The following is a 55429-nucleotide window of genomic DNA, read 5'->3' on the forward strand; positions in this document are numbered from 1 at the left end:
CTGGTTCCCCAGCTCGAAGCTGTGCTCGACGTGCGGGGCGCTCGCCGCGTCCCTGCCGCTGGACGTCCGGTCGTGGACCTGCCCGTGCGGCGCGGTCCATGACCGGGACGTCAATGCCGCGAAGAACATCCTCGCCGCCGGACGGGCGGAGAGGTTAAACGCCTGCGGAGGGACCGTAAGACCCGCCGTCTAGCGGAGGGCGGGACCCGGTGAAGCAGGAAGCCACAGAGGTGCCGCACCACGCGGCACGGGCTGAATCCCCGGCCTTCAGACCGGGGAGCGCGTCAATCGCAGGCGTCGGCGAGCCGGTCGAGGACGCGGAGCGGGTCGGGCAGCGGTCCGCCGTCCGGGGCGCGCAGCCAGGAGGCGCAGCCGCCGGAGGGCAGGGCGGAGGGCGGGGCGACGACGTAGCTGTCACGGCAGTGCCAGCGCAGGCCGGGCATCTCCTCGATGGTCGAGGGCCCGTAGTCGAGGGGGCAGGACCACCACTCGTCCTCGTCCTCGGAGAGGTTGCGGGTGGCCACATAGAACAGCACCCGGTCGCCGTTCTCGGCGACCGGGCCCGGTACGGATCCTGCGGCGTCCATGGCGGCGAGGGTCGTCAAGCCCGCCTCACGCGGTACGTCGAAGACGTCGAAGACGCGTCCCGTGGGCAGGATGATGTTGGCCTCGGGGTCGGCGCTCCACCAGTGGGACAGCAGCGCGGGGTCGGTGGTGGCCTGCATCTGCCAGGCGCGCGAGAGCGGGTGGCTACCGGGGTCGGGACAGCCGATGCGGTCGCAGGAACAGGCGCGTGACCCGCCCTGGAGCGGGCGGGCGCCCGTACAGCTCGCCCAGCCCAGCGCGGCGTACTCCAGCGCGGATTTGACCATCTGCTGCTTCGGATGGCTCCGCCGCTTACCGCGCCGCGCCAGTGATACCCCCACCATGGTGTCCTCCGTTGTCCGCGAGCCCCGCGCCATACCCGGATGCGACGACATATCCACATTCTGGTTTACAAGAAAGGCATTCAGCAGGGTCTACGCCACCTGGGACACATCCGCACCGGTTCTCGAACTCTAACGCACGGTTCTCACCGCTCAGCGGCAAACCCCCAGTTCTGGGCATGTGCGAAGCATCTCAACACGACGCGCAGCGTCGCCGTCAGCCCCCGAGCCGCGACGCGCAGCGTCGCAATCAGCACAGCCATCAACGCAGCCGGCGAGCCGCCTCGGTGGCCCAGTAGGTGAGGATCATGTCGGCCCCGGCCCGGCGGATCGCGACCAGCGACTCCATGATCGCCCGTTCCCGGTCGATCCAGCCGTTCGCCGCCGCGGCCTCGATCATGGCGTACTCACCGCTGATCTGGTAGGCCGCCACCGGGACGTCCACCTCGTCGCGCACCTGGCGCAGGATGTCGAGGTAGAGCAGGGCGGGCTTGACCATCACCGCGTCGGCGCCCTCGGCCAGGTCCAGCCGGACCTCCCGCAGCGCCTCGCCGACCGGGCCCGCGGGGTCCTGCTGGTAGGCGTTGCGGTCGCCGAACTGCGGCGCGCACTCGGCGGCCTCCCGGAACGGGCCGTAGAACGCCGAGGCGTACTTCGCGGAGTAGGCCAGGATCGGGACCTGGTCGAAGCCGTCGGCGTCCAGCGCGGCGCGGATGGCGGCGACCTGGCCGTCCATCATCCCGCTCGGCGCGATGACCTGCGAGCCGGCCCGCGCCTGGGCCACCGCGACGGCCGCGTAGCGCTCCAGGGTGGCGTCGTTGTCGACCTCGCCGCCGGCCGTCAGCACGCCGCAGTGCCCGTGGTCGGTGAACTCGTCCAGGCAGGTGTCCGTCATCACGACCATCGCGTCGCCGACCTCGGCGACCAGGTCGGCGACCCCCTGCTGGACGATCCCGTCCGGGTCGTCGCCCGCCGAGCCGCGGGCGTCCTTCACCGCGGGGATCCCGAACAGGATCAGCCCGCCGACCCCGGCCTCGGCCGCCTCGTGGGCGGCCTTGCGCAGCGAGTCGCGGGTGTGCTGGAACACCCCGGGCATCGAGCCGATCGGGTTCGGCTCGTCGATGCCCTCCTTCAGGAACATCGGCAGGACCAGTTCGGCCGGGTGCAGCCTGGTGCCGGCCACCATCCGGCGCATCGGCGACGTACGGCGGAGCCTGCGCGGACGCGCGGCGGGGAACTGGGCGGTCATGGTCTCTCCCTCCCCCGGCCACGGGGTGTCATCGGCCGGAGGCCCGTTTCGGGTCTGCTCACTGTTCGGTTGTCCCACCAGGGCGGCGGCCGCACCGCGGACGCCGCACCTCCGGCACCCACGGCGTTCTCTTCAGGCTACGCCGCCCGTCCGGGGCTCACCCGGGACTCACTTGGGACGCCGCCGGGCTCCCCGCCGGGTCTGGGAGGGCCTGCGCGGGACCTCCCCGGCCGCGAGAGCGGCCTGACGGAGCTTCGCACCATACTCCGCCAGCCCCGACGCCAGGGCCGAGGCCGACGCCGTGTCGGCCATGACGTCGACCCGGAGGCCGAACTCCTCCGCCGTCTTGGCGGTCTGCGGACCGATCGCGGCGATGACCGTGACGTTGTGCGGCTTGCCGGCGATGCCCACCAGGTTGCGCACCGTGCTGGAGGAGGTGAACAGCACCGCGTCGAACCCGCCGCCCTTGATGGCCTCCCGGATCGGGGCGGGCGGCGGCGCCGCCCGCACGGTCCGGTAGGCGGTGACGTCGTCGCACTCCCAGCCCAGTTCGGTCAGGCCCGCGACCAGCGTCTCGGTGGCGATGTCGGCCCGCGGCAGCAGGACCCGGTTGATCGGGTCGAGCATCGAGTCGTACGGCGGCCACTCGTCCACCAGGCCCTCCGAGGACTGCTCGCCGGTCGGCGTCAGGTCGGGCTTCACCCCGAACTCCACCAGGGCCCGCGCGGTGGCCTCGCCCACCGCGGCGACCTTCAGCCCGGCGAAGGCGCGGGCGTCCAGGCCGTACTCCTCGAACTTCTCGCGCACCGCCTTGACCGCGTTCGCGCTGGTGAACGCCACCCACTCGTAGCGTCCGGTGACCAGGCCCTTGATCGCCCGGTCCATCTGCTGCGGGGTGCGGGGCGGCTCGACGGAGATCGTCGGCACCTCCTCGGGCACCGCGCCGTAGGAGCGCAGCTGCTCGACCAGGCCGGCGGACTGCTCCTTGGTCCGGGGGACGAGCACCCGCCAGCCGAACAGCGGCTTGGTCTCGAACCACGAGAGCCGGTCGCGCATGCCGACCGCCTCGCCGACCACGATCAGCGCGGGCTCGGTCATCCCGGCGTGCTTGAGGTCCGGCCCGATCCGCCCGAGGCTGGTCACCACGGTGTACTGCTCGGTGGTGGTGCCCGCGCTGCTGATCGCGACCGGCGTCGAGTCCGGGCGGCCCGCGGCGATCAGCGCCTTGCCGATCGCGACGGCCTCGGAGATCCCGTTGTAGATCACCAGCGTGCCGGCGCTCGCCGCGTGCGCGGCCCAGTCGCCGACCATGGTCGCGTCCACGACGCGGAACTCGGGCACCGACACCGCGGCAGGGATGCCCGCGTAGGTCAGCACCGCCGTCGCCGGGGGGACGCCCGGCACGATCTCGAAGTCCACCTCCGCCGCCGCGCAGGCCGCGACCTCGTCGGTGATCGAGGAGAAGAACATCGGGTCGCCCGCGCAGAGCCGGACGACGCCCCGCCCGGCCTTGGCCGCGGCGACGGCCTTGGCGGGCGCGCCCTCCTCGTCGGCGTCGACGACCTCGACGCCCTCCCGGCAGTGGCGCAGGAGCGGGCCATACGCCTCCTGGTCGAGCACGACGGCGTCGGCCCGGGAGAGCAGGTCCGCCCCGCGCAACGTGAGCAGGCCCTCGTCGCCGGGCCCGGCGCCCACGAAGGCGACGAAACCGGCCGGGTGCTCGAAGGTGGTGCTTCCGGAGCTCACTGCTGCTGCTCCCCCATCAACGTGCCGGCCCCTTCGGCGATCATCTCGGTCGCGAGGGCGCGACCGAGATCCATGGCCGTCGAAGGGGAACCGGCGGTGGACTTGCGGACCGCGCGGCCGCCATCGATGGCGATGACGGCCGCGGTCAGGTTCAGATCCTGCCCGGTGACGACCGAATGCGCACCCACCGGAGCGGCGCATCCGGCCTCCAGGGCGTTCAGCACGGCCCGTTCGGCGGTCACGGCGGCGCGCGTGGCGGCGTCGTCGAGCACGCCCAGCAGCTCGACCAGGTCGGTCCGGTCGGCCCGGACCTCCACGGCCAGCGCGCCCTGCCCGGGGGCGGGGAGCATCTCGTCTACCTCGAAGATCTGCGCGATCTCGGCCTCCCGGCCCAGCCTCCGGAGTCCCGCCGCGGCCAGCACGACGCCCTGCAGTTCACCGGAGGCGACCTTGCCGATCCGGGTGTCGGCGTTGCCGCGGATCGAGACGTACTCCAGGTCGGGGCGGAGCGCCCGGAGCTGGGCGATCCGGCGCGGCGAGCCGGTCCCGACCTTCGAGCCCGGCGGCAGGTCCGCCAGCTTCGCCCCGGCGACCAGCGCGTCCCGGTGGTCGTCGCGCGGCGGGATCGCGGCCAGGGCGATGCGCGGGTCGGGGGTCGTGGGCAGGTCCTTCAGCGAGTGCACCGCGAAGTCGACCTCGCCCTCGATCAGTTTGTCGCGCAGCGCGCTGACGAAGACGCCGGTCCCGCCCATCTGGGCCAGGTCGCCCTTGGTCACGTCGCCGTAGGTGGTCACGCCGACGAGTTCCACGGCGCGGCCGGTCAACTCGGTCAGCCGTGCGGCCACCAGTCCGGACTGCGTCGTCGCCATGAGGCTCCGACGCGTCCCCAGTCTCAGGGGCCCCGTCATCGGTCCACCTCCATGTCGATCGTCTCGACGCGTCTCACCGCGTCGGGCACCTTCGGGTCCAGGTTGAACAGCTCTCGCAACGCTTCCGCATAATGATCGCCCGCCGACGACGCCGCGAGCTGTTTGACACGCACGGTGGGCTCGTGGAGCAGCTTGTCGACCACGCGCCTGACCGTCTGCGCTACCTCGTCGCGGACCCGGCCCTCGATCTCCGGGACCCGGGAGGCGAGCCGCCCGAGCTCCGCCTCGACCACGTCGGCCGCCTTGCTCCGCAACGCGACCACGGTCGGGGTCACGCGCGCGGCCCGCTCGGCGCTCAGGTAGGCCGCGACCTCCTCGGCGACGATCGCGCGCACCGCGGCGACCGCCTCGGCCCGGCCGTCGTCGTCGACACCGGCGATCTCGCCGTTCTGCATGGACTCCAGGTCGACGAGCGTGACACCGGGCAGCCGCCGCACGGCGGGGTCCACGTCGTGCGGGAGCGCGAGGTCCAGCAGGAACATCCGCCGGGGGGTCACCATGTCCGCGGTGACGACCACGTCGGTGGCCCCGGTGCAGGAGACGACCAGGTCGGCTCCGGCGAGTTCGGCCGCCAGGCCGCCGAACTCCGCGGCCCGGCCGCCGACCGTCTGCGCCAGCCGTACGGCGCGCTCGTGGGTCCGGTTGACCACCACGATGTCGGTGACGCCCGCCCGCTGGAGGGTCGCGGCGGACAGGGCGCTCATCGAGCCGGCGCCGACCACCAGGGCGCGCAGTCCCTGGATCGGGCCGAGCGCGCGCTCGGCGAGGCGCAGCCCCACGCCGACGAGGGACGCGCCCGCGCGGTCGATGCCCGTCTCCGCGTGCGAGCGCTTGCCCACCCGCAGCGCCTGCTGGACGAGCTCGTTGAGCGTCGGGCCGAGCGTCCCCTCGTCCTGGGCGAGCCTGAGCGCCTGGCGGACCTGGCCGAGGATCTGCCCCTCGCCGACCACCATCGAGTCCAGGCCCGCGGCGACCGAGAACAGGTGCTCGACGGCCCGGTCCTCGTAGTGCACGTACAGATGGGAGACGAGCTGCTCCACGGGCACGCCGGAGTGCACCGCCAGCAGCGCGGTGACCTCGCTCACCACCGCGTGGAACCGGTCCACGACGGCGTAGACCTCGACCCGGTTGCAGGTCGAGACGATCATGACCTCCGCGACGCAGTCGCTCCGCTGGACGTCGTGGAGCAGCTTGGCCAGCGCGTCCCCGGAGACGGAGACCCGCTCCAGGAGCGCCACGGGCGCCGTCCGGTGGCTCAGGCCGACGACGAGGAGGCTCATGCGCGCCTCCCCCGCGGCGACGGGCGGTCCGCTGTCGCGGGCAGGCCGTACCGGCCGGTCAGGTCCCGCCCGCGGCGGCACTCTCTCGTCCTCTGTGAAATCACAGGTCCACCGCCTCGGGCCATTCGTCGGCCATCGCGGGCCCCCCAGTCATCCGATCCATCTTGCGCTGCTCGTGGAACGCGAGGATCTGCAGTTCGATCGACAGGTCGACCTTACGGATATCGACCCCTTCAGGCACGGAAAGCACGACGGGGGCGAAGTTCAAGATGCTGGTGACCCCTGCGGCGACGACCCTGTCGGCCACCTGCTGGGCCGCCGCGGCAGGCGTCGCGAGCACCACGATCGACACTCCCCGCAGCCTTATCACGGCTTCCAGCTCGTCGATGTGCTCCACATTCAACCCCGCGATGTGGTCGCCCACCACTTCGGGGTCGGCGTCCAGGAGCGCGGCGACCCGGAATCCGCGGGAGACGAAACCCCCGTAGTTGGCGAGCGCCCGGCCGAGGTTACCGACCCCGACGATGGCGACGGCCCAGTCCTGGGTCAGGCCCAGCTCGCGGGAGATCTGGTAGATGAGGTATTCGACGTCGTAGCCGACCCCGCGCGTGCCGTAGGAGCCCAGGTGCGACAGGTCCTTGCGGAGCTTCGCCGAGTTCACCCCGGCGGCGGCGGCCAGGTCCTCCGAGCTCACGGTCGCCAGCCCCCGCTCGGCCATGCCGTTGAGCGCCCGCAGGTAGAGCGGCAGACGGGCGACGGTCGCCTCGGGTATGCCACGCTCACGAGGTTGGGACGGACGGCGGATCACGTGCCGGAGCTCCAGGGGACAGGCGGCCGGCGCGGCCCGGACGCGACGGATGACGAGGTGAGGCCACTGTCATCCAGGTTAGTCCCTTTGTGAACCGATGCACAAAGTGAGAGCGTCCGGTGTGGCCAAGCCGACAGTGTTGAACTGCGACGCTGCGCGTCGCGGCTCGGGGGCCGGTAACCGCCGTCTGTCACATGGCGACGCTGCGCGTCGCGGCTCGGGGGCCGGTAACCGCCGTCTTCCCTCGTCGCGTGCTCGCTTCGCTGCGCGCGCTCCTCAGTCCAGACGCCGGAGCCCCCTCGCGGGGTGTCCCTCCGGGAGGTAGGAGCGGCGGGTCCCTCCCGGAGGGAGGGTGGGCGGGTCCGCGGCGGGATCGGTTAGCGTGATCGCATGGCACCGCAGGACCACCGCATCACGCTGCTCGGCAAGCCCGGATGTCACCTGTGCGACGACGCGCGGGCCGTCATCGAGCGGGTCGCCGCGGAGCTGGGCGTTCCCTGGGAGGAGCGCGACATCACGGCCTCCGCGGAAGATCACGCGAAATACTGGGAGATGATCCCGGTCACCCTGGTCGACGGCGTCCAGCACGATTTCTGGCGCGTCGACGAGGACCGCCTGCGCGCCGCGCTCAGATCCTGAAGGCGGTCGGGAGCGGGATCACCTTCGCGGCGTTCACGTTGAGCTCGATGACGTTGGTGGCGAGCACCATGCCCTGCCGCTCGGTGACGAACCTCTCCACGTGGGGCTGGCTCTGGTGCTCCCGGTAGGCGACCTCGTCGCGGTAGAGCTCGTAGACGATGCGCTGGAGCGGGGCGGACTTCACCGAGTGGCAGGCGTAGATCAGGGTGTCGGGCTCGCTCCCGCGCACGATCTCCACGGTCTCCTCGGCCAGCCGGTCGAACGCCTCGCCGGTGCCGTCGATCAGCGTGAACACGGTGAGCAGGCCGAAGATGCTCGGTGAGATGCGGACGCGGTCGTCCGGGAGCGGGGGCGTCCCCGGAGCCGCGCCCGAGCGGGCCGGGGCGGCCGGGACGCCGAACGCCTCCTCCGCGGGCATCGGGCTGCGGGCGCCGAACGCCTCCTCCGCGGGCATCGGGCGCGAGGCCCTGTCCTGCACCCCGCGGGAGGACGCGTGCCCGCCGAACTCGTTGAGGGGGATGCTGTACTCGCCCGTCGCCGGACCGGCGGCCGGCGGCACGCCGAATTCGCCCGTCGTCGGACCGGCGGCCGGCGGCACGCCGAACTGACCGGTCCTGGGGGGCGGCTGGGTGTAGTCGTGGTCGCCCGGCGGCCGGCCCGTGAGCGGCATGCCGTACTCACCGGCCATGAAGGTGCCGGTGGCGGGGCCGCCGAACGGATCGTCGTGGGCTTGACCGGCCTGGTCGGGCTGGCCGGGCTGACGCATCCGGGCCGCGTAGTCCACCTCCTGCTCGCCCGCGCGGTACTCCGCCACGAGGTCGCCGAGACCCGACCGGCGCGAGGGCTGACCGGGCGCGACGCCGGGGGCGGCGTCGGACGCGACGCCGGGCGCGGCCCCGGGCGGCTGGACCGGCATCGCGCCGGTCGGCTGCCCGGGGACCGTACGGCGGCCCGCGACCTGGACGTCCCGGGGAGGAGCGAGCTTCGGGCGCCGGTCCTCCCAGTCGTCCTCCTCGAAGTCGTCGTCGTCCTCGTCGTCGTACGGCGCGAGCGGGCGGAGCACGGCGTACCAGACGGCCGCGGCGGCCAGCAGGTGCAGCAGCACGATGAGCGTTCCCGGGGCCCCGAAGGCGCATGCCCCGACGAGGGCCAGCCCGGTGGGGGCGAGGACGCCGAGTGCGTGCATGTTGTCGGTGTCGTAGTCGTCGCCGTTGCGCCAGCGCAGGACCGCGACCACCAGCCCGGCCAGCAGGACCACCGCCACGAAGGCCTGGACGGCCATGAGCAGGTAGGAGGGCGGGGGGTTCCAGTGGGCGGCCGTGACCGGGAGGGTCTTGGCGAAGTCCTTCTCGTGCCGGACCGGGTCCACCAGCAGGATCACCAGCCCGACGGCGGTGAGCCCGGCTCCCGGCAGCCAGGAGCCGAACCTGGCGGCGGGCTTGCGGGCCAGGAGCTGGATGACGCCGACGGCCAGCCACAGCGGCGCCAGCAGCGACCCCGTCAGCTGGTAGACGCGGAACGTGAGCGTTCCGAACCCCAGGAGGTGACCGGCGGCCATCACTCCCAGTGACACGCACAGCGCCGCCGTGGCGACGCTCCAGGCGATCAGCCATCCGGCGGGCTCGGCGCGGAGCCGGTTGACGAGGGCGCCCGTGGCGATGGCGGCGAGCAGGGCTCCGGCGAGCGCGATGACAGCGACGAGGACTTCCATGGTGTCTCCAATGCTGCCGGACATTACCCTTCGACCGGTAGCCGGGCCCGTGCCCGGCCACCTGGATCGGTCCTGCGAGGAAGACCGGCCCCACACCGTATACGGCGACTACCGCCAGTCACGACGGTACAAAGTGGATTGTGGAATTTCCTGATGATTCCTAGAGTGGGCGGGCACGCCGCACCCTTCCTCCCCAGGGATACCGGATGCCAGACACGTGGCCATTAGCCGGGCCCCTCCCGACCGTCACCGGGGTGGCCCAGCCTGTCCGCAACAACGATCCCGCCGTACGCGAGGACGCCTCCGAGGAGCTGAGAAGACTCGTCCTGCGCGCCAAGACAGGAGACACGGAGGCGTTCGGCACGCTCTACGACCGCTATCTTGACCTGGTCTACCGCTATATCTATCTCCGGGTCGGATCCCACCCGCTCGCCGAGGATCTCACGAGCGAGACCTTCCTCCGCGCGCTTCGCCGAATCGCCGACTTCACTTGGCAAGGACGTGACTTCGGGGCCTGGCTCGTGACCATCGCCAGAAACCTCGTCACCGATCATTTCAAGTCGGGCCGCTACCGGCTCGAGGTCACCACGGCCGACGTGTTCGAGACCCCGCTCGACGGCCCGCACATCCCGGAGAACGCCGTCGTCACCGCGATGGTCAACGACCGGGTGCTCCGCGCCGTCCGCGCGCTCCGGCCCGAGCAGCAGGAATGCGTGGTCCTGCGGTTCCTGCACGGCATGTCCCTGGCCGAGACCGCCCTGATCATGGGCAAGAAGAGCGGCGCCATCAAGGCCCTGCAGTTCCGTGCGATCCGGGCGCTCGCCCGGGCGCTCCCCGCGGACCTCGGCTGAGGACGCCCGTGACGGCGGACCCGGCGACGCCCGGCCCGGGACGCCGCGTAACCCGCCCCGCCGGGCCGTCGTTAGGCAGATGAGCGATGGATCATCTTCCGGGGGCGGCAGGGAGCGTTCATGGGTAAGTGGCTGCCCGGGATCTCACGCCGATCCCGGGCGCGCGCCCGGCACCGCGTGTCGGGGCTCGGCGCCCGGATGGAAGGCGCCTCCCCGCGGCCGGAGTTCAGGGCCGAGCTCCGCGACCGGCTCGTGCACGCCTCCCCCGGCCGGGATCCCCTCCCCGAGCCGGTCCCGGTACAGCGCACCCGGCGGGCGCCGCGCGTCCGGCTGCTCCCGCAGCTGCTGAGCGCCGCGCTGGCGGTGGGCATGGTGACCACCGGCCTGACCACCTACGGGTCGGTGCCCGGCGACACGCTCTACCCGCTCAAGCGCGCCGCCGAGAACACCCTCCTCCGGCTCAGCAGCGACGACGCCGAACGGGCCGACCGCGGCCTGCAGTCCGCCTCGACCCGCGCCGACGAGGTCGAGGCGCTGCTCGGCTCCACCGCCCGGGGAGAGGGGAACCTGGTCGGGCAGACCCTCCAGGCGATGGAGGACACCACCCGCTCCGCGGTCACCTCCCTGACCCGGGTACGGCGCCGCGACGCGGAGGACGCCGAGGAGGCCACGGGCGACCTCGAACGCTTCGTCCGCAAGCAGCGCGACCAGATCGAGGGGATGCTCCCCAAGATGGACGAGGAGGACCAGCGCAGGGCCAACGGCTACCTGAACTACATCGAAGGCCTGGCGCCGCCCGGGTGACCGGCCGGTGAAACGCCGCCGTCCGGCCCGGCGTAGCCGGGCCGCACCGGTGTGCTGCGGTTAAGCTGAGTTGCTATGAAGCGGCTGATACGACGGCGGAGCGCGGCGGAGACGGCCGGAGAGGTGGCGGCCGCGGCGGCCGTCGCCCTGCCGATGGCCGAGCCGGATCCGACCGCCGCCGCCTTCTTCGACGTCGACAACACCATGATGCGCGGCGCCTCGATCTACCACTTCGCCCGGGGCCTGGCCTCGCGCGGGCTGTTCACGACCAAGGACCTGGTGAGGTTCGCGCTCGGGCAGGCGGTGTTCCGCGTCCGCGGTGACGAGAACCCCGAGCACATCGCCGAGGCCAGGGAGACCGCGCTGGCGTTCGTGGCGGGCAGCAAGGTGGAGGACATCGTCCGCCTCGGCGAGGAGATCTACGACGAGGCGATGGCCGACCGCATCTGGCCCGGCACCCGCGCCCTCGCGCAGAGCCACCTCGACGCCGGCCAGCGCGTCTGGCTGGTGACCGCCACCCCGATCGAGCTCGCCCGGGTGATCGCCCAGCGCCTCGGCCTCACCGGCGCCCTCGGCACCGTCTCCGAGACCGTGGACGGCGTCTACACCGGCCGGCTGGTCGGCGACCTGCTGCACGGTCCCGCCAAGGCGGAGGCCGTGCGGGCCCTGGCCCGCAGGGAGGGCCTCGATCTGAACCGCTGTTTCGCCTACAGCGACTCGGCCAACGACCTGCCGCTGCTCTCCCTGGTCGGTCACGCCGTCGCGATCAACCCCGACGGGGAGCTCCGTGACCACGCGCGGGAGAACGAATGGGACATCAAGGACTTCCGTACCGGGCGTAGGGCCACGATGATCGGCCTGCCCATCGCCGCCGGCGCCGGTGCCGTGGCGGGCGGCGTGGCCGCCGCCATCGCCCTGCGCCGTCACTACCGCTCGTCCTGACGCCCTCCCGCGCGGCGCAGGGCCCGGTCGAACAGGCCCGACAGGGCCGCGTTCACGACCTCGGGGCGCTCCAGCCCGATCATGTGGCCGGCGGCGGGGACGATCTGGAGCCGGGCGCCGGGCACGGCCTCGGCGATGCGGTGGCTGTGGACCTTCGGCGTCAGGCGGTCGCGCGCGCCGACCATGACGAGGGTCTCCAGCGAGCCGAGCGCGGCCAGCGCCCCGCTCTTGTCGTGGACGAGGAAGTCGTTGAAGAAGCCGACCATGACCTCGGTCGGCGTGGTGGCGACCATCTCGGTGACGAACCGTACGTGGTCGCGGCGCGCACCGGGGCCGAACGCGACGTAGCGGGTCACCGGCAGGTTGGTGCGCGTCCTGAGGGCGACACTGCGGTCGATGAGCTCCGCGCGGGCGCGCAGGCGGTCGAACACGATCGGGGTGACGACGGGGGCGAGCCGGCCGACCGGGCCGGGCAGCCCGAACGTGCTCTCCCGCAGCCGCCCCGACGAGGTGCTGAGCAGCGCCACCCCCGCCACCCGCGAGGCGAGCAGCCCGGGGTGCCGCTCCGCGAAAGCCATGATCGTCATGCCGCCCATGGAGTGCCCGACCAGCACCACCGGCAGCCCCTCGGGGACGGCCCGCTCGATCACCGCGGCCAGGTCGTCGCCGAGCCGGTCGATCGTGCAGGCGTCGGGCGCCCCGGCCGCGGAGCCGCCGTGGCCCCGCTGGTCGTAGAAGACCAGGGTGCCTCGGCCCTTGAAGGCCTCCCGCTGGAAGTGCCAGCAGTGCCGGTTCATGGTCCAGCCGTGGGCGAACACCACGGCGAACTCCGGGGACCCGGCCTCCTCGATGTCGACCGCGAGCTGGACGCCGTCGTCGACGGTGACGGTGACCGGCCGTCCGCAGTGCCCGCCGAGCGCCGCCTCGGACCGTTCCCGGCCCCGGCGCCGCCCGGCCGCGCCCAGCGCCACCCCCACGGCCAGCCCGGCGAGCGCGGCCCTCGTCGCGGTACGGCGTGCGGCCATGGCCCCTCCCAACGTCCAGGGTTCTCTGCTGAGCACACCATATCGGTCGAAAGCACCCGTTGTTAGACGCGATGCCTAATAAAAATCACCGCCGCCCCGCCCGCGGAGGCGCAGGCGGGCACCGGACGGCCTCCCCGCGGGAGCGCGGCGGCGGGACCGGTCAGAGGAAGGGGGGGAAGGCGTGGCCCCGCCGGAGGCGGAGCTCGTTCAGCTGCTGCTGGACGACCTCGCGCACCTGGTCGGTGAGGTTGAAGACCAGCATCGGGTCGTCGGCGTCGCCGGGGGCGTACTCGTCGGTCCGGATGGGCTCGCCGAAACCGATCAGCCACTTGGACGGGAGCGGGACCAGACCCAGCGGCCCGAACCAGGGGAACAGCGGGGTGATCGGCAGGTAGGGCAGGCCGAGCGCCCTGGCCAGGAAGCGCAGGTCGCCGATCTTCGGATAGATCTCCTCGGCCCCCACGATCGCGCAGGGCACGATCGGGACCCCGGCCCGGATCGCCGAGGCGACGAACCCGCCCCGGCCGAAGCGCTGGAGCCGGTAGCGCTCGGAGAACGGCTTGCCGACGCCCTTGAAGCCCTCCGGGAAGACCCCCACGAGCTCGCCCTTGCGCAGCAGCCGGTCGGCGTCCTCGCGGCAGGCCAGCGTGTGACCGGTCTTGCGGGACAGGTGGCCGAGCACCGGGAGCCGGTAGACCAGGTCCGCGCCGAGCAGGCGGATCGCCCGCCGGTCGGGGTGGTCGTCGTGCAGGGCCACCTGGAGCATGAGCGCGTCGACCGGGATCGTGCCCGAGTGGTTGGCGACCACGAGCGCGCCCGAGTCGCCTGGAACGTTCTCGGCGCCGACCGTCTCGACGCGGAACCAGTGGCGGTAGAGCGGGCGGATCAGCTCCAGCAGCACCTTGTCGGTCAGCTCGGCGTCGAAGCCGAACTCGTCGACCTCGTACTGCCCGGTGAGGCGGCGCCGCAGGAACGCCAGCAGCTCGGCCAGGCGCCGGTCCCCGTCGTCCCCGCCGTCACCCCAGAGGTCGTGGTCGTCGCCGGGGGCGTACGGCCCGCCGCCGGGGTCCTGCCGCGGCTCGTGATCGGAGCGGTCCCGAGGCGGCTCGTGATCGGAGCGGTCCCGAGGCGGCTCGTGATCGGAGCGGTCCCGAGGCGGCTCGTGATCGGAGCGGTCCCGAGGCGGCTCGTGATCGGAGCGGTCCCGAGGCGGCTCGTGGGCGGAGCGGGAGCGGCCCCGGGAGATGGGGATGACCCGCGCCTCGTGCGGCTCGCCGTGCGGTCCGCCGGTCCTGCCCGCCGTCTCGCTCATCTCGTCACCATACGGGAGAGCGCGTCCAGCGCGGCGGCGGGGAGCCCGCCACCCGGGCGCCGGGTGCGCAGGAAGTCCTCGAAAGCGGCGCCCGTGGAGAACTTGGGCCGCCATCCGAGCGTCGCGGCCAGCCGCGCGCCGTCCACCGCGCGGCCGTGGCACATGAGCCGGAGCTGTTCGGGGGAGAAGTTCACCAGCCCCGCGCTCCTGGCGAGGTCGCCGAGCAGGCCGAAGGCCTGGGACGGGACCGGCACCGAGAGCAGCCCGGCCCGCCGCAGGCACTGCGACAGGAGCAGCACGCCGTCCCCTGTGGCGTTGAACGTGCCGGGGTGGTCCTCCGTCGCCGTCCGGCGCAGCACCTCGACCGCGTCGTCCTCGTGGACGAACTGCAGCCGCGGGTCGAAGCCCAGCACGGTCGGCAGCACCGGCTGGGAGAAGTAGCGGGTCAGCGGCGAGTCGACGCCCGGACCCATGAAGTTGGCGAACCTGAGCATCGACACGGTCACGTCCCGGCGCCGCCTGGCGAAGCCGCGGACGTATCCCTCGACCTCGGCGGCGTCCTTGGCGTAGCCGTGGACGGGCGGCTCGGCCGGCTCGGCGTCCTCGGTGAAGACGGCCGGGTCGCGGGGCGACGAGCCGTACACGGCCGTGGTCGAGCGCACGACGACGCGGCGGACCGTCGCGGACCGCTGACAGGCACCGAGCAGTTGCATGGTGCCGATGACGTTGTGCTCCTTCATGAGCGCACGGCCGCCACTCCTCGGGGGAGAGCTCACCAGGCCCACGTGGACGACGGTGTCGATGTCGGCGGCCGCGATCACCTGGGCGATGTCGGGACTGCGCAGATCGACGCGGACGAACTCCGTCCGGCCGAGAGGTACGCCGCCATCACGTGAGAGCGAGGGCGGCGGCACCGTGTCTACTCCGATGACCCGGTCGATGCCCGGGTCAGCCGCGAGAACGCTCGCCACTCGGGCGCCGATGTGGCGCGAGACCCCGGTGACAAGCACGGTGTGGGTCATCGACGCCTCGCAGGTCCGCGTTGCTACTTCTTGTTACGCCGCTGGATACGGGTCTTCTTGAGAAGCTTGCGGTGCTTCTTCTTCGCCATGCGCTTACGACGCTTCTTGATGACAGAGCCCACGGGACCCCCAGGTAGCTGGTAGCCGAATTGCAAACCGGCGTGCGGGCGCACACCGGGTCAACAGACTACCGGCGATCGGCGGTGGATCGCCCGCAGGCCCGGGGTCCCGGGCGCCGGAACCCGCGGCGCGGCCCTCGCGCCGCCACGTCACCGCCGTCACCCCGGGCCGGGGGACCGGAGATCCCGGGGCGACGGCCGGTCTTCCGGACCGCGCCCGGGACATCCGGGGAGGCGCGGGCCCGCCCCTCCACCGGGCTCACCCGGGGGGCACGGACCCGCGGTCGCTTCAACCCGCCTCGATGTACGCGTCCCGGAGATAGTCGTGCACCGCCTGCTCCGGCACTCTGAAGGACCGGCCGACCCGGATGGCCGGCAGCTCACCCGAGTGCACGAGCCGGTACACCGTCATCTTGGACACCCTCATGACCGTGGCCACCTCGGCCACCGTCAGGAACTTCACCTCGCTGAGAGGTCTTTCGCCTGCACCCATCGGACGCCTCTTCCGCACGTGTTTCCGGGTTATCCCCACTGGTGCCATCGCTCACGCACGTCTACTGCCGTCAGCGTAAGTCGGGACTCCGAACACGCAAACCCCCTATTTTCCCAACGTTCGCAGTCCCACGTCAGCGGAATGGAGAAACTCGCTGGCCAGCAGCCGGACCCTACCCTCAAATCCGATCTTGGAACGGGCCAGCCGTCTCTCATAAGAGTCGCCCACCATCACCGAAAAGTTGGCAAAGGATCGGCGAGCCCCGTGGAATGCAGGCGCGAAAAGACGGTATAAGGACGGCCGGATCCGGTGTCACGCCCGTCTCAGAGGGCGCTCGCGACCCTCGCGACCAGATGCGCGGTCAGCGGAGCGTAGTGCCTCGGCAGCACGTTGTCATCGAGCGGCACGGTGACCGCGATCTTGCCTTCCGCCTCGCCGACGAAGAGCGCCGGGTCGTTGCTGTCGGCGAACCCCACCGTCGGGATCCCCGCCTCCCCTGCGGCACCGGCCCACCCGTGGTCGGCGATCACCAGGTCGGGGCGCTCCTCCCCCATCTCCGCGATCATCGCCTCCATCGGCGCCGGGTCGTGGGTGTGCACGAAGGCCCCCCTGTCGTCCAGCATGGCGACGTCGTCGAGATAACGGATCTTGCGCCTGCGCCCGAAGCGGGGGCCGGTGTAGGACCAGTCCTCGGCGGGGGTCAGCAGTGTCGCCCCGCGCTCGCGCGCCAGCCGGGCCAGCGCCAGGTGGACGGTGAGCAGGCCGGTGGGGTGGCCGGTGGCCACCAGGATCCGGGCCCCGGCGCTCCGGAGCACCCCGGCGATCACGTCGCCCATCGCCTCGACGGCGTCGATCGTGCGATCCGGGTCGATGGTGTCCCGGCCCTCCCGGTGGGCCGGATCGGCCACGACCCCGGCGGACTTGGCCATCAGGTCCAGGACGTCCCGGTACGACCAGCCCTCGCCCAGGGTGAGCCCGAACATGTGGTGCGGGTCCCGGTTGGCCAGCGACCGGTAGTGGTCGAGGTTGTTCTCCCGGCTGGTCGCCACGTCGCCGGCGATCCGGGTGCGGACGAGGTGCTCGCGGAGGTCGTCCCGCGAGCCGGGGTCCGGGGTCGGTTCGGGGTGCAGGGTCACGGGATCGGGTCCAGTCCGTGGAAGGGGAACACGGCGTTCCTGGTCGCCAGGATCGCCCGGTCGACCGGGTCTGCCGGGTCATAACCGGCGGACAGGTCCTGGAATTCCGGCTTCCTGCCGTCGGTCATGGACAGCGGCGGCGTCTCGCCGGTCCGCTCCCGCACCAGCCGCCGCCACTCCTGGGGGGTGGCGGTGGCCGGGTCGAGCGGGTGCCCGGAGACCTCGGCCAGCAGGTGGGTCCACGCCCGGGGCACCACCTGGACCAGTTCGTACCCGCCGCCGCCGGTCACGATCCACCGGCCGCCCGCGGTCTCGTGGGCCAGCTCGTGCAACGCCGCGTAGGCGGTCCGCTGGCCGTCCAGGCTGAGCATCAGGTGGGCCAGCGGGTCCAGCGCGTGGCTGTCGCAGCCGTGCTGGGTGACCAGGACCTCCGGGGCGAACTCCCGCAGCAGCGGCGGGACCACCGCGTGGAAGGCGCGCAGCCAGCCGGCGTCGCCGCAGCCGGCCGGCAGCGCCACGTTGACCGCGGTGCCCTCCGCCCCGGTCTCGTGCGGGAAGCCCGTGCCCGGGAAGAGGGTCCGGGGGCTCTCGTGCAGGCTGACGGTGAGCACCCTGGGGTCGTCGTGGAACATCGCCTGGACGCCGTCCCCGTGGTGCACGTCCACGTCCACGTAGGCGACCCTGGAGGCGCCCTGGGACAGCAGCCAGCCGATGGCCACCGCCGGGTCGTTGTAGACGCAGAAGCCGCTCGCCGTACCCGGCATAGCGTGGTGCAGCCCGCCGGCGACGTTCGCCGCGTGCTCGGCCTCCCCCGTCCACACCGCGCGCGCCGCGGCCAGCGTGGCCCCGGCGATGAGCGCGGAGGCCTCGTGCACCCCGGCGAAGGCGGGGTTGTCCTCGGTGCCCAGCCCGGCGGCGCGGTCGGGCCTCCCGGTCGCCGAGACCCGCCGGACCGCCTCGATGTAGTCGCGCCGGTGGACCAGGGCCAGCTCGTCGTCGGTGGCGGGCGCGCAGCCGGCCAGCTCGACCGCGTCGAGCACGCCGAGCTCCCGGGCCAGCGCCATGGTCAGCTCGACCCGGACGGGCGCGAGCGGGTGCCCGGGACCGAAGTCGTAGGCGGTGAGCGCGTCCTCCCAGACGACCCGCACGGACCGGCTCATCCGCATCCTCCTCGGCTCGCTCCCCGGGCGACATCGGCGCCGCCGACGGCATCGGCGCCGACGACGATGTGGGCGACGTTACCGCACGGCCGCCGCCCCACCGCCCTCGCGGGGCGGGGCGGGCCGGCCCCCGATGCGCTCCCGGCCGCCCTCGGCCCGCTCAGCCTCCCCTGCCGCCCTCTCAGCCCTCTCAGCCCTCCCAACTGCCCGGCGCCCCGGCCGTCCGGACAGGATCATTCGCCCGTACCTTGACATGCCGTACTGTCGTGCCATGCGTTTGCGGGGTGTGCGCGAGGTCTGGCGGGCCCTGGGGCGTTCCCGGGTGTTCGACGGCCTGCTGGCGGCCGGAGTGTGCGCGGCCGACGTCACCGCGGCCCTGGTCCTCTTCCCCGCAGGCGACCCCGGCCGGATCCCCGCCCTCGCCATCTCCGCCGCCGGCGCCGCCGCCCTCCTGGTACGGCGCGGCCGTCCGATCACGGTCGCCCTCGTCACCTTGGCCCTCGACCTGCTCTACGTCCTGCTCGGCCTGGGCGATCCCGCCACCCCGCCCAGCACGATCGGCCTCTACGGTCTGGGCCGCTACGCGGCCGGCAGAGCTGCCTGGAGCGTCTCCGCGGCCACCGTGGTCATGTACGCGCTGCTGTCTCTGAAGACGATGCCGGGACCGCTCTACTACTCCTCCGTCCCGGTGCTCCTGCCCCTGCTGTTCACCGGCACGGGCGCGTTCTTCCGGCTCCGGAGCGAGCTGCGCGAGCGCAGGCAGCAGCAGGTGGCCGAGGCCGCGGTGCGCGCCGAGCGCCGCCGTATCGCCCGGGAGCTGCACGACGTCGTCGCCCACCACATCACCACGATCAACGTGCTGGTCGGCGCCGGCCGCACCACCATGGCCTCCGACCCCGAACGCGCCCAGGAGGTGCTGGTCACGGCCGAGCGCACGGCCCGCGAGGCGATGACGGAGATGCGGCAGCTCCTGCACGTGCTCCGGGTCGAGGACGACGGCGAGCCGGAGGACCACTCGGGGACCGGCGTCGCCGCGCTGCCCGCCCTGGTCGAGCAGGTACGCGGTGCAGGGCTGCCGGTCGGCATGGAGGTGACGGGGGAGGCCGTCCCGCTGCCCGCGGCGGTGGACCACGCCGTCTACCGGATCGTGCAGGAGGCCCTCACCAACACGCGCAAGCACGCGCCCGGCGCCCGTGCCACCGTCCGGCTCGCCCACCTGCCCGGCGCCGTCGAGGTCGAGGTCCTCGACGACGGCCTCGGCCGGCGCTCCGGCGGGCAGCAGGGCGGCGGCTTCGGACTGGGCGGCATGGCCGAGCGGGTGGCGCTGTGCGGGGGGCGGTTGCAGACCGGTCCCCGTCCCTCGGGAGGCTTCCAGGTCCACGCCCGCATCCCGGTCCCGGAGCCCCGGGAGCCGGCGGTCCGGGTCTCCGCACTCTGGAGCCGGGAACCGAAGGAGAACCCGTGATCACGATCCTGGTGGCCGACGACCACGCCGTGGTGCGCACCGGCTTCCGCATGATCCTCGGTTTCCAGCCCGACATGTCCGTCGTCGGGGAGGCCGCCGACGGGGCGCAGGCCGTACGGCTCAGCCGCGAGCTGCGGCCCGAGGTGGTGCTGATGGACGTGCACATGCCCGGGACCGACGGCGTCGCGGCCACCAGGGAGATCACGGAGGCCCTCCCCGGGACGCGCGTGCTGGGCCTGAGCACGTTCGACCTGGACGAGTACGTGGTGGCGATGTTGCGCGCCGGGGCGGCGGGGTTCCTGCCCAAGGACGTCTCGCCCGAGGAACTGGTCGAGGGCGTGCGGACCGTGCACCGGGGGGAGGCCGCGGTGGCGCCCCGGCTGCTCACCCGCCTGATCGGCACGTTCGTGCGCGCCCCCCGTCCCCGTCCGGCGCCCGCGACCGGCGCGCTCGCCTCGCTCACCGACCGCGAGCGGGAGGTGCTCGTGCTCATCGCCGGCGGGTACGCCAACGGCGAGATCGCCGAGCGGCTGGCCGTCTCGCCGTCCACGGTGAAGAACCACGTCACGAGCCTCTTCGCCAAGATCGGTGCGCGGGACCGTGCCCAGGCGGTGATCGCCGCCTACGAGGCGGGCCTGGTCGCCCCCGGGCGGTAGGAGCAGGGTCCTACCTGCGGGGGCCGGTCGTACCGCGCTCCCAGTCCGCGGACCGTCCTCCGGCACGATGATCCGGGGCCGGACGCGCGGGAGGCTGAAGGCATGATCAACGTCAGATCGCTCACCAAGCGGTACGGCTCGACCGTCGCCGTGGACGGGCTCTCGTTCGAGGTACGCCGCGGCCGGGTGACCGGCTTCCTCGGTCCCAACGGCGCCGGCAAGTCGACCACCATGCGCATGGTCCTCGGTCTGGACCGGCCGAGCGAGGGCACCGCCCTCATCGACGGCACGCCGTACGGCGAGCTGAGGAACCCGCTGCGCAAGGTCGGCGCCCTGCTTGACGCCAAGGCGGTCCACGGCGGGCGCAGCGCGCGCGACCACCTGCTCTGCCTGGCGCAGAGCAACGGCCTCCCGGCCTCCCGGGTGGCGGAGGTGCTCGCCCTCACCGGCCTGACCGCGGTGGCGCGCCGCCGCGTCGGCGGCTTCTCGCTGGGCATGTCGCAGCGGCTGGGCATCGCCGCGGCGCTCCTCGGCGACCCGGAGATCCTGATGTTCGACGAGCCGGTCAACGGGCTCGATCCGGAGGGCATCCTGTGGATCCGCACCCTGATGCGCGACCTCGCCGCCGAGGGCCGCGCGGTGTTCGTCTCCAGCCACCTGATGAGCGAGATGGCGCAGACGGCCGACCACCTGGTCGTCATCGGCAGGGGCCGCCTCATCGCCGACACGGGCGTGGAGGAGTTCATCGGGCGCAGCTCCCAAGCCTATGTCCGGGTGCGCGCGCCGCGCCTGCCGGAGCTCGCACGGGTGCTCGGTGAGACCGGGGGCGCGGCGGATCCGGTGAACGCGGCCAAGCGGGCGGACGCGGCGTATCCGGTGGAAGCGGCGGGACGGGTGGAGGTGGCGCTGCACGGCGACCACCTGCGGGTGACGGGCCTGGGCGCCGAGGCCGTCGGTGAGGCCGCGGCGGGGGCCGGGCTCGTCCTGCACGAGCTGACCCCGGTCTCGCCGTCCCTGGAGGCGGCGTATATGGAACTGACCCAGGAGAGCACCGAGTACGCGGGAGCGCGGGCATGACGGGCGTGTTGCGATCGGAATGGACCAAGCTCCGCTCGGTGCGGTCCACCCTGTGGACCCTGCTGACGGCCGTGGCGCTGATGGTCGGCTTCGGAGTGCTGCTCACCGCCGTCTCCAAGGACATGGGAGAGGAGGTCGGGCCCGCCGACGCCCTCATGTTCAGCCTCTCGGGCTCCCCGTTCGCCTCGCTGGCGGTGGCCTCGCTCGGCGTCCTGGTCATCAGCGGCGAGTACCGCACCGGCATGATCCGCACCACCCTGCTCGCGGTCCCCGGCCGCCTGCGGATGCTGGCCGCCAAGGTCGCGGTCTTCACCGCGGTGGCCCTCACCGTCTCGCTGGTCGCGTCGTTCGCCGCGTTCCTCGCCGGGCAGGCCGTGCTCGGGGACGCCGGGATCGCGCTCGGCGACCCCGGCGCGCTGCGGGCGGTCGTCGGCTCCGCGCTGCTCATCACAGCGAGCGGGATCTTCGGCCTGGCGCTCGGCGCGCTGATCCGGCACACCCCCGGCGCGACCGTCGCCGCGATCGCCCTGATCTTCGTCCTGCCGCAGATGACCAACATGCTGCCCGGCGCGTGGGGCGAGGCGGTGCGCGAGCACTTCACCACCAACGCCGGCGACCAGGTCACCCGCATCGACATCATGGACGGGCAGCTCGGTCCCTGGACCGGCTTCGGGGTCTACTGCGCCTGGATCGCGGTCGCCCTCGCCGCCGCGGCGGTGCTGCTGCGGCGCCGGGACGCCTGAACCGTGGGCGGACGCCCCGTCGGACGCTCGGCGGGGCGTCCGCGGTGCGGGCCGCGGCCGCGTCTCCCAGGGGTACGGGGACCGGCCCCGGGCGGTCCCGGGCCGGTCCGGCTGTGACGGCGGCCGGTCAGCCGGCGGCGAGCTCGCGGCCCCGGTCCCGCGCCGCCTCGATGGCGGCCAGGAAGGCGGCCCGGACGCTGTGGCGCTCCAGCTCGGCGATGGCCGCGATCGTGGTCCCGCCCGGGGAGGTGACGGCCTCGCGGAGGATGACGGGGTGCTCACCCGAGTCGCGGAGCATGATCGCGGCGCCGACGATCGACTGGGTGACCATGTCGAGCGCGGCGGCCCGGGGCATGCCGAGCAGGATGCCGGCGTCGACCATGGCCTCGACCAGGTAGAAGAAGTAGGCGGGTCCGCTGCCGGAGAGCGCGGTCGCGGCGTCCTGCTGGGACTCGGGGATGCGCAGCACCTTGCCGACCGGCCGGAGCAGGTCCTCGGCCCGCCTGAGGTGCTCCTCGGCGGCGTGGGCGCCCCCCGAGATCACGCTCATCGCCTCGTCCACCAGCACCGGCGTGTTGGACATCACCCGGACCACCGGGACCTCCCCGCCGAGCCGGGTCTCCACGAACGCGGTCGTGATGCCCGCCGCCGCCGAGATCACCAGGCGGTCGGCGGGGACGCAGGGCGCGATCTCCGCCAGGAGCGTCCCCATGTCCTGCGGCTTGACCGCCAGGATGAGGGTGTCGGCGTGCTTGGCGGCCTCGGGGTTGGACAGCACCCGCACGCCGTACCGCTCCCGCAGCGCCTCGGCCCGCTCGGCGCGCCGGGCGGTCGCGATCACGTCGCCCGGCTTGAAGCCCGCCCGGAGCAGCCCGGACAGCAGCGCCTCGCCCATCTTGCCGGTCCCGAGAATCGCGATCATGCCAGCGCACCTTGCCTAGGGGGTCAGGGACGACCAGCTTACGAGGTGCGGCCCGGCCGGGGTGCGGCGAGCCCGGCCGGGCCGGGCCCCGCCCGGGGCGGCGGAGGTACGGGGAACGCGGCCCGCAGGCGCCCCTGCCGGGTCCCCGGCCCGCAGGCGCCCCTGCCGGGTCCCCGGCCCGGAGGAGGCGCGCCCCCTGCCGGGTCCCCGCCCAGGACGGCCGACGGGGACACGGAGGGGACGCGGAGGGAGGCGGCACGGGGCGCGCGGGGGCCGCGGTCAGGACACCGTGAAGGCCCGGGAGGCGCCGGTGAACGGGGTGATCGTGCCGAGCAGGCTCCGCCGGTCCCCGAAGTGCACGATGCGGTAGGTGCCGGGCGGGGTGTCCGCGGCGACGTCCCAGGTGACGGTGGCCTTGGACGTGCCGGTGACGGCGTTGAGGCGGGTCCAGCGGAACTTCGTGTGCCAGTCGCCGTCGTCCAGGTGGCGCCGCCACGTCCCGTCCACCAGGCGCTGCACCTCAAGGTAGGTCCCGTTGCGGTGCAGGTCGTTCTTCGGGTGGCCGGTGACGAACTCGGCCGTCACGGTCTCCCCGCGCCGGGGGGAGGCGGCGGGCTCGGTGAGCACCTGCCCGAACGAGGTGGACGGCGGCGCGCTGTCGAGGACCACGCCCGTCTGGAAGGTGAACTGCTCACCGGACAGGTCGGGCGGAGCCGTACCCGGGTCGACCGGGGCGCCGTCCCGCAGGGCGGCGGCGAGCCGGGCGAACTCCTGCTGGTGGGCGGGCAGGGTGTGCGGGCCGTACAGCGTCGAACCGCCCTCGTACTGCTGCAGCGCGTACTCCTCCGGCGTGGTCACGTACTGGCTGTAGGCGTTGGCGTAGCCCTGCAGCAGCACGTTCTCCGGCGGCACGCCCAGCTCCGCCGCGACCGACCGCCGGATCCGCAGGCCGGAGACGATCGTGTACTCGGCGGGGCCCGCCACCAGGTACAGCTGCCCGATCCTGAGGATCTGCAGCGGCAGGACGTTCGGCGTCGCCCGCACCGGCTCGGTGATCAGACCGGTCGGCACCAGGTTCGCCTTGGGCGCCTGGCAGGCCAGCAGCGACGCCGGCGGGGCGACGTCGAGCGAGGCCAGGATCCGGCCGATGGGGCCCGTCATGCCCTCCCGGAAGCCCGGGATCGCCGGGCCGTCCTCGGTGCTGCCCGCGAGCGTGGACGCGCCGACCATGGCGGTGCAGGTGCGGCCGGGCCTGCCGTCCGGGGTGTACCTGGCGTCGACGGCGACGTTCTCCATGTCGACGAAGCGCATCCGGGAGTCGACCCCGCCCGTGACCGGGGTCGTCGCGCCGTCGTAGATCTGCCGGGCCTTCGCGAACTGGCGCTCGCCGATGATCCGGGTGTTGGCGAACTCGTCCTCGGTCGGCCCCGATCCGGGCCTCAGGTTCAGGTTGGGCGACATGTCGCCGGCGTTGGTGTTGGGGAACGCGGCGACGAAGCCCGGCCCCGGGTCCAGGTAGCGCACCCCGGCGTGGTCGTGCTCCCAGCGGTAGGCCGCGTATCCCTTGTTGTCCGGGCTGACCAGGGTGTTGGCGTTGGTCAGGGAGGTGTTGTGGGTGGCGAACCAGCTGATCGCGCCGACGTCGGCGCCTCCCTGCCGGAAGCGCAGGACGGTCATCGCCGGGTCGATGCCGCCGGGGAAGGCGGCCCTGTCCTGCGCGGGGTTGCGGTCGAAGGCGGCGCGGGACCGGTTCACGCTGGCGTCGGTGAGCTCTCCCCTGCCCAGGGTGACGGTGCCCGGTCGCAGGTCGTCGTGCGCCTCCGCGACCGACTCGACGATGCCGTCGACGATCGCCCCGAAGGTGCCCTTCTGGAAGCCCAGGCTCGCCAGGTTGTACGCCAGGTGGTGGGAGAAACCGCCCGGCCCGGCGTGCGTGTGCGTCGCCGACAGCAGCACGTTCTGCTCGGTGTACAGCGTGCCGTACCGCTGCTTCAGCCTGGCGATCACCTTCTGCCGGACCGCCTCGAAGATCATGGCGAGGTCGGCGTTGACGTACGCGACCCGTCTGCCGGTGGCCTGGTCGACGACGACGAAGGCGCGCGAGCGCTGGCGCTGGTGCAGCCCCGAGGCCTTCTGCTCGAAGCTGGAGTAGCCCATCATGCCGACCTCGGCGATCTCTCCGGTGACGTCGGAGATGCCCCGGCCGACCAGGTAGCCGGACGGCGCGGAGACCGCTCCGGTCCCGGCCGGTCCGGTCCCCGCCGCGACGGGCGGGGCGAGTGGGACGGCGACGCCGAGCGCCGCGGTCAGCAGCAGGGTCAGGGGTCGGGTTCTCGGGCGCGCGAGCCGCATGCGTTTTCTCCCGGGGGTGGGCCGGTCCGCGGGGACCGGTGGGGGTGGGCCGGAACCGTCGTGCGGTGGGGCGGCCGCCCGCGGGCCGGCGCCGCCCCGGAGAGAACATGAGTGCTGTTCATGTTGATCCGGGCGCGGAAGACTGTCAAGAGTCCGGTAAGAACGCTGAACCGTCCGTCCCGCCGAGCCGTCATAGGGGCATGCGTAGGCTCACGATCCCGCTCGCGGCGGGCACCCTGCTTCTGTCCGTGGGATGCGGCACCGAGACGGTGACCGGCTCCGCATCCGGCTCCCCGGCCTCCTCCTCCGGCTCCGCGGCGACCGCCTCCCCGCCCGGCGGCTCCGCGGCGGCCGGCACCGCCCCCTCCCAGCCGGTGGCGGGCACCGTCGCCCCCAAGGTCGAGCCCACCCACGGCCCCAGACCGGTCAAACCGACGGGCGACGCCGACGACCCCCGCAGGGTCCCCTGGCTGAAGGCCCGGCCGTACAAGAACGGCCGGACCCTCCGGGTCGTCTGGTGGTCCGGGGTGGAACCCTGCAACGTGCTCGACCGGGTGACCGTGAAGGAGACCTCCAAGCGGGTGACCGTCACCCTGTGGGAGGGCCCGAGCAGCAAGGCGCAGAACGTCGCCTGCATCGAGATCGCCATCCAGAAGTCGACCACGGTCAAGCTCGGGAAGCCCCTGGGCAAGCGCAAGGTCGTCGACGGCGCCCGCATCCGCTGAACGTCCGGCCCGGGAGGGTCCGTACCGCCTCCGGCCCGGGAGGGGCCGTACCGCCTCCGACCGCGTCCCCTCCGAGCGTCCGGGAGGTCCCGCGCCTCTTCCGCGCGTCCGGGAGGCCCCGCGCCTCCTCCCGCCCTCCCCTCATCCCGCCCTCCCCCGCGGGCCGTACGGCGGACCTCGGGAACGTCCGCCCACCGCCACCCGTCGAAAGGAGGGGAATCACCCGATTTTTCCCGGGTAGCCAGGAATGCCATCACGCTCTTGTAGGTTGAGCCGCATAGACTCAAGTCGTTTGACAAACGCGATGCGTTGCCCGACTATGAGTCAGACCGACTCAACTTTGACTACAAGGACGTACTCATGGCACGTGCGGTAGGTATCGACCTGGGGACGACCAACTCCGTCGTCTCGATCCTCGAGGGCGGCGAGCCGACCGTCATCGCCAACGCGCAGGGGTCGCGGACCACGCCGTCCGTGGTCGCGTTCGCGAAGAACGGCGAGGTCCTGGTGGGTGAGGTCGCCAAGCGGCAGGCCGTCACCAACGTGGACCGGACGATCCGCTCGGTCAAGCGCGAGATGGGCACCGACTGGTACCAGGAGATCGACGGCAAGAAGTTCTCCCCGCAGCAGATCAGCGCCTTCGTCCTGCAGAAGCTCAAGCAGGACGCCGAGGCCTACCTGGGCGAGAAGATCACCGACGCGGTCATCACCGTCCCGGCGTACTTCAACGACGCCCAGCGGCAGGCCACCAAGGAGGCCGGCACCATCGCGGGCCTCAACGTCCTGCGCATCATCAACGAGCCGACGGCCGCGGCGCTCGCCTACGGCCTCGACAAGGACAAGGACCAGACGATCCTGGTCTTCGACCTCGGCGGCGGCACCTTCGACGTGTCCCTGCTCGACGTCGGCCAGGAGGACGGCCACGGCTTCGTCGAGGTCAAGGCCACCAGCGGCGACAACCACCTCGGCGGCGACGACTGGGACCAGCGCGTCGTCGACGAGCTCGTCAACCGGTTCAAGAACGGCCACGGCGTCGACCTGTCCAAGGACAAGATGGCCCTGCAGCGCCTGCGCGAGGCGGCGGAGAAGGCCAAGATCGAGCTGTCCAGCCAGTCCGAGACCAACATCAACCTGCCCTACATCACGGCCTCCGCCGAGGGCCCGCTCCACCTGGACGAGAAGCTCACCCGCGCCGAGTTCCAGCGGCTCACCGCCGACCTGCTCGAGCGCTGCAAGGGCCCGTTCCACCAGGTGATCAAGGACGCCGGGATCAAGGTCTCCGACATCGCGCACGTCGTGCTCGTCGGCGGCTCGACCCGCATGCCCGCCGTCACCGAGCTCGTCAAGGAGCTGACCGGCGGCCAGGAGCCCAACAAGGGCGTGAACCCCGACGAGGTCGTCGCCATCGGCGCCGCCCTGCAGGCCGGTGTGCTCAAGGGCGAGGTCAAGGACGTCCTGCTGCTCGACGTGACCCCGCTCTCGCTGGGCATCGAGACCAAGGGCGGCATCTTCACCAAGATCATCGAGCGCAACACCACGATCCCGACCAAGCGCTCGGAGGTCTTCACCACGGCCGAGGACAACCAGCCGTCGGTGCAGATCCAGGTCTACCAGGGCGAGCGCGAGATCGCGGCCTACAACAAGAAGCTGGCCACCTTCGAGCTGACCGGCATCGCCCCGGCGCCGCGCGGCATCCCGCAGATCGAGGTCACCTTCGACATCGACGCCAACGGCATCGTCAACGTCTCCGCCAAGGACCTGGGCACCGGCAAGGAGCAGACGATGACGATCACCGGCGGCTCCGCGCTGCCGAAGGACGACATCGCGCGCATGATGCGCGAGGCCGAGTCCTACGCCGAGGAGGACAAGCGCCGCCGCGAGGAGGCCGAGACCCGCAACAACGCCGACTCCCTCGTCTACCAGACGGAGAAGTTCCTCAGCGACAACGCCGACAAGGTCCCGGACGACATCAAGTCCGAGGTCGGCGAGGCCGTCTCCGACCTGAAGAAGACGCTGGAGGGCACCGACACGGCCGCCATCCGCACCGCCGCGGAGAAGCTCGCCACGGTCAGCCAGAAGATGGGCTCGGCGATCTACGCCCAGGCGCAGGGCTCCGAGGCCCCGTCCGGCGCTCCGGGCGCGGAGGGCTCCGCAGGCGCCGCCGGCGAGCAGAAGGCCGACGACGACGTGGTCGAGGCCGAGATCGTGGACGACGAGCCGAAGCGCGAGAACGACGCCAAGTGACGGCCGGCAAGCCGAGGGGAGCACGACCGTGAACACGCGTGAGAACGGTTCCGGGGAGGAGCCGGTGATCCGCGACAACCGGAAGATCGACCCGGAGACCGGGCAGCCGCGCGAGACGGACGGGGAGCGGTCCGGCAAGGCCGAGCAGGCCGAGCAGACCGCCCCGTCCGGGCAGGCCGGCTCCGGACCCGACCTGGCCTCGGCCGAGCTGGCCGTCCAGCTCGCCGAGCGCACGGCGGACCTCCAGCGACTCCAGGCCGAATACTCCAATTACCGCAAGCGGGTCGAGCGGGACCGGATCGCGGTCAAGGAGCAGGCGGTGGCCGGTGCGCTGACCGAGCTGCTCCCGGTCCTCGACGACATCGGCCGGGCCCGTGACCACGGGGAGCTCACCGGCGGTTTCGCGAAGGTGGCCGAGTCGCTGGAGGCGGCCGTCGGGAAGCTGGGGCTCGGCTCCTTCGGCGCCAAGGGCGAGCCCTTCGACCCGACGGTGCACGAGGCGCTGATGCACAGCTACTCGCCCGACGTCACCGAGCCGACCTGCGTGGAGATCCTGCAGCCCGGTTACCGGATCGGCGAGCGCGTGCTGCGCCCCGCGCGCGTCGCGGTCGCCGAGCCCGGCGAATCCGACGCGACCGAATAACCGATCCACCCCATATCTGGAGAAGGAAGACAGATGAGCACCAAGGACTACCTGGAGAAGGACTACTACGCCGTCCTTGGTGTGCCCAAGTCCGCCACCGCCGAAGAGATCAAGAAGGCGTACCGGAAGCTGGCCAGGCAGTACCACCCGGACGCCAACCCTGGGGACTCCGGAACTTCGGAGAGCACAGCGAAGTTCAAGGAGGTCTCGGAGGCCTACGACGTCCTGTCCGACGCCAAGCGCCGCAAGGAGTACGACGAGGCGCGCGCGCTGTTCGGATCGGGCCTCGGCGGTTACGCGGGGGCGGGAGGGGCCACGCGCGGGGGCGGGTTCCCGTTCGACCTGGGCGACCTGTTCGGCGGCACCGCCCAGCAGCCGGGCGCCGGAGAGCGCATCGGCGACATCTTCGGCGGCCTGTTCAACCGGGGCGGCGCCACCCGTCCCGGGGGGACGACCACCAGGGCCCGCCGCGGCCAGGACATCGAGTCGGAGGTCACGCTCTCCTTCACCGAGGCGGTGGAGGGCACCACGGTGTCGCTCCGGCTCACCAGCTCCTCCTCCTGCGCGGCGTGCGCCGGCACCGGCGCCAAGGCCGGGACCACCCCGCGGGTCTGCCCGACCTGCGAGGGCACCGGCGCGGCCAGCCGCAACCTGGGCAACTTCGCCTTCTCCGAGCCGTGCCGCGACTGCAAGGGCCGCGGTCTGCTGGTCGACGACCCGTGCCCGGTGTGCGACGGGAGCGGGCGGGGCAAGAGCACCCGCACCATCCAGGCGCGCATCCCGGCCGGGGTCGGCGACGGCCAGCGCATCAAGCTCAAGGGCAAGGGCGCCCCCGGCGAGAACGGCGGCCCCGCCGGTGACCTGTACGTCCAGATCCACGTCAAGCCGCACGCGGTCTTCGGCCGCTCGGGCGAGAATCTGACGATCACCGTGCCGGTCACCTTCACCGAGGCGGCCCTCGGCGCCGAGATCAAGGTGCCGATCCTCAAGGGGATGCCGGTCACTCTGCGCATCCCCCCGGGCACCCCGAACGGCCGCACCTTCCGGGTGCGCGGCCGGGGTGTGACCCGTAAGGACGGCACCAAGGGCGACCTGCTCGCCACGGTCGAGGTCCTGGTGCCGCAGAAGCTGGACGACAAGGCGCGCGGCGTCCTGGAGGAGTTCCGCGACGCCGTCGCCGCAGGCGACCCGCGCGCCGAGCTGATCCAACAGGCCAGAAGCGAGTAGCCCATGGAAGCCAACTACTTCGATCTGTCGGATGACACCCCCGTCTATGTGATCTCGGTCGCCGCCCAGCTGTCCGGGCTGCACCCGCAGACCCTGCGGCAGTACGACCGCCTCGGCCTGGTCAGCCCGGGCCGTACGGCGGGCCGGGGGCGGCTCTACTCCACCCGCGACATCATGATGCTCCGCGAGGTCCAGCGGCTCTCCCAGGAGGAGGGCATCAACCTCGCGGGCATCAAGCGGATCCTCACGCTCGAGAACGAGGCCATGCGCCTGCGCGACGAGAACCACCGGCTGCGCGCCGAGGTCGCGACGATCCGCGCCCTGATCCAGTACCAGCTGCCACCCGCCTGACGACAGCCGCACCACCTGCCCCGGGGGACTTCCCGCGCGGGGGCTCCGCTGTCCGCCGAGGAAGCGCGCAGCCCTCCCGCCGCCGAACGAAGTGAGGCAAGAGACATGGACTACAAGCTCACGCAGAAGAGCCAGGAGGCGGTCTCCTCCGCCATCCGGCGCGCCGCCGCCGAGGGCAACCCCGAGGTCGCCCCGGTCCACCTGTTCACCTCGCTGCTCGCCCAGACCGGCGGCACCGCCGTACCCCTGCTGGAGGCCGTCGGCGCCGACTGGAAGAAGCTGCGCACCGAGGCCGAGACCCAGCTGGCGGCGCTGCCGAAGGCGCAGGGCTCGACGGTCGGCGCCCCGTCCAGCTCCCGGCAGCTGCTCGCCGCGCTGCACACCGCGGCCGAGCGGGCCCGCCGGCTGGAGGACGAGTACGTCTCGACCGAGCACCTGCTGGTCGGCCTGGCCTCCGACGGCGGCCCGGTGGCCGAGCTGCTGAGGTCGAACGGCGCGGCCCCGGACGCGCTGCTGGAGGCCTTCGAGAAGGTGCGCGGGCACGCCAAGGTGACCAGCGCGACCCCCGAGGACACCTACCAGGCGCTGGAGAAGTACGGCGTCGACCTGACCGAGCGGGCCCGGGCCGGCAAGCTGGACCCGGTGATCGGCCGGGACACGGAGATCCGCCGGGTCGTGCAGGTGCTCAGCCGCCGCACCAAGAACAACCCCGTGCTCATCGGCGAGCCCGGCGTGGGCAAGACCGCCGTCGTGGAGGGCCTGGCCCAGCGGATCGTCGCCGGCGACGTGCCCTCCAGCCTCCGGGACAAGCGCCTGATCGCGCTGGACCTGAGCGCGATGGTCGCGGGCGCCAAGTTCCGCGGCGAGTTCGAGGAGCGGCTCAAGGCCGTGCTCAACGAGATCAAGCAGAGCGAGGGGCAGGTCGTCACCTTCATCGACGAGCTGCACACCATGGTCGGCGCGGGCGCCGGCGAGGGCGCCATGGACGCGGGCAACATGCTCAAGCCCATGCTGGCCCGCGGCGAGCTGCGGATGATCGGCGCGACCACGCTCGACGAGTACCGCGAGCGCATCGAGAAGGACCCCGCGCTGGAGCGCCGCTTCCAGCAGGTCTACGTGGGCGAGCCCTCGGTCGAGGACACCATCGCGATCCTGCGCGGCCTCAAGGGCCGCTACGAGGCCCACCACCAGGTGCAGATCTCCGACGGCGCGCTGGTGGCCGCCGCCGCGCTCTCCGACCGCTACATCACCTCCCGGTTCCTGCCGGACAAGGCGATCGACCTCATCGACGAGGCCGCGTCCCGGCTCCGCATGGAGATCGACTCCCGCCCCGTGGAGATCGACCAGCTCCAGCGGAACGTCGACCGGATGATGATGGAGGAGCTCGCGCTGGCCAAGGAGACCGACGAGGGCAGCCGGCAGCGGCTGGAGCGCCTGCGCGCCGAGCTCGCCGACCGCAAGGAGGAGCTCAACGGCCTGGTGGCCCGCTGGGAGCGGGAGAAGGCCGGGCTCAACCGGGTCGGCGACCTGAAGAAGCAGCTCGACGAGGCCCGCGGCGCCGCCGAGCGCGCCCAGCGCGACGGCGACTTCGAGGCCGCCTCCCGGCTGATGTACGGCGAGGTGCCCCGGCTGGAGGCCGAGCTCGCCGAGGCCAGCACCGCCGCCCAGCCGGAGCACGCCATGGTCAAGGAGGAGGTCGGCCCCGACGACATCGCCGAGGTCATCGCCTCGTGGACCGGCATCCCGGCGGGCCGCCTGCTGGAGGGCGAGACCGCCAAGCTGCTGCGCATGGAGGAGGAGATCGGCGCCCGGCTGATCGGCCAGCGAGAGGCCGTCCGGGCCGTCTCCGACGCCGTCCGGCGCGCGCGCGCGGGCATCGCCGACCCCGACCGGCCGACCGGCAGCTTCCTGTTCCTCGGCCCCACCGGCGTCGGCAAGACCGAGCTGGCCAAGGCGCTGGCGGACTTCCTGTTCGACGACGAGCGGGCCATGGTCCGCATCGACATGAGCGAATACTCCGAGAAGCACAGCGTCGCCCGCCTCGTCGGCGCCCCGCCCGGCTACGTGGGCTACGAGGAGGGCGGCCAGCTCACCGAGGCCGTCCGGCGCAGGCCGTACACCGTGGTGCTGCTGGACGAGGTCGAGAAGGCCCACCCGGAGGTCTTCGACATCCTGCTCCAGGTCCTCGACGACGGGCGGCTCACCGACGGGCAGGGCCGCACGGTCGACTTCCGCAACACGATCCTGATCCTCACCTCCAACCTCGGCTCGCAGTTCCTGGTCGATCCGAAGCTGGAGAACGGCACCAAGCGCGAGGCCGTGATGAACACGGTCAGGAGCAGGTTCAAGCCGGAGTTCCTGAACCGGCTCGACGACGTGATCCTGTTCGACGCGCTCGGCAGCGAGGAGCTGTCCAGGATCGTCGACCTCCAGGTGGCGCACCTCGCCAGGCGGCTGGCCGACCGGCGGCTCACGCTCACCGTCTGCCCCGCCGCCCGCGACTGGCTGGCCCTGACCGGCTACGACCCCATGTACGGCGCGCGCCCGCTGCGCCGGCTGGTCCAGTCGGCCATCGGTGACACGCTGGCCCGCAAGGTGCTCTCCGGCGAGGTCCAGGACGGCGACGAGGTGCTCGTGGACCTCGACGCCGACCGCGACTCCCTCACGGTCGGCGTGGCGGTCCCGGAGCCCTCCTGACCGGGTAAGGGATTGGTCGGCATTCGGTCAAGCCCGCCCCCCGGAAGATCCCCGCTGGGTACGTTCGGCATTCGTCGGACCACGGAGCACGACGGGAACCGCAGGGGGGCGGGCGTGTCGAACGCAGCACGGAACGCTCGGGGGATCCTGGCCGCGGTGCTCACGGCGGCCTGCGCGGGATGGACGGCGGCGGCCCCGGCACCGGTCTCCGCCGCGCCCTGCGAGGAGCGGCGCACGGCCGGATCCCAGGAGGGCGCCTGCGCCCGGAGGGACGGGCCGGCCCGCCGGACCTGGACACCGGCCGACCCCGCGCGCCCCCGGGACGCGGCCGGCCGTACGGCGCAGCCCCGCGGCTCCGAACGGCCGCACCGCCCCTCGGCCCGCGCCTCCGGAGCGCCGGGCCGTACGGTCGCGCCCGGCGGCGCCGCCCCGCCGCACCGACCCGCGGCCCGTGTGCCGGGGCCGCCCGCCTCCCTGCCCGCCCTGGAACTGCTCGCCCGGAACGCCGGTCTGCCCGGTCTCTCCCGCGCCTCCGCGATCCTCAGCGTCGCCGATGCGGGCGGTGTCGCCGCCGGGGTCGGTTTCCCCGGGCTTCCCTTCGGCATGCCCGGATACGCCGGTCTGGTCTGGGTGGAGTTCCTGTCGCCCACTCCGGACCTGCCCGGCCTGCCGAGTGCGCCCTCCGCCGTCGCCTGGCCACCCCCGGCGGTGCCCTCGGTGCCGTCGTTCGCGAACGCCGCCGGTGTGCTGTCGGGCGGTGCCGTGCTGGCTCTGCCCGCTCCGATGCCGCTGCCCCGCCGGGCCGGCGGGAAGATCGTCACGGGCAGGCCGCCCGCCGCGGCCGCGCGGGAGGCCGAGGTCGTGCCGACCGGCCCGCGTACCGGCGGTGCGCCGCCCCGGGCCGGCGACGGGGCCGGAGGAGCCGGAGGAGGAGCCGGCGAGGCCCGGCGGCTGCCGATCCTGGACGGATTCCTGTCGGACCTGCCCCTGAACCGGAGCGGACGCCGGAGCGAGCACCAGGGCGCGGTGCCCGGGATCCGGTGATCCGACGACGTACGCCGGAGCGCCGTCCCGGAGCATGAGCCGGAGCGCGCCCTGAGCCCCCGGCGGGCCGGGTCCGCTCAGCGCGACGTGTCGAGCAGCGCGTCCAGCTCGTCCTCCGGAAGCCCGAGGTCCACCCGGATGCGGTAGCGGACGCGCAGGAGCGCGGCGTGTTCCGCCCCGCCCGGAACCGCTTCGCCGAGGCCCCGGGTGGCCCAGGCGTGGGCCTCCTGCGGTTCGCCGTACGCGGCGAGGGTCTCCGCGACGGTCAGCGCGGTCGCCGGGGAGACGCCGCCGGCCCGGATCTCCTCGATCACCTTCCGCGCCTCGTCCGGCTGTTCGAGCTCGAAGAGGGTGTCGGCGATCCCCGCCCTCGGGTCGGCCCCCGCGTCGCCGCCCTCGTCCACGGCCCGCCGGAAGCAGTGGAGGGCGCGGACGGGCTTGCCCGCCTGCCGCCACTCCTCCGCGGCGAGCACGAGGACCGCCGCCCGCGATATGTCGCCGGACACGTACGCCTCCGCCAGCTCTTCGAGCCGCCGGGCGAGGTTTTCGTGATCATCGGCCATAAGTGCCTGCTCAAGCAGCCGGTCCAGCTGCCCACGTGTCACATGCGCCACACCGCGAGCGTACCGAGCGCGGCTCTGTTCCGTCCGCCCAATGACAGGTATGGGTTGTGCAACTACATGCACCCAATTGCTCACGCTGAGCTTTTTTCCGTAGGAAGCGGGCATATGACGGACGCCTCCTGCTCCAGGAGCGGTGCCTTTCGAAGGAGGTGCGATGGGCATGTCCAGGCAGATGACCTTCACCCTGACGTGCGCGGCGCTTCTCTCCGTGATCGTTCCCGGATGCGCCGGATATCTCTCGGCGAAGCTCGACGCCGTCGACGAGGCACACCGCAGGCTCGTCTCCGCGGAGGACAGGCTGCGCGAGTCGCGCCTGACCGCCCAGGCGGTGGCGACGCCCGCCCGCCCGCTCTGCTCCGCCTCGGGCCGTTCCCCGGCCAGGCGGCGCGAGACCTCCGTGCCCGCCGCCTTCGCCCCCGCGCCGGCGGACGTCCGGGAGAGGCGGAGCAGGGCGGCGGAGCGCGAGAACCGGCGGGAGCGGGCGGGATCCGGCTCCGCGGGGGCCGACGCACCGCCCGCCGCGCCGCGGGGTCCGGCGGCCGATCGCCCCGGGCCGCGGTCCGGCGGTCCGGCGAGGGACTCCCGGGAGGTCTGGCGGCCCGACGAGGCGAGGGAGGCCGGTCTGTGGCCTCCGGGCTTCCTCCCGGTCGAAGATCCCTGGCTGCCCGCCGTCCCGCACATCGGCAAGGTCCGGCCCTTCGGCGACCAGTCGGTCCTCCCCCGCCACGCCCGGGGACCCGGGCGCGGCTGACCGCGCCGCGCACGGCGGACCGGTCACCGCGGCCCGCGCACCCGTACGGGAGACCGCCCCGCGAGGCGGCCCGCGCCGCGCACGGCGGCCGGCGGGCGCCTCCTAGGACGCCGAGGCCCTGGCGAACTGGCGGTTCAGGTAGCCCCGGATCAAGCGCTTGGCCTCGGCGATGACCGCCGGGTCTCCGTCGGCGTCGCGCCGGAAGGCCAGTCTCAACACCGCGTCACCCGCCTCGACCGCGATGAGGATGGCCAGGTCGAACTCCTCGCTGTCGGCCAGGCCGTACTCCTGCAGGAGCAGCCCGCGCAGCCGCCCGGCGATGACCGTGTTGTTGTCGGCCACCGGGTCGAGCATGTTGAGGTCGACCACGTCACCGAAGTGCAGGGAGCGGAAGCCCGGAACGGTCCGGTTCATCTCGACGTACTCGTCGATGATCGCGTCGACCGCGTCCCACCAGCCGCCGTAGTCCTCGGAGAGGAAGCGCGCCCCGATCCGGGAGACGAAGCCCTCCACGTGGCGGCGGGTCACCGCCTGGGCGACGGCCCGCTTGTCCGGGAAGAACTGGTAGACGGAACCGATCGCGACCCCGGCCCGCTCGGCGATCCGGGTGGTGGACAGCGCCTCGTAACCGATCTCGTCCAGCAGCTCGGCGCACGCGTCGAGCATCCTCTCGACGCGCCGTGCGCTCCGTCGCTGGGTGGGCTGGCGCCGCAGCGGAGTCTCACCGCACTCTTCGGCGGGCAGGATGGACGACATCCCTCCATCTTGCCCGTCAGATCCCGTCAGGTCAGGTGCTATCGGTCAATCGCTGGATTGTCCGGGTCTGGCCGCCAGGCCCGTGCACCCGCGCAGCGCCTTCCAGCTCGTGACGGCCTGCTGCCGGGCGGACCCGGTGAGCGGGACCGGCACGCCGCCCTGGATCACGGCCGGGGTCCACTGGTCCTTGAGGACCTTGCGGCCGTCGATCGTCAGCGTCAGCACCCCGGTCCGGCCGGTCTCCGGCCCCCAGTTGTAGAAGACGAAGTTGCCCATGCCGTAGTTGACGTAGGCGTTCCGCAGATAGCCGCCGCCGAGCAGGATGTGCGCGTGGCCGCCGACCACCACGTCGGCCCCGGCCGCGACCAGCTTGGGGGCCAGGCCCCGCTGCGCCTCGTTCGGGCACTTCTGCAGCTCGGTGCCCCAGTGCAGATGGACGATGACGGTGTCGGAGTTTCTGCGCGCCCTGCGCACCTCCTGGATGAGCCGCGCCTCGTTCTTGGCGGAGGCGAGCCCGCCCTTGCTCCCCTTCGCCGTCCAGGCGGTGATGAACTCCGAGTCCAGCACCTGGGTCGCGCCGATGATCGCCACCCGGTTGCCGTTGACGGTCGTCCGCCACGGGCGGTACGCCTGGGCCTCGTTCGCGCCCACGCCCACCATGGGGAACTTCGCGCGCCTGACCGCGGCCAGCGAGTCGGCCAGCCCGCTCTCCATGTAGTCCATGCCGTGGTTGTTGGCCATGGACGCCACGTCCACCCCGGCCGCCTTCAGCGCGGTCAGCGCGCTGGCCGGGGCCCGGAAGGTGTACTGCTTGCCGGGGGCGGGGGTGCCGCCGGTGGTGATCGCGGTCTCCAGGTTCACCATGGCCAGGTCCGCCTTGCGGAGCACCTTGGCGATCGGCCCCAGCGCGGTGCGCGGGTTCGCGTTCAGCCGGGTCCGCAGGACCCCCTCGAAGTGCACGTCCCCCCCCGAAGGAGATCGTGTACGGCCGGCGTTCGGGGGTCGGCGTGGTCTCGGCCGGCTCGGCGGGCCTGTCGGCGGGCTTGCCGGCGGCCGAGTCCGGGGCGGCGGACTCCGCGGCGGTGCAGGCCGCGGCGAGCAGGGTGGACACGACTGCGGCGGCGGCCACACCGAGGCGGCGGCGGGTATAGGTGTTCATCGCCCTCCGAGCATGCCATCCCGGCCGCGGTGAGCGGAACGACTCGCCCTTCGGGATGCCTCTTCCTGACCTTTCTCCCACCGGGTACGGCCTGTGCCCCGCCTGCGGGATGCAGGCCGTACCCCTTCGCGCCTACAGGTCGAACTCGCCGTCCTTGACGCCCCCGACGAACGCGTCCCACTCACCCGGGGTGAAGACGAGGACCGGGCCCTGCTGGTTCTTGCTGTCGCGGACGCCGACGCGCCCGCCCGGCAGCTGGGCGACCTCCACGCAGTTGCCGTTGGCCGCGCTGCGGACGCTCTTCCTCCAGGCTGCGCCTGAAAGGTCAGCTTCGTACATGTCCATATCTCCTTTACGGGAAACGCCCTCGGTTCCCGCTGGGGCAGCTGCTCAGGACCTGAGGAGACTGCCTATCTCCAACGCTCCTCGATGATCTTCTCGATGAGTTCCCGAGAGCCGTCGACTCCATATGCCTCCGACTGCAGGTGGCCGAAGGCGATCTCATAGCCGTACACCATCTCCTCGTCCTCCACGAAGCGTGCGCTGTAGAGCGACTCCAGGTACACGACGTCGTGGAATTCGGGGAACTTGAGATGGAAGAAGGAGCCGGTGTTCACCGGGTGCTCCCCGCCCAGGGGCAGGATCTGCACCCGCACGTTCGGCAGCCGCGAGATCTCGACCAGGCGCTCGAGCTGCCCGCGCATCACCGCCGCACCGCCGAAGCGGCGCAGCAGCACCGACTCGTCCAGGACCACCCAGAGCCGGAGCGGGTCGGTGCTCCGGGTGACGAGGTCCTGCCGGGCCATGCGGGCGCTGACCCGGCTGCGGAACTCTCCCGGCGGAATCCGAGTGATCGGCTGCGTGGCGCGAATGACCTCGCGCGCGTAGTCCTCGGTCTGCAGCAGGCCCGGCACCAGCTGGGGTTCCCAGTTCAGCGCCGAGACGGCCTCCGCCTCCAGCCCCAGCAGGGTGGTGAGCTCCTGGGGCAGGGAGTCCGAATAGTTCTCCCACCAGCCCTTCCGGGCCGCGTCCCGATGAAGGTCGAGCAGCTCGCGCCGCCGATCCTCATCCACTTCATACAGCTCGGTGAGGGCCTCGACGTCGCTCCGGCGCGGCATGGTCTTGGCGTTCTCGATGCGGCTGACCTTCGAAGCCGACCAGGTCAGCCTCGTGGCGACGTCCTCACCGCTCAGACCGCAGCCCTCCCGCAGCCGGCGGAGCTCCTGGCCGAGCCTGCGCCGGCGAACGGTTGGACTGCCGCGCTCGGGCACCGTCCGACCCCCTCATCGATATGAAGGTGTATCGCTACTGGACTGTTTAAGGCCCGAAGATTCAGGGCCTCGCGCTCATCGTACACTGCAATTTGCACGCGAGCCTGCGAGCCTTCTCTCCATATTCCCGCCATGAGAGCTTGCCGCAACCCTTCCCCCGGCAGAGGGTTGGCTATAGGGGTTTCCCTCGACCATGGCGTCGGATGGCAATGATTTACGGAGAATCCGACTCTCTCCGGTCACACGGGAGCCGTCCCGCCCCCGGTGTTCCCCTCCTGCTGCCGGCTTCTCCTTGCCATGCAACTTGCACGGAGAGATGCAGCAGAGATTCCATGAAAATTTCTCGATATTTCTGGCAGCAGAGTATTGCAGCATTTGACACCCGGGGGGAGCATCTGGTTACGGGGAGGATCCGCCCACTCGGAAGACCGGCGGCGCCGCCTCGGACGCGCCGCCGACGGCTTCCAGGGAGGCAGACGGACCACGGGAACGAGAGGGAAGGGCAGGCGACGGCTCGCGGTCGCACACATCAGAAAAAGCCTCAAAAGGCGAAAACGCATCAGGCCGGCGGCCACCGGCCCGGATGCCGTTCACAAGAGCTCCGCATCACGCCACGAAAGGAGCCTCCCATGTACGTCCAAAGTATCAACGGGATCTCCGGAATCAAGACCCGGCTCGCCCGGTTGGTCGACCGCGCCGACGACGAACTCTGCATGGACCAGGACGAGTGGGCCTACCGCCTCGGCTGGACCGTGGAGCGGACCGGCTTCGGCGCCCGTCGCTACCGCAACCCCCTGTTCGATCTGCAGAAGGCCGAGCGCATCTACGCCGGCGGGGACGTGGGCGAGAACGTCGCCGCGTAACGCCCGCAACGACCGCCACCGCCCGCCGGAGACCCCTCACCCCCGCCGGGCCCTCCCCGGGGTTCGAGCGCGGAACCCCGGTCCCGGGGCTTTCCCTCGCGGCGGCGGCGGGCAATGATGGGTTCGTTCATCGAACCCAGGAGCGCCGATGCGAACCGCCCACCGGACCTGTCCCCTCTGCGAGGCCGTCTGCGGCCTGCGGCTCACGCTCGACGACGCCGGGCACGTCACCTCCGTGAAGGGCGACCCGGACGACCCGTTCTCCCGGGGCTTCATCTGCCCCAAGGGCGCGAGCCTCGGTCGCCTCGACTCCGACCCCGACCGGCTGCGCACCCCGATGATCCGCACCGGCGGCGAGTGGCGCGAGGCCGCCTGGCCGGAGGCCTTCCGCGCCGTCGAACAGGGCCTGACCGGCGTGGCCGGGGCCCGCGGGCGCCAGGCCCTGGCCGTCTACCTCGGCAACCCGAACGCCCACACCATGGCCGGAGCCCTGTACGGCGCGCCGCTGATCCGCGCCCTCGGCACCCGCAACGTCTTCTCCGCCAGCACCGCCGACCAGATGCCCAAGCACGTCTCCTGCGGCCTGATGTTCGGCGACCCGATGGCCGTCCCGGTGCCCGACCTGGACCGCACCGACTACCTGCTGATGCTCGGCGCCAACCCGCTGGAGTCCAACGGCTCGCTCTGCACCGCACCCGACTTCCCCGGCCGGCTGAAGGCGCTGCGCGCGCGGGGCGGCCGGCTCGTGGTCGTCGACCCGCGCCGCACCCGGACCGCCGCCCTCGCCGACGAGCACCTGTTCGTCCGGCCCGGCACCGACGCCCACCTGCTGTTCGGCATCGTCCACACGCTCTTCGCCGAGGACCTCACCTCGGTGGGCGTCGAGGCCGAGGGCCTGGCGGAGCTGCGCGCCCTGGCCGAGGACTTCTCCCCCAAGGCCGTGGCGGAGACCTGCGGTGTGCCCGCCGACGTCATCGTCCGGCTCGCCCGCGAACTGGCCGCGGCTCCCACCGCCGCGGTCTACGCCCGCATCGGCACGTGCACCGCCGAGTTCGGCACCCTCGCGCAGTGGCTGGTCGACGCGGTCAACGTGCTGACCGGCAACCTCGACCGTCCCGGCGGGGTCATGTTCGCCACCCCCGCCACGGAGACCGGGCGCAGGCGCAAGCCGTACACCACGGGCCGCTGGCGCAGCCGCGTCCGGGACCTGCCGGAGGCGAACGGCGAGCTGCCGGTGGCCACGCTCGCCGACGAGATCGAGACCCCCGGCGAGGGGCAGGTCAGGGCGCTGGTCGTGGTGGCGGGCAACCCGGTGCTCTCCGCCCCGGACGGGCCCCGGCTGGAGGAGGCGCTGCGCGGCCTGGAGTTCATGGTCTGCGTCGACCCCTACCTGAACGAGACGACCCGGCACGCGGACGTCGTCCTCCCGCCGCCGCCGGTGCTGCACTCGCCGCACTACGACTTCTCCCTGCTGGCGTTCGCGGTGCGCGACTACACCAGGTTCTCCCCTCCGGTGCTGCCGCCGGAGCCGGGGCGGCCCTCCGAGGCGGAGATCCTCGCCCGGCTGACGCTGATCGCCTCCGGGCAGGGGGCGGACGCCGACCCGGCCCTGCTCGACGAGCTGATCCTGGACCGGATGCTGCGCCGGGCCGTCGAGACGCCCGGTTCGCCCGTCGAGGGGCGGGACCCGGCCGAGCTGCGCGCCGGGCTCGAGGGCGCGAGCGGGGCGGAGCTGCGGCTGGACGCCATGCTCAAGCTCGGTCCGCACGGGCTGTCCCTGGCCGAGCTGCGGGCCAACCCGCACGGGATCGATCTCGGCCCGCTGCGGCCCCGGCTGGGCGAGGTGCTGTGCACGGCCTCGGGGAAGGTGGAGCTGGCCCCGGCCGCGCTGGTGGCGGACGTCGCGCGGCTGCGTGAACGGGCGTCCGCGCCGCCGCCGGAGATGGTCCTGATCGGGCGGCGGCACCTGCGCTCCAACAACAGCTGGCTGCACAACGTGGGGCCGCTGGTCGGCGGGAGCAACCGCTGCACGCTGCAGATCAACCCGGACGACGTGCGCAGGCTCGGCCTGGACGGGCACGCCGTGGTGCGCAGCGCCGTCGGGGAGCTGACCGTGCCGCTGGAGCCGACCGACTCGATCATGCCCGGAGTGGTGAGCCTGCCGCACGGCTGGGGTCATCAGGGGACCTCGCAGCGGGTCGCGGCCGAGCACGCGGGGGTCAGCGCGAACGTGCTGACAGACGCCTCCGCCCTCGACGTCCCCTCGGGGAACGCCGTGTTCAACGGGGTTCCGGTGACCGTCAGCCGCGCGTGAGCCCGTGGGCGGGCGGGAGAGGACCTCACGCGCGCACTAGGCTTGCGCGCGTGACCACCCCTCCAGCACAGGATCGTCTGCACGCCCAGCTCGCCTTCGCCATGGAGATCGACAAGCTCCGGCGCGTCGTCCGCCGCAACACCCTGATGGACGGGTCGCGGCGGGAGAACGACGCCGAGCACTCGTGGTACGTGGGGATGCTGGCCATGGTCATGGCCGAGCACGCGCCTCCGGGGACCGACATGGACAGGGTCGTCGCGATGCTGCTCGTCCACGACATCGTCGAGATCGACGCCGGCGACACCTTCATCTACGACTCCCCGGCGGTGGAGGCCCAGCTCGGCATCGAGCGCAAGGCGGCCGACCGCATCTTCGGGCTGCTCCCGGAGGACCAGGCGGTACGGCTGCGCGAGCTCTGGGACGAGTTCGAGGAGCGCAGGACCCCCGAGGCCAGGTTCGCCAAGGCCCTGGACCGCATCGCGCCCATCATGGCCAACCACCACAACGAGGGCGGGACCTGGTCGCTCTACAAGGTGACGGCGGAGCAGGTGCTGGAGAAAGTGAAGATCATCGAGGAGGGGTCGCCGACCCTCGGCGCCTACGCCACCGAGATCATCGAACTCTCCGTCCGCCGGGGACATCTGGCGCGTGCATAACGCGGTTCCCGGGTAGGTCCCTAATGGTCGAGAGGGGGCGGGAGTGAAGGAATCAGTCCAGACCGGGCGTCGGAGCCTCAAGGATCTGGCATCGACGATCAACATCGTCGGCCCGATCGAGCGGTCGTCGAGGATGGACCGGCCGATCCGCGGCCTGGCCAAGGCGGTGCGCCGCAGGATCGGGCCGGGGCGCCTGCGCGACCTGCTCCACGGCGTCCCCACCGGCAAGCCCCTGCACCCGCCGCTGGCCACCTTCGTCGTGGGCGCCTGGGCGGCGACCTCGGTGATCGACCTGACCGGGACCGGTTCCCGCGCCGCGCGGACGGTGCTCACCGCCGGGCTCGGCGCAGCGCTCCCCACGGTGGCCGCCGGCGTCACGGACTGGTCGGTCATCCACCGCGAGCAGCAGCGGGTCGGGTTCGTGCACGCGGTCACCAACCTCACCGCCTTCGGCCTGTACGCCGCCTCGCTGGCGCTGCGGGTCGGCGGGCGCGAGCGGGCCAGCCGCATGCTGGGGTACGCCGGGCTGGGCGCGGCGAGTCTGGGCGGCTTCCTCGGCGGCCACCTGGCCTACCGGCAGGCCGTCGGGGCCAACCACGCCGACTCCGTCACCCATCTGGTCCCGCTGGGCTGGTACGACCTGTGCTCCCTCAACGACCTGCCGGACGGCCGGCCGGTGGCCCGGCGGCTGGGCTACATCGACCTGTTCGTCCTGCGGGTCGACGGCGAGGTCACCGTGCTCGCCGACCACTGCTCGCACCTGGCCGGCCCGCTGCACCAGGGGAGGCTGGTCGCCGAGGGCGGAGCCGCCTGCGTGGTCTGCCCCTGGCACGGGAGCACGTTCCGGCTCTCGGACGGGGCCGTCGTGCACGGTCCGGGGACCGCGCCCCAGCCGTCGTTCGAGACCCGGATCCGCCGTGACGGGGTCATCCAGGTCCGCCCGGCGCAGAACTGACGGCTCCGCCCGCGGTCCGGCCGCAACGGGCCCGGCGGTCCGGCCACGGCCTCAGTCGTCGGCAGTCGGGAGTCGGGAGTCGGGGACCCACGGCCTCAGTCGTCGGGGCCGCCCTCGGCCGGGTGCTCCACCAGGGCGAGGACCCGGCTGGACATGAACCTGGCGGTGCGCACCGCCGTACCGCTCCGGGTGACCTCGCTCACCTCGACGACGCCGCCGCGGCGGTTGGAGATCTCCACGCGGCGGCCCGCCCGCGTCGCGGCGACCTCGTAGGTCCGTGAGGTGTCTCCGGCATCGATGACGATCTCTACTCTGTCGCCCTTCATGCCTGATTCATACCCATACTGGGTAGGTTTTATCCGTACACCAGTTTGACTATCGCGGCGACGCCGACGCAGACGATGAAGACCCGCAGCACCGGGGCGGGCAGTTTCCGGCCCACCTTCGCGCCCAGGAACCCGCCGATCGCCGCGCCCGCCGCCACCAGCGCCACGGCCCGCCAGTCCACCTCCGCCACCAGCACGAACAGCACCGCCGCGGTCGCGTTGACCAGCAGGGAGAGCACGTTCTTGGCGGCGTTCACCCGTTGCAGGCCGTCGTCGAGGAAGATGCCGAGCAGCCCGATGAGCAGCACCCCCTGGGCCGCCCCGAAGTAGCCGCCGTAGACCCCCGCCGCGAAGACGCCGAGCCAGAGCCAGGGACCGCCGTGCGGGCGGGCGTGCTCGCGCCAGGCGCTCAGCCACGTGCTGAGCCTCGGCTGGACCATCACCAGCACGCACGCCAGGCCGATCAGGATCGGCACCACCACGTTGAAGGTGCTCGCCGGGAGGTAGAGCAGCAGCACGCCGCCGATGAGCGAGCCCGCCACCGAGCCGGTGCCCAGCCGCACCAGCCGGTCGCGCTGCCCCTTCAGCTCCGGACGGTAGCCGAGCGCCCCGGTCAGCGATCCGGGCACCAGCCCGATGTTGTTGGAGACGTTGGCCACGATCGGCGGCAGGCCCACCGCCACCATCGTGGGGAACGTGATCAGCGATCCGGAGCCGACGACGGCGTTGACGCCCCCGGCCCCGATCCCGGCCGCGAAGATCGCGACCGCCTCCCACGGCGTCATGAACGCCCTCCTCACTCGTACGGCTCGCGCCCGCAGACGGTGCACGGCACTCACCGCACCCTAGGAGGAGCCCGGACGTCATCCGGGAGCGGGGGTGTCCTTCCGTGTCCCGCCCGGTCCGGGCGGGGTCCCCTCCCCGGCCGGAGCCGGCGGGCCCGTCGCGGGTCCCGCCTCCGGACCCGGCGCCGCGGCGCCGGACCCCGCACCCGCGGCGTTCGCACCCCCCGTGCCCGCTCCCCCGGCACCCGCGCCCGCTCCCCCGCCGCCGGAGGCGTTCGCGAACAGGCCGCCCAGCCCTTCCAGGGCCCTGCCCATCTCCGAGGGCACGATCCACACCTTGTTGGCGTCGCCCCGGGCGATCTGCGGGAGCGTCTGCAGGTACTGGTAGGCCAGGAGCGCCTGATCGGGCTTTCCCTCGTGGATGGCCCGGAACACCATCGAGATCGCGTCGGCCTCGCCCTTGGCCCGCATCGCCTTCGCCTCCGCGTCGGCCTGGGCCCGCAGGACCACGGCCTCCGCCTCGCCCCGCGCCTTGAGGACCGCCGCCTGCTTCTGCCCCTCGGCGGTGAGGATGGCGGCCTGCTTCTGTCCCTCGGCGGTGAGCACGGCGGCGCGCTTGTCGCGGTCGGCGCGCATCTGCTTCTCCATCGAGTCCTGGATGGAGGCCGGCGGGTCGATCGCCTTGAGCTCGACCCGGTTGACCCGGATGCCCCACTTGCCGGTGGCGTCGTCGAGGACCCCGCGCAGCTCGCTGTTGATCTCCTCGCGGGAGGTGAGCGCGCGCTCCAGGTCCATGCCGCCGACCACGTTGCGCAGCGTGGTCACGGTGAGCTGCTCGACGCCGACCAGGAAGTCGGCGATCTCGTAGGTGGCCGCCCGGGCGTCGACCACCTGGAAGTAGATCACCGTGTCGATGGAGACCACGAGGTTGTCGGAGGTGATGACCGGCTGCGGAGGGAACGACACGACCTGCTCGCGCAGGTCGATCGTCTCCTTGATCCGGTCGAGGAAGGGGACCACCAGGTTGAGGCCCGGCAGGAGGGTGCGGTGGTATCTGCCGAGCCGCTCCACGATCCCGGCGGTGGCCTGGGGCACGATCCGGACCGTCCGGACCAGCGCGAACCCTGCGACGGCCACCACGATGAGGGCGGCGATGAACGACGGTCCCATTGGCCACTCCGGGCGGTCGAGTCAAATGGAGCTCTCGTCCCCGGAATGATATTTCGTTTTACTTTTTCCCAGTGGCGTAAGTCACATATGGAATCAGAACTGTTGCGCCCGGGCGTACCAGCGCCCGTCGAGGCCGCGCTCCAGGGTGAGGGGGAGGCCGAAGGTGCGTGAGAGGTTGTCGGCGGTCATGACGTGGTCGATGGGGCCCTCGGCGACCACCGCCCCGTGCCGGAGCAGCAGCGCATGGGTGAACCCGCTGGGGATCTCCTCCACGTGGTGGGTGACCAGGACCATCGTGGGGGCCTTGGGGTCGTGCGCCAGGGCCGAGAGCCTGCGGACCAGGTCCTCCCTGCCGCCCAGGTCCAGCCCGGCGGCGGGCTCGTCCAGCAGGAGCAGCTCCGGGTCCGGCATCAGCGCCCGGGCGATCTGCACCCGCTTGCGCTCGCCCTCCGACAGCGTGCCGAACCGGCGGCGGATCAGGTGGGCGCAGCCCATCTGGTCGATCAGCTCGACCGCCCGGGTGACGTCCGCGGAGTCGTACTCCTCCTTCCAGCGGCCGAGGATCGCGTACGAGCCGGTGAGCACCAGGTCGATGACCTTCTCGTCCGCCGGCACCCGCTCCGCCAGCGCCGCGCTCGCCAGCCCGATGCGCGGGCGCAGGTCGAACACGTTGGTCTGGCCCATCCGCTCGCCCAGGACCTCCACGACGCCCTCGGTCGGGAAGAGCATGGCCCCGGCGGCCTGGAGCAGCGTCGTCTTGCCCGCGCCGTTGGGACCGATCACGACCCACCGCTCGTCCTCGTGGACGGTCCATTCGATGTTCCGCAACAGGACCGCGCCGTCCCTGCGGACGGTGACGTCCTGCAACCGAAGCACCTGACCGCCCATGCGCCACGCCTCCTCATCAATCGCTCGGATCAAAACCTATTGCAGGGCGAGCGCATATCGTGGACCGGTGCACCCTGATTCACCGATCTCGGCCACGCTGGTCTGCTGGGGCAACGCCTGGCTCGCCGGGCAGACGGGGCTGGACCAGGCCGCCGACCGGGTGGAACGGCAGGCCGGGCCCCAGCTCGTCGCCACCGCCGCCGGCGACGTCCCGCTCCGGAACGTCCTCGCCGACCTGCGGGGCGACGGCCTGGCCGCGCTGCGCCTGGCCCTTCCCACGGCGGGCGACCCGCTCGGCCTCACCGGTCCGCCCGCCTTCACCTCCGCCGCCGTCGACGCCGGGCAGGCGGTCACCGCCGTGCTCCCCGGAAGGTGCCTCGGGCTGGTCCCGGCGCCGGACCTCCGCGGGTCGTCGTACTCCGGAGTGCGCTGGAGCGTGTTCGAGGCCTCCGCCGCGGTCCCCGACGTGCCCTCCCTGGCCGAGGCGGAGCACGCCCTCACGCTGGCGATGCGCGCGGCCACCGACGCCCTGCTCGGCGTGGAGGGTCCGGCCCAGGGCCACCGCCGGGCGCAGCCGCCGGACGAGGGCCTGGCCCCCGGTTATCCCGCCCGCGCGCACCGGGTCGCGGCCCTGGCCGCCCGCCTCGCCGCGGCGCTCCGCGTCGCCGACGACCGCGGTCTCACCTCGGGCCAGATCGCCACCCGCGCCCATGCCCTGCGCGACCTCGACCGCGCGGTGCGGCGCGCGCGCGTGGCCGCCCACCACGCCATCACCGAGCTGGTCTGACAGCGAGGATGTAGGGGAACGCCGCCCGGGCCCGGGGACGGCATCCGGGCCGGGGAGGGCGGTCAGGCCAGGCCGTGCCGTACGGCGTAGAGCGCGGCCTGGGTCCTGTCCTGCACGCCCAGCTTCATCAGCACGTTGGAAACGTGGGTCTTGACCGTCTTCTCCGCCACCGCCAGCTCCCGGGCGATCTCCCGGTTGGATCGGCCCGAGGCGATCAGCGCGAGCACCTCGCGCTCCCGGTCGGTCAGCGGGACCACCGGTCCCGCCGGCCCCGCCGGAGCCGCGTTCCCGGGCGGGAGGGCGGCCCCCGCCAGCATCGCCTCGGCGGCCTCGGGGGCCAGCAGCACCTGCCCGCCGTGGACCGCGCGGATGGCCTGGACCAGCGCCGCGGGCTCGACGTCCTTGTAGAGGAAGCCCGCCGCCCCGGCCCGCATGGCCGGGGCCACGTCGTCCCGGTCGGGGACCGAGGTCAGCACCAGCACGCGCGGCGTCAGCCCGAGTTCCGCGAGCCGGGCCAGCGCGCCGGGACCGTCGAGGACCGGCATCCTCAGGTCGAGCAGGAGCACGTCCGGCGCGAGCGACCCGGTCAGCTCCACCGCCTCGGCGCCGTCCCGCGCCTCCCCCACCACCTCCAGGTCGTCCTGCAGGTCCAGGAAGGTGCGCAGGCCCTGCCGGACCACCGGGTGGTCGTCCGCGATCAGCACCCGGATCGTCCGGCCCCGCTCACCGCCGCTCACCCGCGCGCCACCGTCCTCCCGCCTCCGCCCACCGCACGCCGTACCCGTCCCGCCCGCCGTCCCGGCACACGCCGTACCCGTCCCGCCCGCCGTCCCGGCACACGCCGTACCCGTCCCGCCCGCCGTCCCGGCACACGCCGTACCCGTCCCGCCCGCGGTCCCGGCGCCGTGCGGGCGCTCACCGGGGCACTTCCATCCGCACCAGCGTGCCGCCGCCCGGCTCCGAGGACACCCGCACGCTCCCGCCCAGGGCCTGCGCCCGGTCGCCCATCGACGCGACGCCCAGCCCGCGCCCGGCGGCCGCGGCCACGTCGAACCCGGTCCCGTCGTCGCGCACCTCCAGCACCACCCGGCCCTCCTCGCAGCCCAGCCGTACGGCGACCGCCTCCGCGGCGGCGTGCCGGGCGGCGTTGTGCAGGGCCTCCTGGGCGACCCGCAGGACGGCCGCCTCGGTCTCCGGCGCCAGCCCGCACAGCGCCTCCCCTTCGCCCCCGTCCCCCAGCCGGAACGTGAACGACGCCGGGTGGAGCCGGTCCAGCAGCCGGACGTGCTTGCGGAGCGTCTCGGCCAGTCCGTGGCGGTCGAGTTCGGCCGGGCGCAACTCCACGATCACCGCGCGGAGCTCGGTCAGCGCCTCCCCGGCCAGCCGCTCCACCCGCTCCAGCTCGCGCACCGCCCGATCGGGGTCGCGGGCGACCAACGAGGCCGCCGCCTGGGCGGTGAGCCGGAGCGAGAACAGCTTCTGGGTCACCGCGTCGTGCAGCTCGCGGGCCATCCGGGTGCGCTCCTCCACCAGCGCCAGCTCCCGGCCGCGCTCGTAGAGGCGGGCGTTGGTGAGGGCGATCGCGGCGTGCGCGGCGAACATCGTCAGCAGCCGCTGGTCGTCCTCGGTGAACCCGCCGGGGGCCCGCTTGTTGGACAGGAACACGATGCCGAGCACCTGTTCGCCGTCGCGGATCGGCACGCCGAGGAAGTCCTTGAGCACCGGGTGCGCGCGCGGCCAGGAGTCGAACCGCGGGTCCCGGCGGATGTCCGGCAGCCGGACCGGGGCGCCCTCGCGCAGCATCGCGCCGAGCAGCCCGTGCTGGCGGGGCGTCGGGCCGATGGCCGCCCACTCCTCGTCGGAGATGCCCTCGGCGACGAACTCGGCGAACGCCCCCTCGTCGTCGGGCACGCCCAGCGCCGCGTAACGGGCGTCCAGCAGCCGCTGCGCCGATCGGACGATCACCTGGAGCACCTCGCGGACCGACAGATGCCTGGTCACCGCCAGCACGGCCGAGCTCACCGCGTGCAGGACGGCGTCCCGGTCTCCGTTCACGTGGAGAACTCTAGGTGCACGCCCCGGCGGAGGGCTCGGCCGCCGGCGACCTCCATCTGATCGTCCGCTGACCGGCCGGGCCGCCACCTGTCCGGCCAGTCAGCCGCAAGAGGATTCCAAGTCGATCTCCGCATGCTGGTCGCAACGATCGCCTCCCCATTGGAGTGACCATGCGCCGGCCCCTGACCGCCCTCGCCGCCCTCACCGTGGCGGGTGGCATGCTGCTCGCCCCCCAGACCGCGAACGCCCAGACCTTCCAGCACCGGGCCGCGAACGCTCCGGTGACGGCACAGCAGGCTCCCCCGCTGTCGCCGCTGAAGCTGACCGCCTACTACCCCCGCAGGGCGTACGCCGGCCGCACGATCACCTACACGCTCAAGACCAAGAACGTCGGGGACTGGTACACCGACATCGCCTACGTCGGCGGATACGTCCCCAAGCAGGCCTACAAGGTCCGGATCACCGGCCCCTCCGGCTCGTACTGCGAGGCCGACGGGCGCGAGGTCGGCTGCCTGCTCGACCGGCTGAACCCCGGCAGGACCGCCACCGTCAAGGTCAAGGTCTGGCTCCGGGGCAGCGCCCGGGGCACCGCGACCGCCGAGTTCGCCACGGCCTCGATCGACGTCCCCGCGGGCGGCCTCGACACCCTTGACATCCACGGTCTCGACACCGGTGTGGACCTGAAGTACGTGAAGGTCAGGACCCGGGTCCTCCGCTAGCCGTACCCCGTCCGCGCGCCGTAGGTCCGGGTGGAGACGCGGGCGTACGGCGCGCGCCGTAGGTCCGGTTGAGGACCCCGGCGCGCGGCGCGCACCGTGCGGACAGCCTCATATGCGACCGGGCCGTCCAGCGGGCATGATCTCCCCATGACCACTCCGGCTACGCTCAGGGTCGTCCTGGCCGAGGACCACTACCTGGTGCGCGAGGGCACCCGCCGGCTCCTGGAGTCCACCGGGGAGATCTCCGTGGTGGCCGCCGTGGGCACCGCCGGTGAGCTGCTCGACGCCGCCCGGCGGTTCCGGCCCGACGTGGTCGTCACCGACATCCGGATGCCGAGCCCCGCCGACCCGGTGCGCCCGGGCATGGAGGGCGTCGACGCCGCCCACCGCATCCGGGCGGCCGCGCGGGACCTCGGGGTCATCGGCGTCGTGGTGCTCTCCCAGTTCTCCGACGCGGTGTTCGCCCTCGACCTGTTCCGGGACGGCACCGAGGGGCGGGCCTACCTGCTGAAGGACCGGGTCGGGGACATCGACGAGCTGCTCGGTGCGATCCGGTCGGTGGCCGCGGGCGGATCGGTGATCGACCCGAAGGTGGTGGAGGGCCTGCTGGCCAAGCGCGGCGTGCGCGGCGGCCCGCCGCCGGCCGAGCTCACCCCCCGTGAGCTGGACGTGCTGCGCGAGATGGCCCACGGCCTGTCCAACGGCGGCATCGCCCGGGCCCTGCACCTGTCGGTCTCCGCGATCGAGAAGCACGTGAACTCGATCTTCATGAAGCTGGCGCTGGAGAACAGCCCCGACACCCACCGCCGGGTGGCCGCCGTCATCGCCTATCTCGGCTCGGGCTAGGCCACCACCGGAACCCGAGCCGAGCCCCGAGCCGAAGCCGGAGCCGAAGCCGGAGCCGAGCCGGAACCGAGCCGGAACCCCAGCCGAAGCCGGAGCCGCAACCGGCCCTGCCGGGGCGGGGGCCGGGACGGGAACCGCGGGTGACGCCGGAGCCGGGCGGGCCGCGAACACCGGGCGTCCGGATGATGAACCACTTACCCGGACGTTTCCCGGGGCAAGTAGCGTAGGCATCGATGAACCAGCGCACGCTCCTGATCACGTTGACCGGTCCCGACCGTCCGGGCGTCACGTCCCGGCTCTTCGCCGTCCTGGCCGGTTTCCCCGTCGCCGTCGCCGACGTCGAGCAGGTCGTCATCCGCGGCCGGCTCACCCTCGGCGTCCTCGTCGCCTACACCGGCGACACCCCGACCGGAACCGGCGGCACCCTCGGCGCGCTGTGGACCGCCGTCGAGCGCACCGCGGAGGACCTGGGCCTGGAGGTGGAGCTGTCCACCGGCTCCGACACCAAGGAGAAGCGCAGGCGCGGCCGACTGCACGTCACCGTGCTCGGCGCGCCCCTGCATCCCGCCGCGATGGCCGGCATCTCGGGGCGGATCGCCGCCTCCGGGGCCAACATCGACCGGATCGAGCGGCTGTCGAGCTACCCGGTGACCTGCATCGAGCTCGCCGTCTCCGGCGCCGACCCGGACGCGCTCCGGGCCGAGCTGGCCATCGAGGCGCACGCCCAGCAGGTGGACGTGGCCGTGCAGCGGACCGGTCTGTACCGCAGGGCCAAGCGGCTGATCGTGATGGACGTGGACTCCACGCTCATCCAGGCCGAGGTGATCGAGCTGCTGGCCGCGCACGCCGGCTGCCTGGACGAGGTGGCCCGGGTCACCGAGGAGGCGATGCGCGGCGAGCTCGACTTCGCCGAGTCCCTCCGCCGCCGGGTGGCGCTGCTCGAAGGCCTCCCTGAGGAGATCTTCGAGAAGGTCCGTAAGGAGATCGTGCTCACCCCCGGCGCCCGCACGCTGGTGCGGACGCTCAAGCGGCTCGACTACCGGTTCGCGATCGTCAGCGGCGGCTTCACCCAGCTGACCGACGGCCTCGTGCGCGACCTCGGGATCGACTACTCCGCCGCCAACACCCTGGAGGTGGTGGACGGCGTGCTCACCGGACGGGTGATCGGCGAGATCGTGGACCGGGCCGGGAAGGCGCGGGCCCTGGAGCGCTTCGCCCGGGAGGCGGGCATCCCGCTCAGCCAGACCGTGGCGATCGGTGACGGCGCCAACGACCTGGACATGATCGCCACCGCGGGTCTGGGCATCGCGTTCAACGCCAAGCCGGTGGTCCGCCAGGCCGCCGACGCCGCGGTCAGCGTGCCGTACCTCGACTCGATCCTCTACCTACTCGGCATCTCCCGCGCCGAGGTGGAGGCCGCCGACGCGGAGGACGGGCTGCCCGCCACGGACCGCTGAGCCGGAACGGCCCGCCCGCCACCGACCTCGGGCGGGTACGGCCTGCGCCCCACGGACCGCCCGGCCGGGTACGGCCTGCGCCCCACGGCCCCGGGGCGGGTACGGACCGTCCGCAGCCGAAGCCGGAGGGCAGGACCGTCCGGGGTCAGCGGTCCTTCGGGCTCCACCGGGTGACCGCGCGTCCGTTCTCCAGTTCCGCCCACTCGTCGGCGGTCTCGACGACGGCGAACGCACCCGGTGGGAACCCGGGGTCGCCGTCACGCGTGGTGAGCCCCATGACCAGCTCGTGGACTCCGGGGTTGTGCCCGACCAGCAGCAGCGTGCCCACGTCGGGACCGGTCCGCCGGAGCAGTGCGAGCAGGTCGTCGGCGTAGGCCTCGTAGACGTCCCGCTCGAACTCGACGGACGCGCCGGGCAGGGCCAGCTCCGCGGTCCGCCGGGTCCGCACGGCCGGAGAGCAGAGCACCAGGTCCGGCCGGAGCCCCAGCTCGGCGAGGACCTCGCCGACCCTGCGGGCGTCGTGCTCGCCCCTCTCGGTGAGAGGACGCTCCCAGTCGGCGAGGCCGGAGTGGTGGGCGGCCTTGGCGTGCCGCAGCACGATCAGCGTGCGCATCGTCACCTCGCCGCCCACATGGCGATCCCGGCGAGCACCGCGAACACCGCGGCCATCGCCAGCAGGATCATGATGAGCGTCTTTCCCCCGGAAGGCTGCTGTTCCATCGGGTTCCCGGCACTCCCGGCTGGGGCGTGCCGTCCCTCCTCTTGAGATGTCGTCGTGTCGTCCCGGCGGCCGGGACCCGGCCGCCTCCGGCTGCCCCGGCGGAGGGAGACGGGATCCGCCTCCCCGGGGAGCGGAGGAGTCACCGCTCAGTTTCCCACCGGGACCGCCCGCCCATGCGGAAGGGGTGCGCGGTCGCCCGCGCACCCCTTCGACGGTGCCCTGCCGTACGGTGCCCTGCCGTACGGTGGCCGTACAGGGGGTCGACCGTACGGGGCTCAGCCGGCGATCGGCTCGGGCTCCGGCTCACGGTCCGGGCTGTTGTTCCCGGCCGCCGAGTCGTCGTCCACCGAGCGGCGCTTGGAGACGACCACCGCGGCGATCACCACGATCACGGCGACCGCCGCGATGCCGACCCGCAGCGCCACGTTGTCGGCGTAGACCACGACGGCCGGGGCGATCAGCAGCGCCACCAGGTTCATCACCTTGATGAGCGGGTTGATGGCCGGTCCCGCGGTGTCCTTGAACGGGTCGCCGACCGTGTCGCCGATGACCGTCGCGGCATGGGCCTCGGAGCCCTTGCCGCCGTGGTGCCCGTCCTCGACCAGCTTCTTGGCGTTGTCCCAGGCGCCGCCCGAGTTGGCCAGGAACACCGCCATGAGCGTGCCGCAGGCGATGGCACCGGCCAGGAAGGCACCGAGCGGCGCGTATCCGAGCGCGAAGCCCACGGCGATCGGCGTCATCACCGCGAGCAGACCGGGGGTGGCCAGCTCACGGAGCGAGTCGCGGGTGCAGATGTCCACGACGCGGCCGTAGTCGGGCAGCTCGGTGCCGGCCATGATGCCCGGCTTGGTGCGGAACTGCTCGCGCACCTCGAAGACGACGCGCATGGCCGCCCGGCCGACCGCCATGATCGCCAGTCCGGAGAACATGAACACGACCGCGGCCCCGATGATCAGGCCGACGAGCACGTTCGGCGAGTCGACGCCGAGGCTGAACGTGGCGAAGGACCCCAACGCGTCCTTCACCCCCTGCGTGGCCCCGGTCAGCTCGGACTCCACCGCCGTCCGGAAGGCGCCGAACAGCGCCGTCGCGGCGAGCACGGCCGTGGCGATCGCGATGCCCTTGGTGATGGCCTTGGTGGTGTTGCCGACGGCGTCCAGCGAGGTGAGCACCGCGGCGCCCTCGCCCTCGACGTCGCCGGACATCTCGGCGATGCCCTGCGCGTTGTCGGAGACCGGGCCGAAGGTGTCCATGGACACGATCACGCCCACCGTGGTCAGCAGGCCGGTGCCGGCCAGGGCGACGGCGAACAGGGCGACGGTGACGTTGCCGAAGCCGAGCAGGAACGCGCCGTAGACCGCGCCGCCGATGAGCAGCGCCGAGTAGACCGCCGACTCCAGACCGACGCTGATGCCCGCCAGGATGACCGTGGCGGGCCCGGTGACGGAGCTCTCCCCGATCTCCCGTACGGGACGCCGGTTGGTCTCGGTGAAGTAACCGGTGAGGACCTGGATGGCGCTGGCCAGGACCAGGCCGATCAGCACCGCGCCGATCGCGATGAGCCTGGGGTCGGAGTCGACGGCCGCGATCGCCGGGCTCACCCCGTTCAGCTCGGCGAAGCTGGCCGGCAGGTAGAGGTAGGCGGCCGCCGCGACCAGCACCGCGGAGATCGCCGCGGAGATGAAGAAGCCGCGGTTGATGGCCGCCATGCCGTTGCGGTCACCGTTGCGCGGAGAGGTGACGAAGATGCCGATGATCGCGGTGAGCACGCCGACCATCGGCACGATCAGCGGGAACACCAGGCCCTCGGTGCCGAAGGCCACCTTGCCCAGGATGAGGCTGGCGACCAGCATGACCGCGTACGACTCGAACAGGTCGGCCGCCATGCCCGCGCAGTCGCCGACGTTGTCGCCGACGTTGTCGGCGATGGTGGCGGCGTTGCGCGGATCGTCCTCGGGGATGCCCTGCTCGACCTTGCCGACCAGGTCGGCGCCGACGTCGGCCGCCTTGGTGAAGATGCCGCCGCCGA

General features: G+C 72.7%; 54 protein-coding genes (1 of these 54 cut by a window edge). 25 read left to right on the forward strand and 29 right to left on the reverse strand.

Annotated features, from left to right (window positions below; genetic code table 11):
• Positions 1-193 (forward strand): zinc ribbon domain-containing protein (locus IEZ06_RS20680; protein ID WP_189238355.1); only part of this gene is annotated, 193 nt, incomplete at its 5' end.
• A gap of 91 nt (positions 194-284) precedes the next feature.
• On the opposite strand, the gene IEZ06_RS20685 is transcribed toward IEZ06_RS20680, so the two are convergent.
• From IEZ06_RS20685 to IEZ06_RS20710, 6 genes are all read right to left on the reverse strand, one after another.
• A complete protein-coding gene (locus IEZ06_RS20685; RefSeq protein ID WP_189238356.1) occupies positions 285-929 on the reverse strand; it encodes a bifunctional DNA primase/polymerase in 645 nt (214 codons plus the stop codon).
• A 259-nt stretch (positions 930-1188) separates the two neighbouring features.
• Entirely contained in the window at positions 1189-2175 is a 987-nt protein-coding gene (gene hemB / locus IEZ06_RS20690) for a porphobilinogen synthase (protein ID WP_189238357.1), read from the reverse strand.
• A 168-nt stretch (positions 2176-2343) separates the two neighbouring features.
• Complete coding sequence (locus tag IEZ06_RS20695; RefSeq protein ID WP_189238358.1) at positions 2344-3921, reverse strand: bifunctional uroporphyrinogen-III C-methyltransferase/uroporphyrinogen-III synthase; 1578 nt, start codon at positions 3919-3921, stop codon at positions 2344-2346.
• The gene (gene hemC, locus IEZ06_RS20700; protein ID WP_189238359.1) at positions 3918-4829 is read right to left on the reverse strand and encodes a hydroxymethylbilane synthase; all 912 of its coding nucleotides are present in this window, start codon (positions 4827-4829) and stop codon (positions 3918-3920) included. Before hemC ends, IEZ06_RS20695 begins: the two co-directional genes overlap by 4 nt.
• Positions 4826-6130 carry a glutamyl-tRNA reductase gene (locus IEZ06_RS20705; protein ID WP_189238360.1) on the reverse strand — a complete coding sequence of 435 codons (1305 nt, stop codon included), beginning with the start codon at positions 6128-6130 and terminating at the stop codon, positions 4826-4828. Before IEZ06_RS20705 ends, hemC begins: the two co-directional genes overlap by 4 nt.
• 100 nt (positions 6131-6230) lie before the next feature.
• Positions 6231-6938 (reverse strand): redox-sensing transcriptional repressor Rex, encoded by a 708-nt coding sequence (locus IEZ06_RS20710; protein WP_189238361.1) that lies wholly within the window; start codon positions 6936-6938, stop codon positions 6231-6233.
• A 390-nt stretch (positions 6939-7328) separates the two neighbouring features.
• Here IEZ06_RS20710 and IEZ06_RS20715 point away from each other — a divergent pair, with 390 nt between their 5' ends.
• Positions 7329-7577, forward strand: a complete 249-nt coding sequence (locus IEZ06_RS20715; RefSeq protein ID WP_189238362.1) for a glutaredoxin family protein — start codon at positions 7329-7331, stop codon at positions 7575-7577.
• On the opposite strand, the gene IEZ06_RS20720 is transcribed toward IEZ06_RS20715, so the two are convergent.
• Positions 7567-9288 carry an antibiotic biosynthesis monooxygenase gene (locus tag IEZ06_RS20720; protein ID WP_189238363.1) on the reverse strand — a complete coding sequence of 574 codons (1722 nt, stop codon included), beginning with the start codon at positions 9286-9288 and terminating at the stop codon, positions 7567-7569. The two genes, IEZ06_RS20715 and IEZ06_RS20720, sit on opposite strands and share 11 nt — an antisense overlap.
• 254 nt (positions 9289-9542) lie before the next feature.
• Here IEZ06_RS20720 and IEZ06_RS20725 point away from each other — a divergent pair, with 254 nt between their 5' ends.
• The 3 genes from IEZ06_RS20725 (at position 9543) to IEZ06_RS20735 (ending at position 11885) form a co-directional block, all read left to right on the forward strand.
• Complete coding sequence (locus tag IEZ06_RS20725; protein WP_229798462.1) at positions 9543-10139, forward strand: sigma-70 family RNA polymerase sigma factor; 597 nt, start codon at positions 9543-9545, stop codon at positions 10137-10139.
• Positions 10140-10259: 120 nt separating this feature from the next.
• Complete coding sequence (locus tag IEZ06_RS20730) at positions 10260-10943, forward strand: DUF5667 domain-containing protein (protein ID WP_189238364.1); 684 nt, start codon at positions 10260-10262, stop codon at positions 10941-10943.
• A gap of 75 nt (positions 10944-11018) precedes the next feature.
• Complete coding sequence (locus tag IEZ06_RS20735) at positions 11019-11885, forward strand: HAD family hydrolase (protein ID WP_189238365.1); 867 nt, start codon at positions 11019-11021, stop codon at positions 11883-11885.
• Here IEZ06_RS20735 and IEZ06_RS20740 read toward each other — a convergent pair.
• From IEZ06_RS20740 to IEZ06_RS20770, 7 genes are all read right to left on the reverse strand, one after another.
• Complete coding sequence (locus IEZ06_RS20740; protein ID WP_189238366.1) at positions 11870-12910, reverse strand: alpha/beta fold hydrolase; 1041 nt, start codon at positions 12908-12910, stop codon at positions 11870-11872. The genes IEZ06_RS20735 and IEZ06_RS20740 overlap by 16 nt on opposite strands.
• A gap of 160 nt (positions 12911-13070) precedes the next feature.
• A complete protein-coding gene (locus IEZ06_RS20745) occupies positions 13071-14222 on the reverse strand; it encodes a 1-acyl-sn-glycerol-3-phosphate acyltransferase (protein ID WP_229798464.1) in 1152 nt (383 codons plus the stop codon).
• Positions 14219-15244, reverse strand: a complete 1026-nt coding sequence (locus tag IEZ06_RS20750) for an NAD-dependent epimerase/dehydratase family protein (protein WP_189238367.1) — start codon at positions 15242-15244, stop codon at positions 14219-14221. The genes IEZ06_RS20745 and IEZ06_RS20750 overlap by 4 nt, the downstream gene beginning before the upstream one ends.
• A gap of 23 nt (positions 15245-15267) precedes the next feature.
• The gene (locus IEZ06_RS20755; protein WP_018654693.1) at positions 15268-15366 is read right to left on the reverse strand and encodes a 30S ribosomal protein bS22; all 99 of its coding nucleotides are present in this window, start codon (positions 15364-15366) and stop codon (positions 15268-15270) included.
• A 286-nt stretch (positions 15367-15652) separates the two neighbouring features.
• A complete protein-coding gene (locus IEZ06_RS20760; protein WP_012887307.1) occupies positions 15653-15856 on the reverse strand; it encodes a helix-turn-helix domain-containing protein in 204 nt (67 codons plus the stop codon).
• Positions 15857-16179: 323 nt separating this feature from the next.
• Positions 16180-16992, reverse strand: coding sequence for a phosphatase (locus IEZ06_RS20765; RefSeq protein WP_229798466.1), 813 nt, complete (start codon positions 16990-16992; stop codon positions 16180-16182).
• Positions 16989-18152: an acetoin utilization protein AcuC gene (locus IEZ06_RS20770; protein WP_189238368.1), complete on the reverse strand. Its 1164-nt coding sequence runs from the start codon at positions 18150-18152 to the stop codon at positions 16989-16991. Before IEZ06_RS20770 ends, IEZ06_RS20765 begins: the two co-directional genes overlap by 4 nt.
• Before the next feature lie 271 nt (positions 18153-18423).
• On the opposite strand from IEZ06_RS20770, the gene IEZ06_RS20775 reads away from it, so the two are divergent.
• The 4 genes from IEZ06_RS20775 (at position 18424) to IEZ06_RS20790 (ending at position 22093) form a co-directional block, all read left to right on the forward strand.
• A complete protein-coding gene (locus tag IEZ06_RS20775) occupies positions 18424-19617 on the forward strand; it encodes a sensor histidine kinase (protein WP_189238369.1) in 1194 nt (397 codons plus the stop codon).
• Positions 19614-20273 (forward strand): response regulator transcription factor, encoded by a 660-nt coding sequence (locus IEZ06_RS20780; RefSeq protein ID WP_189238370.1) that lies wholly within the window; start codon positions 19614-19616, stop codon positions 20271-20273. The genes IEZ06_RS20775 and IEZ06_RS20780 overlap by 4 nt, the downstream gene beginning before the upstream one ends.
• 102 nt (positions 20274-20375) lie before the next feature.
• On the forward strand, positions 20376-21350 hold the full coding sequence (locus IEZ06_RS20785; RefSeq protein WP_189238371.1) for an ABC transporter ATP-binding protein: 975 nt from the start codon (positions 20376-20378) through the stop codon (positions 21348-21350).
• Complete coding sequence (locus IEZ06_RS20790; protein WP_189238372.1) at positions 21347-22093, forward strand: ABC transporter permease; 747 nt, start codon at positions 21347-21349, stop codon at positions 22091-22093. The genes IEZ06_RS20785 and IEZ06_RS20790 overlap by 4 nt, the downstream gene beginning before the upstream one ends.
• A 127-nt stretch (positions 22094-22220) precedes the next feature.
• Here the strand turns inward: IEZ06_RS20790 and proC are convergent, their stop codons facing one another.
• Both proC and IEZ06_RS20800 read right to left on the reverse strand, forming a co-directional pair.
• Entirely contained in the window at positions 22221-23015 is a 795-nt protein-coding gene (gene proC / locus IEZ06_RS20795) for a pyrroline-5-carboxylate reductase (protein WP_189238373.1), read from the reverse strand.
• Between the two features lie 279 nt (positions 23016-23294).
• Positions 23295-25367, reverse strand: a complete 2073-nt coding sequence (locus tag IEZ06_RS20800) for a neutral/alkaline ceramidase (RefSeq protein WP_189238374.1) — start codon at positions 25365-25367, stop codon at positions 23295-23297.
• Between the two features lie 200 nt (positions 25368-25567).
• On the opposite strand from IEZ06_RS20800, the gene IEZ06_RS20805 reads away from it, so the two are divergent.
• The 7 genes from IEZ06_RS20805 to IEZ06_RS20835 all read left to right on the forward strand — a co-directional run bounded on the left by IEZ06_RS20805 (position 25568) and on the right by IEZ06_RS20835 (position 34298).
• A complete protein-coding gene (locus IEZ06_RS20805) occupies positions 25568-26092 on the forward strand; it encodes a hypothetical protein (protein ID WP_229798468.1) in 525 nt (174 codons plus the stop codon).
• 360 nt (positions 26093-26452) lie between these two features.
• The gene (gene dnaK / locus IEZ06_RS20810) at positions 26453-28336 is read left to right on the forward strand and encodes a molecular chaperone DnaK (RefSeq protein ID WP_189238375.1); all 1884 of its coding nucleotides are present in this window, start codon (positions 26453-26455) and stop codon (positions 28334-28336) included.
• A gap of 28 nt (positions 28337-28364) precedes the next feature.
• Positions 28365-28979 carry a nucleotide exchange factor GrpE gene (gene grpE / locus IEZ06_RS20815; protein WP_189238376.1) on the forward strand — a complete coding sequence of 205 codons (615 nt, stop codon included), beginning with the start codon at positions 28365-28367 and terminating at the stop codon, positions 28977-28979.
• 33 nt (positions 28980-29012) lie between these two features.
• A complete protein-coding gene (gene dnaJ, locus IEZ06_RS20820) occupies positions 29013-30206 on the forward strand; it encodes a molecular chaperone DnaJ (protein ID WP_189238377.1) in 1194 nt (397 codons plus the stop codon).
• Positions 30207-30209: 3 nt separating this feature from the next.
• Positions 30210-30557 carry a heat shock protein transcriptional repressor HspR gene (locus IEZ06_RS20825; RefSeq protein WP_189238378.1) on the forward strand — a complete coding sequence of 116 codons (348 nt, stop codon included), beginning with the start codon at positions 30210-30212 and terminating at the stop codon, positions 30555-30557.
• 105 nt (positions 30558-30662) lie between these two features.
• Entirely contained in the window at positions 30663-33254 is a 2592-nt protein-coding gene (gene clpB / locus IEZ06_RS20830; RefSeq protein WP_189238379.1) for an ATP-dependent chaperone ClpB, read from the forward strand.
• 114 nt (positions 33255-33368) lie between these two features.
• On the forward strand, positions 33369-34298 hold the full coding sequence (locus tag IEZ06_RS20835) for a hypothetical protein (protein ID WP_189238380.1): 930 nt from the start codon (positions 33369-33371) through the stop codon (positions 34296-34298).
• Between the two features lie 77 nt (positions 34299-34375).
• Here IEZ06_RS20835 and IEZ06_RS20840 read toward each other — a convergent pair whose 3' ends face one another.
• Positions 34376-34912 (reverse strand): YfgM family protein, encoded by a 537-nt coding sequence (locus tag IEZ06_RS20840; RefSeq protein ID WP_203872041.1) that lies wholly within the window; start codon positions 34910-34912, stop codon positions 34376-34378.
• Between the two features lie 169 nt (positions 34913-35081).
• On the opposite strand from IEZ06_RS20840, the gene IEZ06_RS20845 reads away from it, so the two are divergent.
• Positions 35082-35672: a hypothetical protein gene (locus IEZ06_RS20845; RefSeq protein WP_189238381.1), complete on the forward strand. Its 591-nt coding sequence runs from the start codon at positions 35082-35084 to the stop codon at positions 35670-35672.
• Positions 35673-35774: 102 nt separating this feature from the next.
• Here IEZ06_RS20845 and IEZ06_RS20850 read toward each other — a convergent pair whose 3' ends face one another.
• The 4 genes from IEZ06_RS20850 to IEZ06_RS20865 form a co-directional block, all read right to left on the reverse strand.
• Positions 35775-36428, reverse strand: a complete 654-nt coding sequence (locus tag IEZ06_RS20850) for a TetR/AcrR family transcriptional regulator (RefSeq protein WP_189238382.1) — start codon at positions 36426-36428, stop codon at positions 35775-35777.
• A gap of 45 nt (positions 36429-36473) precedes the next feature.
• On the reverse strand, positions 36474-37388 hold the full coding sequence (locus IEZ06_RS20855) for a CapA family protein (protein ID WP_373293897.1): 915 nt from the start codon (positions 37386-37388) through the stop codon (positions 36474-36476).
• 331 nt (positions 37389-37719) lie between these two features.
• Complete coding sequence (locus tag IEZ06_RS20860; RefSeq protein ID WP_189238383.1) at positions 37720-37926, reverse strand: DUF397 domain-containing protein; 207 nt, start codon at positions 37924-37926, stop codon at positions 37720-37722.
• Between the two features lie 71 nt (positions 37927-37997).
• Positions 37998-38858 carry a helix-turn-helix domain-containing protein gene (locus IEZ06_RS20865; protein WP_189238384.1) on the reverse strand — a complete coding sequence of 287 codons (861 nt, stop codon included), beginning with the start codon at positions 38856-38858 and terminating at the stop codon, positions 37998-38000.
• Between the two features lie 629 nt (positions 38859-39487).
• Here IEZ06_RS20865 and IEZ06_RS20870 point away from each other — a divergent pair.
• The 4 genes from IEZ06_RS20870 (at position 39488) to IEZ06_RS20885 (ending at position 43646) form a co-directional block, all read left to right on the forward strand.
• Positions 39488-39721 (forward strand): hypothetical protein, encoded by a 234-nt coding sequence (locus IEZ06_RS20870; RefSeq protein ID WP_189238385.1) that lies wholly within the window; start codon positions 39488-39490, stop codon positions 39719-39721.
• Between the two features lie 148 nt (positions 39722-39869).
• Positions 39870-42035 (forward strand): molybdopterin-dependent oxidoreductase, encoded by a 2166-nt coding sequence (locus tag IEZ06_RS20875; protein ID WP_189238386.1) that lies wholly within the window; start codon positions 39870-39872, stop codon positions 42033-42035.
• Between the two features lie 101 nt (positions 42036-42136).
• Positions 42137-42691, forward strand: a complete 555-nt coding sequence (locus IEZ06_RS20880; RefSeq protein WP_229798494.1) for an HD domain-containing protein — start codon at positions 42137-42139, stop codon at positions 42689-42691.
• A gap of 43 nt (positions 42692-42734) precedes the next feature.
• Positions 42735-43646: a Rieske (2Fe-2S) protein gene (locus tag IEZ06_RS20885; RefSeq protein WP_203872040.1), complete on the forward strand. Its 912-nt coding sequence runs from the start codon at positions 42735-42737 to the stop codon at positions 43644-43646.
• A gap of 95 nt (positions 43647-43741) precedes the next feature.
• Here the strand turns inward: IEZ06_RS20885 and IEZ06_RS20890 are convergent, their stop codons facing one another.
• The 4 genes from IEZ06_RS20890 to IEZ06_RS20905 form a co-directional block, all read right to left on the reverse strand.
• On the reverse strand, positions 43742-43972 hold the full coding sequence (locus tag IEZ06_RS20890; RefSeq protein ID WP_189238387.1) for a DUF8836 family protein: 231 nt from the start codon (positions 43970-43972) through the stop codon (positions 43742-43744).
• 29 nt (positions 43973-44001) lie between these two features.
• A complete protein-coding gene (locus tag IEZ06_RS20895) occupies positions 44002-44757 on the reverse strand; it encodes a sulfite exporter TauE/SafE family protein (RefSeq protein ID WP_189238388.1) in 756 nt (251 codons plus the stop codon).
• 78 nt (positions 44758-44835) lie between these two features.
• Positions 44836-45927, reverse strand: coding sequence for an SPFH domain-containing protein (locus tag IEZ06_RS20900; protein WP_189238389.1), 1092 nt, complete (start codon positions 45925-45927; stop codon positions 44836-44838).
• A gap of 93 nt (positions 45928-46020) precedes the next feature.
• On the reverse strand, positions 46021-46815 hold the full coding sequence (locus tag IEZ06_RS20905) for an ABC transporter ATP-binding protein (protein WP_189238390.1): 795 nt from the start codon (positions 46813-46815) through the stop codon (positions 46021-46023).
• Between the two features lie 67 nt (positions 46816-46882).
• On the opposite strand from IEZ06_RS20905, the gene IEZ06_RS20910 reads away from it, so the two are divergent.
• Positions 46883-47602 carry an Rv1486c family protein gene (locus IEZ06_RS20910; protein WP_189238391.1) on the forward strand — a complete coding sequence of 240 codons (720 nt, stop codon included), beginning with the start codon at positions 46883-46885 and terminating at the stop codon, positions 47600-47602.
• Positions 47603-47664: 62 nt separating this feature from the next.
• On the opposite strand, the gene IEZ06_RS20915 is transcribed toward IEZ06_RS20910, so the two are convergent.
• A complete protein-coding gene (locus IEZ06_RS20915; protein WP_189238392.1) occupies positions 47665-48339 on the reverse strand; it encodes a response regulator in 675 nt (224 codons plus the stop codon).
• A gap of 178 nt (positions 48340-48517) precedes the next feature.
• Positions 48518-49657: a GAF domain-containing sensor histidine kinase gene (locus tag IEZ06_RS20920; RefSeq protein ID WP_189238393.1), complete on the reverse strand. Its 1140-nt coding sequence runs from the start codon at positions 49655-49657 to the stop codon at positions 48518-48520.
• Between the two features lie 170 nt (positions 49658-49827).
• On the opposite strand from IEZ06_RS20920, the gene IEZ06_RS20925 reads away from it, so the two are divergent.
• The 3 genes from IEZ06_RS20925 to serB all read left to right on the forward strand — a co-directional run bounded on the left by IEZ06_RS20925 (position 49828) and on the right by serB (position 52679).
• Complete coding sequence (locus IEZ06_RS20925; protein ID WP_189238394.1) at positions 49828-50376, forward strand: hypothetical protein; 549 nt, start codon at positions 49828-49830, stop codon at positions 50374-50376.
• 147 nt (positions 50377-50523) lie between these two features.
• Complete coding sequence (locus tag IEZ06_RS20930; RefSeq protein WP_189238395.1) at positions 50524-51222, forward strand: response regulator transcription factor; 699 nt, start codon at positions 50524-50526, stop codon at positions 51220-51222.
• Positions 51223-51455: 233 nt separating this feature from the next.
• Positions 51456-52679 carry a phosphoserine phosphatase SerB gene (serB, locus tag IEZ06_RS20935; RefSeq protein ID WP_189238396.1) on the forward strand — a complete coding sequence of 408 codons (1224 nt, stop codon included), beginning with the start codon at positions 51456-51458 and terminating at the stop codon, positions 52677-52679.
• Between the two features lie 145 nt (positions 52680-52824).
• Here the strand turns inward: serB and IEZ06_RS20940 are convergent, their stop codons facing one another.
• Positions 52825-53292: a SixA phosphatase family protein gene (locus tag IEZ06_RS20940; protein ID WP_229798470.1), complete on the reverse strand. Its 468-nt coding sequence runs from the start codon at positions 53290-53292 to the stop codon at positions 52825-52827.
• A 383-nt stretch (positions 53293-53675) separates the two neighbouring features.
• Positions 53676-55429, reverse strand: partial view of a sodium-translocating pyrophosphatase gene (locus IEZ06_RS20945; RefSeq protein ID WP_189238398.1) — the 3' portion only. The gene runs 586 nt beyond the window's last position; the window shows 1754 of its 2340 coding nt (coding positions 587-2340); its start codon lies off the right edge, out of view; the stop codon is at positions 53676-53678.

It is taken from the genome of Planomonospora antibiotica, from assembly GCF_014647955.1.
GTDB classification, from domain to species: domain Bacteria; phylum Actinomycetota; class Actinomycetes; order Streptosporangiales; family Streptosporangiaceae; genus Planomonospora; species Planomonospora parontospora.

What these genes read in the sequence shown, in the direction of transcription:
- IEZ06_RS20685 (WP_189238356.1), bottom strand. Translation starts at nt 929, where the DNA reads ATGGTGGGGGTATCACTGGCGCGGCGCGGTAAGCGGCGGAGCCATCCG.
- hemB (WP_189238357.1), bottom strand. Translation starts at nt 2,175, where the DNA reads ATGACCGCCCAGTTCCCCGCCGCGCGTCCGCGCAGGCTCCGCCGTACG.
- hemC (WP_189238359.1), bottom strand. Translation starts at nt 4,829, where the DNA reads ATGACGGGGCCCCTGAGACTGGGGACGCGTCGGAGCCTCATGGCGACG.
- IEZ06_RS20705 (WP_189238360.1), bottom strand. Translation starts at nt 6,130, where the DNA reads ATGAGCCTCCTCGTCGTCGGCCTGAGCCACCGGACGGCGCCCGTGGCG.
- IEZ06_RS20715 (WP_189238362.1), top strand. Translation starts at nt 7,329, where the DNA reads ATGGCACCGCAGGACCACCGCATCACGCTGCTCGGCAAGCCCGGATGT.
- IEZ06_RS20720 (WP_189238363.1), bottom strand. Translation starts at nt 9,288, where the DNA reads ATGGAAGTCCTCGTCGCTGTCATCGCGCTCGCCGGAGCCCTGCTCGCC.
- IEZ06_RS20730 (WP_189238364.1), top strand. Translation starts at nt 10,260, where the DNA reads ATGGGTAAGTGGCTGCCCGGGATCTCACGCCGATCCCGGGCGCGCGCC.
- IEZ06_RS20735 (WP_189238365.1), top strand. Translation starts at nt 11,019, where the DNA reads ATGAAGCGGCTGATACGACGGCGGAGCGCGGCGGAGACGGCCGGAGAG.
- IEZ06_RS20740 (WP_189238366.1), bottom strand. Translation starts at nt 12,910, where the DNA reads ATGGCCGCACGCCGTACCGCGACGAGGGCCGCGCTCGCCGGGCTGGCC.
- IEZ06_RS20745 (WP_229798464.1), bottom strand. Translation starts at nt 14,222, where the DNA reads ATGAGCGAGACGGCGGGCAGGACCGGCGGACCGCACGGCGAGCCGCAC.
- IEZ06_RS20750 (WP_189238367.1), bottom strand. Translation starts at nt 15,244, where the DNA reads ATGACCCACACCGTGCTTGTCACCGGGGTCTCGCGCCACATCGGCGCC.
- IEZ06_RS20760 (WP_012887307.1), bottom strand. Translation starts at nt 15,856, where the DNA reads ATGGGTGCAGGCGAAAGACCTCTCAGCGAGGTGAAGTTCCTGACGGTG.
- IEZ06_RS20770 (WP_189238368.1), bottom strand. Translation starts at nt 18,152, where the DNA reads ATGAGCCGGTCCGTGCGGGTCGTCTGGGAGGACGCGCTCACCGCCTAC.
- IEZ06_RS20775 (WP_189238369.1), top strand. Translation starts at nt 18,424, where the DNA reads ATGCGTTTGCGGGGTGTGCGCGAGGTCTGGCGGGCCCTGGGGCGTTCC.
- IEZ06_RS20785 (WP_189238371.1), top strand. Translation starts at nt 20,376, where the DNA reads ATGATCAACGTCAGATCGCTCACCAAGCGGTACGGCTCGACCGTCGCC.
- IEZ06_RS20790 (WP_189238372.1), top strand. Translation starts at nt 21,347, where the DNA reads ATGACGGGCGTGTTGCGATCGGAATGGACCAAGCTCCGCTCGGTGCGG.
- proC (WP_189238373.1), bottom strand. Translation starts at nt 23,015, where the DNA reads ATGATCGCGATTCTCGGGACCGGCAAGATGGGCGAGGCGCTGCTGTCC.
- IEZ06_RS20800 (WP_189238374.1), bottom strand. Translation starts at nt 25,367, where the DNA reads ATGCGGCTCGCGCGCCCGAGAACCCGACCCCTGACCCTGCTGCTGACC.
- IEZ06_RS20805 (WP_229798468.1), top strand. Translation starts at nt 25,568, where the DNA reads ATGCGTAGGCTCACGATCCCGCTCGCGGCGGGCACCCTGCTTCTGTCC.
- dnaK (WP_189238375.1), top strand. Translation starts at nt 26,453, where the DNA reads ATGGCACGTGCGGTAGGTATCGACCTGGGGACGACCAACTCCGTCGTC.
- dnaJ (WP_189238377.1), top strand. Translation starts at nt 29,013, where the DNA reads ATGAGCACCAAGGACTACCTGGAGAAGGACTACTACGCCGTCCTTGGT.
- IEZ06_RS20825 (WP_189238378.1), top strand. Translation starts at nt 30,210, where the DNA reads ATGGAAGCCAACTACTTCGATCTGTCGGATGACACCCCCGTCTATGTG.
- clpB (WP_189238379.1), top strand. Translation starts at nt 30,663, where the DNA reads ATGGACTACAAGCTCACGCAGAAGAGCCAGGAGGCGGTCTCCTCCGCC.
- IEZ06_RS20845 (WP_189238381.1), top strand. Translation starts at nt 35,082, where the DNA reads ATGTCCAGGCAGATGACCTTCACCCTGACGTGCGCGGCGCTTCTCTCC.
- IEZ06_RS20850 (WP_189238382.1), bottom strand. Translation starts at nt 36,428, where the DNA reads ATGTCGTCCATCCTGCCCGCCGAAGAGTGCGGTGAGACTCCGCTGCGG.
- IEZ06_RS20860 (WP_189238383.1), bottom strand. Translation starts at nt 37,926, where the DNA reads ATGTACGAAGCTGACCTTTCAGGCGCAGCCTGGAGGAAGAGCGTCCGC.
- IEZ06_RS20870 (WP_189238385.1), top strand. Translation starts at nt 39,488, where the DNA reads ATGTACGTCCAAAGTATCAACGGGATCTCCGGAATCAAGACCCGGCTC.
- IEZ06_RS20875 (WP_189238386.1), top strand. Translation starts at nt 39,870, where the DNA reads ATGCGAACCGCCCACCGGACCTGTCCCCTCTGCGAGGCCGTCTGCGGC.
- IEZ06_RS20880 (WP_229798494.1), top strand. Translation starts at nt 42,137, where the DNA reads ATGGAGATCGACAAGCTCCGGCGCGTCGTCCGCCGCAACACCCTGATG.
- IEZ06_RS20890 (WP_189238387.1), bottom strand. Translation starts at nt 43,972, where the DNA reads ATGAAGGGCGACAGAGTAGAGATCGTCATCGATGCCGGAGACACCTCA.
- IEZ06_RS20895 (WP_189238388.1), bottom strand. Translation starts at nt 44,757, where the DNA reads ATGACGCCGTGGGAGGCGGTCGCGATCTTCGCGGCCGGGATCGGGGCC.
- IEZ06_RS20900 (WP_189238389.1), bottom strand. Translation starts at nt 45,927, where the DNA reads ATGGGACCGTCGTTCATCGCCGCCCTCATCGTGGTGGCCGTCGCAGGG.
- IEZ06_RS20905 (WP_189238390.1), bottom strand. Translation starts at nt 46,815, where the DNA reads ATGGGCGGTCAGGTGCTTCGGTTGCAGGACGTCACCGTCCGCAGGGAC.
- IEZ06_RS20925 (WP_189238394.1), top strand. Translation starts at nt 49,828, where the DNA reads ATGCGCCGGCCCCTGACCGCCCTCGCCGCCCTCACCGTGGCGGGTGGC.
- IEZ06_RS20930 (WP_189238395.1), top strand. Translation starts at nt 50,524, where the DNA reads ATGACCACTCCGGCTACGCTCAGGGTCGTCCTGGCCGAGGACCACTAC.
- serB (WP_189238396.1), top strand. Translation starts at nt 51,456, where the DNA reads ATGAACCAGCGCACGCTCCTGATCACGTTGACCGGTCCCGACCGTCCG.
- IEZ06_RS20940 (WP_229798470.1), bottom strand. Translation starts at nt 53,292, where the DNA reads ATGCGCACGCTGATCGTGCTGCGGCACGCCAAGGCCGCCCACCACTCC.